This window comes from Haliscomenobacter sp., from assembly GCF_040403615.1.
Taxonomy (GTDB): Bacteria; Bacteroidota; Bacteroidia; order Chitinophagales; family Saprospiraceae; genus Haliscomenobacter.
In genome coordinates this window covers 1-57,671 of the sequence record NZ_JBBAKG010000015.1, presented here as the reverse complement: position 1 = coordinate 57,671, position 57,671 = coordinate 1, and the positions used below count along the sequence as shown (strand labels likewise).

Here is a 57,671-nt window from a genome sequence, read left to right as displayed (position 1 = left end):
TTGAATCAATTCAAGATTGTCAAACAATTGACCGGGCGCATGGAGGAGGAGGGGTTTTAGTTTCAGGTTGAGACAGATTTTCTCTCGATGCGTAGAATTGGTCGTCAATTTAAGACTAAAGATCCAAAACTAAAAAACGCACAACAAATATGCTTTTTTCACTCAGCAACAAAAAGGCTGCCATCACGGGTAGCGGTAGTGGTATCGGTTTGGCAATTGCGCAGGTATTTGCCCGGCAGGGAGCCGAAGTCTACATTCTGGATTGGAACGAAGCCGCTGCTCAGGAGGCTGCAAATTCAATTGTTGCAGAAGGTGGTAAAGCGAGTGCCTACGCCTGCGATGTGAGCAATCAAGCCCAAATTGCGGAAATATTTCAAAAAATTGGGCCAATGGATATCCTGGTCAACAATGCAGGTATTGCGCATATTGGTACTGCTGAAACTACCACCGAAGCCGATTTCGATCGCGTGATGAACGTCAATGTCAAAGGGGTGTACAATTGCCTATTCGCAGCCATTCCGCTGATGAAAGAAAAGGGTGGCGGCGTCATCCTGAATATGGCATCAATTGCTGCAACCATCGGAATACCGGATCGATTTGCTTATTCTACTGCGAAGGGCGCGGTATTGACCATGACTTTGGCTACCGCCAAGGATTACCTCAAACAAAATATTCGTTGCAATTGCATCTCGCCTGCGCGGGTACACACACCTTTTGTGGATGGTTTTTTGACCAAAAATTACCCAGGTCAAGAAGCTGAAATGTACGAAAAACTGGCCAAAACCCAGCCCATAGGCCGCATGGCCAAACCCATTGAAGTGGCTTACCTGGCGCTGTTCCTCTGTTCAGACGAAGCAGGCTTCATCACCGGCTGCGACTACCCTCTGGACGGGGGCTTCACCCGCCTCAACAACTAACCAACCCACGAATTCATTCGTGGGCAGGGAATTATATCCAAACCCACGAATTCATTCGTGGGTGCGTGTCCCCAGTACGAAGTTCGTGAAAAAAACACCTCGAACGAAGTTCGCAACACATCATCCAAAACCATAAACGCAAAAAACCACACCATGAAATTAATCCGCTACGGCGCACCTGAAGCCGAAAAACCGGGAGTCCAGCTTCCCGATGGTCGCCGCATCGATGTTTCTGCTTTCACAACCGATTTTGATGAACAATTTTTTGCCAGTGGCAAAATCAAGGAATTGTCAGCTTGGGTGACTGCAAATGCCGCTACTTGCGCAGCAATCGATCCTTTAGAGCGACTCGGAGCCTGCATTGGCCGACCCTCCAAACTCATTTGCATTGGACTAAATTATGCCAAGCACGCCGCAGAATCCGGCATGGCTCTTCCCGAGGAGCCAGTGGTTTTCTTTAAAGCCACTACCGCCATTTGCGGCCCATATGACAACCTGATCATTCCCAAAAATTCGATCAAAACCGACTGGGAAGTCGAATTGGCTGTAGTCATTGGTAAAAAAGCCAGCTATATAGAGGAAGCCGAAGCAATGGAATATGTTGCAGGGTATGTATTGCACAATGACTATTCGGAGCGGGAATTCCAATTGGAGCGCTCAGGCCAATGGGTCAAAGGAAAAAGCGCGGATACTTTTGCACCATTAGGTCCGTTTTTGGCAACTCCCGATGAGATAACTGATCCCCACAATTTGCGACTCTGGTTATCTGTAAACAGCGAAATGGTGCAAGATTCTAATACCGATGATTTGGTATTCAAAATCCCTCATTTGATTCACTACCTGAGTCAGTTTATGACCCTGTTGCCTGGTGATGTGATTTCAACAGGAACCCCGTTTGGGGTTGGATTGGGTTTCAAACCACCCCGCTACCTGAAACCAGGTGATGTAATCGAATTGGGTATTGATGGATTGGGGGTACAAAAACAGGTCGCCCAAGCATGGAAACCCTCGTAGGGATGCCCCTGTGTGGGCATCCAGTCCTCCATGTGGTGCAACCACATGGAGGACCAACACGGTGCAACCAGATTGGGTTGCATGTGCAACCACACAGGGTTGCCCCTACAGGAAATCTTCGTCGGTACCCAATTCGTCCAACAAATCCTCCAGGGAAATATCTCCCAGTGTGAAACGATCCAGTTGGTATTGTAATTTGCCAGCGGCTTTGTCCACTGCGTGTTCATTGATGTCCCACTCTTCGAGGGTAGTCAGGAAGAAGTCTACCACAACATCAAGTGCGGGCAATTGAGTAATAATGCGATGGGTATTTTTATCCTGACGGAAAAGCAATTCCAAGAGTTTTTCAACCAAATAAGTGAGAACAATGGGTTGATCAACCCGATCAGGCAGGTTGGCCTTTTTGAGCAACTCCCGGTGTTCCTTGGCGATAAGCAGCAGATTTTCCATCAAAATTTGCAGGAGTGCAAAAGGTGGACGCCATTGTGGCGACTTTTGATCCATTGCCATCAGAATACAATCAAGAACCCGAAACACATAATCATCTTTGAGCAATTCAGGCATCGGAATGGACTGCTCCTGCACAAATTCAATCAATTCCAGCATTTGCTCTTCGGTGATCACTCTAGACCACCGGCCATTGCTGCGCTCTGCGGAAATGGCCAACACAATTTGCTGAAGCGCCTCTACCAATAAGTGTTTGGGGTTTTCAGCGCGGGTATCCAAAACGGCTTCCAGGTTATCGGCGCTGTGTTCCAAGATTAAGCTCAAAATCTTGGCGCCAATATTGGGATGATCCATGCTCAGGAGGTGAATGGCTGCCGAGCAATCGGCCAGGATGTCGGCCAAATTGGGCTTTCCAGATACCAATTCTGGATGTTGCCCGATGGCATATTGCGCCGCCTCTAAAAGATCTTCCACCAAATCCCGGTCGAATCCTTTGGAAAAATCAATCCCTGCGGCATCCGATAAAATCAATTCCAGTAAGGCCAATCCTTTGGCATCGGGGTTTTCGGCCAAAATCACATCAAAGACAAATTCAAGCAAGTCGATGAGTAATTTGGGTTTGTCTACCGCTGCACCCTCAGAAGGCGGGAATACACAATTGAGTACCAAATCCAGGACTTTTTCCAGAATTGCACTCTCGGTTTGGTTGTCAGCCCAACGAACCTTTTCCAGGAGTTTTCGGCTACGCGATACACCCCTTAAAACCACATCAATCAGGTATTCAAAGGTTTGCGCATTGAGTCGCTGTCCAGGTGGTACTTTTTGCATGGCCCTTAAAGACAGATCCAGTACTTCGCGCAGCAAACTGTTCTGATTCACTTTGTCGGTAATCCAGGCAGGGTTTTGTACCACCTCATCCAGCAGGAATTCGGTCAATTGAATCAGTTGCTCAGGGGTGAAGCGGGGTTTCCATCGACCAATTGGCGGTTCTGCACCAAAGGATTGCAAAATTTCCCGCAGGGCAACCACCAAGAGGTATTCCAACCCATCATTGTGGTCTGCTTCAATGAGCAACTCAATGTTATCAGCGGTTTTGATCAATACCAGGCGAACAATTTCCGAAAGCAAGCCAGGTTGATGAATGCCCGCTTTGCTGACTGCTTCCGCTACACCACCAATGATGCGTTGCAGGGCTAAATCATCAACAATCAAATCGGGGTGCTGGGTAAACAGAATGAGTGCCGCCTCCACGATGTCATCGGCCAAGGGGCGGTTGAAGCCTTCTGAAAAGTCTATTCCGGTTTCTGGCGAAACCAATATTTTGACAACCACCAAGCCGAGGCGATTCGGGTATTCCGCAACCACCACATCCATTACGTATTCAAAAATTTCTTGCAAAAGTTTGACCCGCTCAACGCCCAAATTGGTTTTGCCATCGAAAACAGAAACGAAGATCAGGTCTAGAATTTTGTTTAAAATCGTGGTGCTCTCTTCGTCCGTTCCCCAATTGATGGTTTCCAGTACAGACTTACTTTTGACTACTGCCCGTAGGTTGAGCTGAATCAGCATTTCAACTACTTCCCAACGCAGCCGCTGTTCTTTGGGTACTTTGTCCAATGCCTGGAACGTGATGCTGAGTACTTCGGCAAGCAAGGAGTCTTGACGTACTTTTTCAGTGACCAAGCCAGGGTGTTGCACCACATCATCGAGCAAATCCCCAACCAGGTTGATCATCTGGGTTTTGGACAAACGGGGTCGCCATGCTCCATTGCTGGAAGGTTTGGCCAATACGCTTAAAATATGTTGTACTGCGTTGACCAAGAGGTGCTTGGCATCTTCTTCTTCAATTTCCCAAACCAGGTAGAGGTTGCCAGCGGTATGCTCGAGTACGAGGCGTAAAATTTCGGGCAACAAATCTGGGCGTTGAATTCCCGAACGGGCTACTGCTGAACTTACCCCACTCACGATTTCCTGTACTCCACGTTGATGGGTGAGCAATTCAGGATATTCGGCCAATACGCTCAAGGAAGCGCGTACAATTTGATCTAGCGCTTCGACGGTCAATACCCGCCGCAAACTGATGTTGTCGGTATCCTTGTCCAGAATGATGTTCAACAGGGTCAATCCGGTTTGTTGGATTAGCGCAGAACTGGCTTCGGGAGTACCCAATACAGTTGAAGGTGCTGAAAAAACATAATGTCCGGCGTTTTTGATCAAACTACTGAGCAACAATTGCCCCCAACGCACGGTATCGTGGTAATCTGCGGAATCACTTTTGGCGGTGCGGGCGATGAGGTCTTTGGCCATGCCATTGGCCGTGGCCTTGATAAATAGCTGAAATTGCTCATCGTTGGCCACCGTACTGCTCAATTCACTCAAGCTTTCGGCAGCACCAATGAACAATTTCGGCAAAATATCTTTGGCCAGGGTTCTTTTCAGGTTGTCGCTTTCAGCAATTTCAATGTCGTCAAAGCCATCAAGAAACTGCTTCAATGCCCGACCGTAAGAAGACTCGAGATTGAGGGCGCCCGGAACATTGTTGAAATAATCGATGCCAATTTCCACCAAACTTCCCGCCACAAGTTGCAGGGCGGAGGGTTGTGGTGCCTTGCCTTTTTCCCATTGGCGAATTTTGAGCAACGCGACTACATCTTCGGTATTGATGCCGCCATCCTGAATTTTGGATTCATCATTGCCGTTGCGCACCATGCGGAAAAAAGTCTTGTAATATTCCAGGTATTCGTCTTTCTCCCCATCTATCAAGCCCTGGCTCATGCTTTTTTGGTGCAAGGCGTTGAGGTGTTCCAATTGAACTAGAAATTGGCGGCCATTGTCTTCCCCTTCTCGTTGAAAGAAACGATCTGCCGAAAGAATGTCTAGTGTGCTGTCAAACTTCGGTAAAGGCAGTACTAAACTCTTGGCCCGAATGCTATTCGCATAGGCTTTTTGGATATTTCGGCCTAGCCGGATCGCAGAATTTATGGTGAAAACGATGGCTTCGGATGGTAAATTTGGCAACATATTCTTTTAAGATAACGAGTTCTAGACTATTAGGGTTTTAAAACGCTAAAAGCCCAAAGTTATTTAATCAGGCCGAAAATCATCAGATCAACCCATTCTCCGCTTGCACGGCGGTATTCAGATCGCAGATCTCCTTCTCGCAAAAAACCAACTTTGCGCGCCAAACGCTGGGCAGCAAAATTGTCACTTTCGGTACGGAGCGTCAGCTTGTTCAATTGCAGTTGGTAGAAAGCAAAGTGAACCACTTTTTGCAGCACTTCGGTCATGATGCCTTTTTTGTAGCGCGATTTGTCCAAAAAAAAGAACAGTTCTCCTTTGGAAAGCGCCCAATTGATATTGGAAATGCGCACCAAACCAATGGGTACCGCCGAGTCTTTGTCCCAAACGCCCAGGCAATATTCACTTTGAGTAAGCCAGGAAGCAAGTTTTTGGCGAACAAAAAATTCTACATCATCCTGATTGGGGATGTTATCGACGATGGGCGGGAAACGACTTTCGAGTTGATCCAGATTATCTTGAAAAAGCTTAAAGTAGTTTTGTCCATCGTTTTCACGAAAACGACGCACGACAGTACGCGACGTAATCAGTGCCGTTTCAACAGTTAACAAATGCTGAAGCATAGGTTTTTACGTATTTGAAACCACCTTTCTGGTAGCATTTTGTTGTATTGTTTGGTTACGTATAGCCCTGGTTGTAATCAAGGGCTGCATGGACCAACCGTAAAAATAAAGATTTCTTGCGTCGCAAATTATGTATTTTTGCACGCACTACGCAAAACTTGTATGAAAGAACAGTATACCAGAAGGTTTCGGCTCAAACTTAACCAGTTGTTCTGGATCATTGTCTGGTGGACGCTGCTTGGAGCTTTGGACGCTTTAGGTGCGTATTCTCTTTCATCAGGCTGGTCTGTGCACGACGCAGGAGTGGTGCGTTTTGTGTTGTTTAACACCCTTTCTGCTTTCTTCTCCAGTATTATTTCCGGCGGTTTTCTGGTGTTTTTCTTGCGCGATCGCTTTACGATGAAATCGTTTGGCTTTGCCTTGTTGATTTCCAGTTTCGTAATTTCATTACTTAATTTTGGCATTTTTCTACTCACTCACGGGGTTTTGCTGAGCATCCGTTACGGAGAAAATGGACTTGACCCCGAAGTGCTTGCCCGCAGTACTTTTTTGTTTGACCGGCCTTTTTACATCAAAATCCTTATTTTTTGGTCAATCATTGCTTTCATTACGACGATTGCGCTGCACGTCAATGAAAAATATGGTCAAGGCGTACTCATCAAAATGCTTTTGGGGCATTACCATCGCCCGCGCGAAGAGGAACGCGTTTTTATGTTTGTCGACATCAAGGGGTCTACCGCCATTGCCGAGCAATTGGGACACGTGCAATTTTTTAATTTCCTCAATGATTTCTTCCGAGACGTCACGATCCCGATAGTGGATACTTCTGGAGAAATTTACCAGTACGTGGGGGATGAAATTGTGATTACCTGGGACATGAAGCGGGGGTTAAAAAACGCCAACTGCATCCGCTGTTTTTTTCGCATGCAGGAGTTGATGCTGCGGCGTTCGGGCTTTTACCGGGACAAATATGGCGTTGCACCAGAGTTCAAAGCGGGAATTCATTGTGGTGCGGTAACCACCGGAGAAATCGGGGTCATCAAAAAAGACATCGTCTATTCTGGCGATACCATGAATACATCTGCCCGCATCCAGGCAGTATGCAATAAATTCCGGGTGCGGATGCTGATCAGCAAAAATCTGCTGGATTTATTGGATCTACCACCCCTGCAATACCATCCCAAGCGGGTGGGAATTTTTGAACTCAAAGGAAAAAAGCAATTGGTGGAGTTATATACATTTGAAGAGGCTATGGAGCCACGGTATGTGGGAGATGGGGGAATTTCGGCGACTTAGGATTATTCCTCCCAAGCCTTATTCTCGTGCACAAATTTCCGATTCTTCAGACACTTCATTGCCTTGGTCAAACCATCTACCGTCATTGGGAACATGCGTTGTCCAGTCCAATCGCGGAGTACATTGACCGATTCATAAAAATCCCATTCGTAATCCGGGATGGGATTGATCCAAACCAGGTGTTTGAAATGATCGCTCAGGCGTTTGAGCCAGGTCATGCCCGGTTCGTCGTTGGCGTGTTCGACGCTGCCGCCCTTGTAAAAAATTTCGTAAGGCGACATCGCTGCGTCGCCCACCAAAACCAGTTTGTAATCGCTGTTGAATTTGTGGATCAGTTCCAGCGTGGGGATTTTTTCCCGGAAGCGGCGTTTATTGTCTTTCCAAACCGATTCGTAGACGCAATTGTGGAAGTAAAAAAACTCCAGGTGCTTGAATTCCCATTTGGCTGCCGAAAATAGTTGCTCGCACATTTCGATGTGATCATCCATGGAGCCACCCACGTCCATGAGCAGCAGCACTTTTACCCGATTTTGTTTGGAAGGGTGCAGCGCAATGTCCAGCATCCCCGCATTTTCGGAGGTTTTGCGAATGGTGCCATCAAGGTCTAGCTCGGTTGGAATTCCCTCGCGGGTCAAGATGCGCAAACGTTTGAGGATGAGTTTGATGTTGCGGGTATTGAGTTCTACCCGATCATCCAGGCCTTTAAAGGCACGTTCGTCCCAAACCTTGATGGCGGTGCGATTGCCTGCGGCTTCTTGCCCCATCCGAATGCCTTCGGGGTTGTAGCCTCTATTGCCAAATGGAGAACTTCCGCCAGTGCCAATCCAGCGATTGCCTGTTTGGTGTTGTTCCTTTTGTTGTTCGAGGAGTTCTTTCAGGCGCTCCAGCAGGGCATCCAGCCCCCCCATCTTTTCGATGGCTGCTTTTTCTTCGTCACTTAGATTGCGCATCCACTGATTTTCCAGCCAATCCGCAGGAATCTCGGTAGCCAGTAGGGCTTGAGCCAGGTTGTCGATGTTGCGAAAAAACTGGCTGAAAAGTTGGTCAAAACGATCCAGATGGGCTTCACGTTTGACCAAAATGGCCTTGCTCAAAGCATAAAAATCGTCGATGGAGTATGTTCCAATTTCTTTTTGCAACGCCTCCAGCAAGGCCAGGTACTCGTGCAAGCTGACTGGAATGCCGTTTTTGCGCAATGCATAGAAGAAGCTTAAAAACATAGTGTGATGGTTATACCGGATCAAGCTACACATTATTCAGAAAAAGGCACTATTTTCAGGCCGTATTTTTAATTCTATCTGGATATGAACAACAAACAAAAAACATTTGCACTCATCGCGGCCTTAGGTCTGGCAATGAGTGGCTACAGTCAATCTGGCAATGGCAAACAACCCGTTTCTCAGCCCCTGGTTTCGCACATCTTCACTGCAGACCCATCGGCGCATGTATTCAAAGGACGCATCTACATTTATCCTTCGCACGACATTGATGCTGCAATCAAAGAAGACGACGACGGTGGCCACTTTGCCATGCGTGACTACCACATTTTGTCGCTCAAAAAAATGGGCGGCAAAGTAACCGATCACGGCGTAGCACTCGACATTAAGGACATTCCCTGGGCAGGCCGGCAGCTTTGGGCACCAGATGCAACCTTCAAAGATGGGATGTATTACCTGTATTTTCCAGTGAAAGACAAACAGGATGTATTTCGCATCGGGGTAGCCACGAGCAAAAAACCCGAAGGGCCTTTCAAGGCCGAACCCGAACCCATCAAAGGTGCATACAGCATTGATCCCACAGTGTTCAAAGACGATGACGGCAGCTTTTACCTCTACTTTGGGGGCATCTGGGGTGGCCAGTTGCAACGTTGGAATAAAAACCAGTACGATGCCAAAGGCGCATTGCGCAAGGGCAACGAAACCGCCATTCTACCCCGCGTAGCCAAACTCAGCTCCGACCTGAAAAGTTTTACCGAGGAAGTCAAAGAGGTCAAGATTCTGGACAAAGATGGCAACCTGTTTCTCGAAAGCAATAACGACAAACGTTTCTTTGAAGCCGCATGGATGCACAAGTACAATGGCAAATACTACTTCTCGTACTCCACAGGCGATACCCACAACTTGTGCTACGCCATCGGCGACAACCCTTATGGCCCATTTATTTACCAGGGCATTGTGCTAAAACCTGTACAAGGTTGGACCAATCACCACTCCATTGCTGAATTCCAGGGCAAATGGTACCTGTTTTACCACGATGTGCAACTCTCAGGCAAAACCCACTTGCGGAATGTAAAGATGATGGAGTTGAAATACAATGCAGATGGGACAATCCAGACGCTCGATGCCTACAAGTAAGCTAGCGCTGACCTTGTTTTTCCTGGGTTGGAGCCTTTTCGGTTTGGCTCAAATTCGCTTGCCTCGCCTCATCAGCGATGGCATGGTGTTGCAGCGAGACCAGACCCTGAAATTTTGGGGCTGGGCTTCAGCACAGGAAAACATCAGTATCCGCATCAAGGATAAAACTTACCGTGGCAAAGCTGATCAGGCCGGAAACTGGAGCGTTACCGTACCACCGCAAGCAGCGGGAGGTCCATTTGAGATCAACCTCAAAGGGAAAAATGAGCTGCAAATTCGGGATGTGTACTTTGGCGACGTATGGATTTGCGCCGGGCAATCGAATATGGTTTTGCCCATGGAACGGGTCAAAGAGCGTTATCCGTTGGAGATTGAACAAGCCAATTACCCGGCCATCCGCAATTTTTTTATCCCGACCCTGACCAATCTACAAGAACCACAAGCGGACTTGCCGAGTGGGAAATGGGAAGTGACTACCCCTCAAAACGTATTGCGTTTTGGAGCGACGGCCTATTTTTTTGCCAAAAGCATTTACGACAAATACCAGATACCGATTGGCTTGATCAATGCGAGTGTGGGTGGGACGCCCATCGAAGCCTGGATCAGCGAAGCGGGCTTGATGGCTTTTCCCGATTTGTTGGCAACCATCCAACAAAACAAGGATACCAGCTACGTCAATTCCCTCAACCGCAAGGCGCGGTTAGCCACTGTAACTCGGCCCAGTGCAGACAAAGGGCTGCTGGAATCTGTAAAATGGTTTGATCCTGCCTATGTACCCAAAAACTGGCGCAACATCAGTGTACCAGGATATTGGGAGGATCAGGGTATTAAGGAATTGAATGGAGTAGTCTGGTACCGCAAGGAAATTGAAGTACCCGCTGCCATGTGTGGCGTACCGGCCAAGCTGTTTCTGGGACGCATTGTTGATGCTGATTTTGCCTATGTCAATGGCCAAGCCGTGGGCAACATCACTTACCAGTATCCGCCGCGCAGGTACAATTTACCCGCAGATTTGCTCAAACCAGGCAAAAACACCTTGGTTGTAAGGGTCATCAACAATGAAGGCAAAGGCGGATTTGTACCCGATAAGCCTTACTTCCTCAGCGCAAACGGCCAGCAAATCGACCTCAAAGGGGATTGGCAATACAAAGTGGGCGATGTTTTCCCCCCAGTCACCACTCCTCCAATCAGTGGTATCAACCTGCAAAACCAACCCACGGCTTTGTTCAACGCCATGGCTGCTCCTTTGATCAATTGTGCAGCAAAAGGTTTTTTGTGGTACCAGGGAGAATCTAATGCCGGGAACCCGTGGCCGTATTACCAGCTTTTACCTGCCTTGATCCAGGATTGGCGCAAGCAGTGGAAGCAGGGGGATTTGCCCTTCATAACGGTGCAACTGGCCAATTTTATGGAGGTCAATTACCTGCCTTCTGAAAGCAATTGGGCGGTTTTGCGCGACGCACAGTTCAAGTCACTGGCGGTGCCCAATACGGGCTTGGCAGTGGCGATCGACCTGGGCGAATGGAACGACATCCACCCCCTGAACAAAAAGGATGTGGGCATACGCCTGGCTTTGGCCGCACAACGCCTTGCCTATGGGGATCAAAATGTCGTCCACTCTGGCCCACAATACGATCATTACCAGATCGAAGGAGATAAAATCCGTTTGCATTTCAAACATACCGGGACGGGCATGATCAGCAAAGATGGCGAGCCATTGGCTTGCTTTGCGATTGCGGGAGCAGACAAACGTTTCGTATGGGCGAAGGCGGAAATACAGGCCGATCAGACGATTCTGGTTTCCAATTCCCAGGTATTACAGCCCATGTATGTCAGATACGCCTGGGCGGATAACCCCGCTGATGCGAACTTGTACAATCGAGAGGGTTTGCCTGCCTCTCCTTTTCGCACCGATGAGTAAATTCAGTTTTCAAAAACTAAAATCAACATGAAAATCAAATCTTTCCTTATACTCTTGTTGGCCTTGATGAGCCAATTCACTTTTGCCCAAACCACCAAAGGGCTCAAGGATTATTACAAAAAGTACTTCCCCATCGGGGTAGCCGTTGCCCCCCGTATGATGGATGATGCCGCTGAATCTGCCCTGATCCTGGCGCAGTTCAATAGCATGACACCGGAAAATGCCATGAAAATGGGGCCAATCCACCCCGAAGAAAAGCGCTACAACTGGGCTCCAGCCGATAAAATTGCAGACTTCGCAGTGCAACATGGTCTCAAACTGCGCGGCCATACCCTTTGCTGGCACACTCAAACACCCAATTGGTTTTTCAAAGATTCTACGGGTGCAACGGTGACCAAGGAAGTACTTTTGGCGCGCCTGAAGCAACACATTTTCGATGTCGTGGGTCGGTACAAAGGCAAAATTTACGCCTGGGATGTGGTCAATGAAGCAGTACCCGATGGTGATGGAACCGACCTTTACCGCAAATCCCCATTTTACGAGATCATTGGCCCGGAATACATTGAAAAAGCTTTCCAGTACGCCCACGAAGCCGATCCCAAAGCAATCCTTTTTTACAATGATTACAATACCGAAAATGCCGCCAAACGAGCGCGCATCTATCAAGTGGTGAAAGGATTGAAGGAAAAAGGAGTACCGATTAATGGAGTAGGTTTGCAGGGACATTGGGCGCTCACAGAACCCACCGCGGAGGAGTTGGAGACTTCGATTACCAAATTTTCAGGTTTGGGTTTGCAAGTCCAGATTACGGAATTGGATGTATCGATTCATCCCAAAGAGCATGAGCGAAGGGCGGAAGCCTTCACTGGCAAAGTAGAGTATACCCCTGAAATTGAAGCCAAACAGGTTGCTCAATACAAAATGCTCTTTGAAGTACTCCGCAAACACCGCAAAGTCATCACTGGCGTTACTTTCTGGAATTTGTCCGACAAGTCCACCTGGTTGGATAACTTCCCCGTCCGTGGCCGTAAGGATTATCCGCTTCTTTTCGATGAAAAATATCAGCCGAAGAAGGCTTTTTTTGCAGTAACCAAGTGGTAAGACCCGCTTACCTTTTGCCCCAAATTGCGCAGTCATGAAAAAGCTCATCAATTTGGGGCTCTTTTTAAGTTTTTTCCTTTGTTATCTGGAATGGGGTGATGGCCATTCTATCTTCATCGCCCAAACCGTCTACGAATTAATTTTTGTACAAGGTCTTTCCTTGAATACGGTATTCCATCCGGTCATCTTGTCTGCCATAGTCGGTTTACTGATCCTGTTGTATGCGGCAATCGTGCGTAAGCCCAATCGTTGGGTAAATATTTTGGGCGTAGTACTGCTGTCCGCCGTGGTGTTTATCTTTTTTCTGGCGGGAGCACTGTCTGGGAATCTGCGGATGATCGGGTCGAATTTGCCGTTTTTGGTATTGGCGGGGGTGTTTTTTAGCCTTATATTGAGGGAGAAATTAAGCAAAGCCAAACCATGAATCCATTAGAAAAAATAAAACTTGGGAAACCTTACAAATCTGGCCCACGCGCGAGCACTGATTTACACGCCGGTGGGATTTTTTTTTGCACTCCTTATGAAGAAATAATAACCTTTTTTGAAGATGGGGTTGTCGAAATCAGCTCATCGGTAATTGAATTTTTTAGGCCGATGGATGGTCAAGCTGAAATTGATAAAATCAATGAGTTTAAATTAGTTGGAAATTATTTATTACCAGCCCGAGAATATATAGAATGCCAATTTGAAAATTTAGTCATGGTCGGGTTACCGCTTAATGAAAATCCTGAAATATTGACCTTTCATTGCTCTTCCAAAACAGCGAGTCATCAGTATAGCGCGGCATATAAACTTGATTTTGTATAAAAAAACATTCCATAGGGAGCGGCGAATTACTGCTGATAAAGCCTGGACAAAGAAAAATTTTGAACTCCCGAACCAATTACTTACTTTTAACGTTACTAACTTAGCGCGTTACTATGATTAAAAGCTTTGCTGACAAGGAAACCGAGAAAATTTGGAATGGATCATACTCTAAGAAATTTCCTCATGACATTCAACCTGTGGCAAGAAGAAAGCTCAGAATGATCAATAGCGCCCAAGACATTGAAGATTTGCGTATACCTCCAGGAAATAGATTGGAAAAACTGAAAGGAGACATGAAAGATTTCTGGAGCATTCGAATCAACAACCAATGGCGAATCATCTTCAAATGGGAAGAGAACAACGCGCTCGAAGTCCAAATCATTGACTATCATTAACCCGTCACCATGCAAAAATTACCCAACATCCATCCCGGCGAAGTCCTCCTCGAAGAGTTTCTGATCCCTATGGCCATCAGCCAATACAAGCTTGCCAAAGACCTGATGATTCCCCAAACCAGGATCAGTGAAATCGTGAAAAGAAAGCGGCGGATTACTGCGGATACTGCGTTGCGTTTGAGTAAGTATTTTGGTACTTCGGCCAAGTTCTGGTTGGGGCTACAAGATGATTACGACCTGGAAGAATCGGGAAATTTATTGGCAGCAGAGTTATTGACTATTCCTACGGCCGTTGCTTAGCCTCCAAACAAATCATCCATCTTCAATTCATTCTGCACCACCGAGCGGGCGTACTCATTTTTTACCAACCCAAACGTAGTCAGCATCACTAGAAATACGGATTTTTTCGTCTTGGTGCTTTGAATAAATGCAGCGATTTTATTGCGCAAGACGAGGTCCATCAGCCTTTATTTTCTGCCAAAACTGCTTTTAAAAGTCGATTTTGGCAGAAAATGAGCATTATTCTTTTCCAAAATCGACTTTTTAAAGCAGTTTTGGAAAAGAATAATGACAAGTTTGAAGCGAAGCAGATTGGCCAGTACAAATTTTCAGGATTCTGCGCATCAGCACATCGGCACATTAACCGATCAATCCGTCAACTTCAATACGTCCAAAAATGCCTTTTGGGGCACTTCTACGTTTCCGATCTGGCGCATCTTTTTCTTTCCTTCTTTCTGCTTTTCAAGCAATTTGCGCTTACGAGAGATGTCCCCACCATAACACTTGGCGGTTACGTCCTTGCGGAGGGCGGAAATGGTTTCGCGGGCGATGATTTTGGCACCCACCGCAGCCTGGATGGCAATCAGGAATTGCTGACGAGGCAGCAGTTCTTTGAGGCGGGTGCAGATTTTGCGGCCAAAAGCCTCTGCTTTGGTGCGGTGTACGAGAGCGGAAAGCGCATCCACATTTTCCCCATTCAGTTTGATGTCCAATTTCACCAAATCGGAAGCCCGGTATTCGATCATGGAATAATCGAAGGAAGCGTATCCCCGAGAAATGGATTTGAGGCGATCGTAAAAGTCGAAAACAATTTCCCCCAAAGGCATCTCAAAGGTCAATTCTACGCGATAAGTGGTGAGGTAAGTTTGACGGATCAGAATCCCCCGCTTTTCCATACAAAGGGTCATGATGGTCCCGATGTATTCCGGCTTGGTGATGATTTGTGCCCGGATGTAGGGTTCTTGTACCTCTTGCAAGTAGTTGGGATCGGGCAAATCCGTAGGCGTACGTACCGCAAATTGCTCGCCTTTAGTATTGGTCGCAAAGTAAGATACGTTGGGAACGGTGGTGATCACATCCATGTTGAACTCCCGGGAGAGGCGTTCTTGAATGATTTCAAGGTGCAACATGCCCAGGAATCCACAACGGAATCCAAAACCCAGGGCAACCGATGTTTCTGGTTCAAAAACTAGGGAAGCGTCGTTGAGTTGCAGTTTTTCCAAACTATCGCGGAGGTCTTCAAAATCATCGTTGTCGATAGGGAAGAGGCCTGCAAAAACCATCGGTTTTACGTCCTCAAAACCATGGATGCCTACTGAACAAGGCGTGAGCGCATTGGTGATGGTATCCCCGACTTTGATCTCACGCGATTCTTTGATGCCCGTGATGATGTAGCCTACATTGCCCGCTTCCAATACGGGTTGCGGAATCAGATTCATTTGCAAAATCCCCACTTCATCTGCATGGTATTCGTTTCCAGTATGGAAAAAGCGAATTTTTTCCCCTTTGGTCAAGCGGCCATTGAGGATGCGGAAATAGGCGATTACCCCACGGAAGGAGTTGAATACGGAGTCAAAAATCAAGGCTTGCAGCGGAGCTTCCGGATCACCTTTGGGGGCTGGAACACGGTCAACAACAGCATTCATGATTTCTTGAATACCCAAACCTGTCTTGCCAGAGGCCAGTAAAATGTCTTCTTTTTTGCAACCGATCAAATCGATAATCTGGTCAGATACCTCATCGATCATGGCACTTTCCATGTCAATTTTATTCAACACCGGGATGATCTCCAGGTCGTGCTCGATGGCCAGATACAGATTGGAAATAGTCTGAGCCTGAATGCCTTGGGAGGCGTCAACGAGCAAGAGTGCGCCTTCACAGGCGGCAATAGAACGAGATACTTCATAGGAAAAGTCAACGTGTCCCGGAGTATCGATCATATTGAAAGTGTACACCTCACCATCGGTATGTGGATAACTCATCTGAATGGCGTGGCTCTTGATGGTGATTCCACGTTCGCGTTCCAGATCCATGTTGTCCAAAGTCTGGGCAACCATGTTGCGCTTATCAATGGTTTTGGTGAATTCCAGCAAACGGTCAGACAAGGTACTTTTACCGTGATCGATATGGGCAATTACACAAAAATTTCGAATGTTCTTCATATTCCCTCAATATAGTACCTTCTCGAAACAAGTTTCGGGGTATTTGGATCACAAAGTTCTAAAAAAAAAAAATGGAAACCTATGCTTCCGAATTTCGGGGCAAAGGTAGGAATATTATTAAAAAAAAAGGTATAGCACTTTTATTGTCCTGTACCTCTAACAGCTATTGAATGGTTAAAGTAAGTCTCTTTGATGGAAATGAGCTTAATACGCACTTCGTTTTTTGGGTGCTGCCTGATTGACGATCTGCTCAAATATGGCAGCAGTGCTTAGTGCTTCACCGGTTGGAGCTTCATCCTCCTCTTCTTCGAGGGTAGCAGGGTGAACCAGCACACGGGGATTGCTGATGGCAAAATCAGCTTCGTTGTATTCATAAATTGACCATTCGCCCCATTTGAACTCCAGAGCGGTAAGGCTTTCAACCCAGTCACCAGAATTTAAGTAGGTTACTTGTTTGCCGTGGCGCTCCATGGTTTTGATTTGGGCGCGGTGAATGTGGCCGCATACAACAAAATCAAAGCCCTTCTCCGCAGCAAGATCAATGGCCTTTTCTTCAAAATCGTCGACAAACTTGATGGCCTCTTTGACGCTGTATTTGATCTTTTGGGAAAAAGACAAGCGAGGCAATCCGAAAAAAGCCCGCACTTTGTTGACCCAGCGGTTCAATAAGATCAAATAATCGTAGCCTTTGCCTCCTAATTTGGAAATGAATGGAGAATACTTGATAAAGAGATCGAAGATGTCTCCATGAAACATCCAGTAGGATTTTCCTTTGATTTGTAGCTCCAGGGTGTCGCGCAAGTGGATATTTCCAGACGAGAAGTTGGAATAGCGCCGCAACGCATCATCATGATTGCCCGTGATGTAGTATACTTGCGTTCCCTTGGCCGCCATGCGCAAAATGCGTTGGATGATTTGCAAGTGTTCTTGTGGAAAGTAGCTTTTGCGGAATTGCCACATGTCGATGAAATCACCGTTGAGTACCAATGCACCTACTTTGATGTTTTTCAAATAGGTCAGCAGTTCTTTGGCGTGGCAACCGTAGGTGCCCAGATGAATATCTGACAGTATTACAAGATCGAGTTCCCGTTTCATTGTATTATTAAGTGGCCGTCTATTGTATTTTTTGAATGGAGCAAAATTGTATGTTTAATATTAACTGAATGTGAATATTTGATTATGAAATGATTAATAATGATTAAAAAAAGAATAAGAAATCAACAGAGTTACTTATATGCACTTTTTGACGGATCTTTTCTTTCTGCCACCACAGCAATATTTCTTAACGAATGTTAACTTTGAGCTGTTTGGAAAAATAACCTAATTTTAACGGGACATAGTTCAGTGAATTTTCCTCGCTTTAGCCTTCATTTTCATGGCCATTAAACCTACCAAGCAACGGATCATCAACGCAGCGATCACATTGTACAATGTACAAGGGGTGAACAATACGACACTCAAGCATATCGCCGACAGCGTTGGCATGAGTGTTGGTAATCTTGCTTATCATTTTTCCAACCACGAACACATCATCGAGGAAGTGTACCGACAATTGGACCTGGAAAGGCAACAGATGTTCCAAAACATGCAAAACTCCCCTTCTTTTGAAAACATCAATTCGTTGATTGTACCCTTATTGAAACTGGCACAGAAGTACATTTTTATTCAATTAGATGGACCTCATATTTTGCGCAACTACCCGGATATTGCCGAATTTCAACGCCAGTTTTACGAAAATTCAATTATGTTCGTGAACGTAGTCATGCAACTCTCGGTAGAACTGGGCAACATTAAACCCGAACAGGTACCCAACCAATACCGCAGAATTGGGCATACCCTCTGGATGATCATGACTTTTTGGTGTGTGCAGCACGTTTTGCGCAAGCAAGATATGGCCGATATTGACTTTGAAGAAGCGCGGCAAACGGTTTGGAGTCTGTTAATGCCCCACCTGACACCCAAAGGGCTTTGTTTATTGCAGGAAATAACCGCCACGGCAGACAAGCTTTAACGCAAAAAAAATGAAAAGAATTTGTGTAATCGGAGCGGGTTGTTCGGGAATAACAACCCTTAAAAACCTGCTACAAGCAGGAGCGAATGAGGTAATTTGCTACGAGCAAAACAACCAAATCGGGGGCAATTGGGTGTATTCGCCAGCGGAATCTCACTCCAGTGTTTGTGAAACGACCCACATCATCAGTTCCAAAAAAATGTCGGAGTTTCAGGACTTTCCCATGCCTGAGGCATATCCAGATTATCCATCGCATGCCCAATTGTTGAGGTATTTTCAGGATTATGCAATGCATTTTGGTTTGTATCCCTACATTCGATTCAATACGCGCGTACTCAAAGCAGAAAAAACCAACGCTGAACGTTGGGTCATTAGCCTGGACAATGGCCAGCAAGAAATTTTTGATTATCTTCTGGTTGCCAATGGCCACCACAATGTACCCCGCCACCCTGAAGCTTTACCAGGTGAATTTACCGGAAAATACCTGCACGCACACAGTTACAAAACTGCTTCGCCGTTTCAACATGAAAAAGTGCTGGTGATCGGAGCGGGCAATTCGGGTTGCGATTGCGCAGTAGAAATAAGCAGAGTAGCTGACTTTGTAGCCATCAGCACCCGTGGGCCGCAATACATTGTTCCCAAGTTTTTTATGGGCAAACCCACCGATACCTTCAACGATCAAATGCAATGGATTCCCAAGCCGATTGCGAGTTTTTTGCGGCAATTGAGTTTGCGCATTCAGGTGGGGAAATACTCGGATTATGGACTCCCCGATCCAGCCTTTCCAGTGCTCAAGGCGCACCCTACCGTGAATTCAGAATTGCTGTACAAAATCCGCCATGGCAAGGTGCATCCCCGTCCCGCAATTACCAGCATGAAAGGCCGCAAAGTCACTTTTGCCAACGGCCTGGAAGAAGAATATGACACCATCCTGGCGGCTACGGGTTATAAAATCAGTACACCATTTTTTGCCTCGGATTTCATCAATTACGAAGAAGCCGATCGCGTTCCGCTTTACTTGCGCATGTTTCATGCCGAGCACCCTACGCTGGTTTTTATTGGTTTGTTTCAGCCGCAGGGGGCCATTTGGCCCTACAGTGACTTGCAGGCCAAACTGGCGGCCAATTACATCATGGGACGCTGGAGCTTGCCTCCTAACCTGGCCGAATTGGCCGAAAAAGATGCCAACCACATCGACCGAGAATTCACCAAGGCCAAACGACACACCATCGAGGTTCACGCCCATGAGTTTGAGCGGGCTTTAAAAAAACAAATCCCGGCTAAGGGGCGATAAAAAAATAAATGTTCATTTTGCCAAAGGATTAGATGAGTAAGCGATTCATTTTAAGTGCCTCAAATAATCCTTTGGCTCAAAAAAATGAACATTTATTTTTGCCCCACTACTAATGCACCGCAGTGGGCAACTACCTCGATTTACGCCTAGCACATTACCACCTCAATCCATCAACTCATGCTTCAACCCAATGTTTTTGATCAACAAGTAGCGCTGATAACTGGCGGCGGCAGCGGCATTGGTTATGCCATTGCAGTACAACTGCTCCAAGCTGGCGCCAGGGTATTCATTGCTGGCCGCAAGGAAGAAAAGCTGCAAAAAGCCCAGGAATCATTGAGCCTCCTGGGGCAATGCGATTACAAAGTCTGCGACATTCGGGATACCGAGCAAATCCGCAGTCTTGCCGCCTTTATCCAGGAAAAAGCAGGCCGTTTGGACATTCTGGTCAACAATGCTGGTGGCCAATTTCCTTCGCTCGCCGAAGACATGGCCGAAAAAGGCTGGAATGCCGTCATCAACAACAACCTGAACGGCACCTGGTACATGACACAGATCATGGCCAATGCTTTTTTTATTCCCCAAAAGCAGGGCACCATACTGAACATCATCGTCAACATTTACCGGGGCGTGCCGGGCATGGCGCATACGGGGGCAGCCCGGGCGGGAGTAGACAACCTCACCAAAACCCTGGCGGTAGAGTGGAGCAAATACAACATCCGCATCAATGCAGTAGCGCCGGGCATCATCCAATCTTCGGGTTTGGAAAACTACCCACCAGAAATGCTGAATGGCCTGGCGGAAACCATCCCCATGCGGCGCCTGGGCAGCACGGATGAAGTGGCCTGGTTGTGTGCATTTTTGGTGTCGCCCTATGCGGCGTACATCACCGGAGAGACCGTTTACGTGGACGGTGGACAAAGGCTGCATGGGCAGCAGTTTCAATTGTAAGGGGGAATTTTTTATAGAAAGATATACCTCAAAAAAATTGTTGTAAACCTTTGAGAAGTTTTTCAAAAAAACTAATATTGACAAGTCATGTAAAAAATCAGATCGTGTGAAAGATTTCAATAAAAAAATAGCCGTCATTACGGGTGCTGGTTCAGGGATGGGGCGCGAATTGGCCATCCAGTTGGCCGGCGCAGGCGCTACCGTGGTACTCAATGACTGGAATGAAGATACCTTAAATGATACCATCCAAATCATTGAGCAAAGCGGTGGTAAAGCTGGTGGGCGCGCCTTTAGCGTAGCCGACCGCACCGAAGTGTACAACTTTGCCCAGGAAACCGTGAATCGCTTTGGCGGAGTTGACATTGTGATCAACAACGCGGGCATCACTTTTTTGCAACAAAAAATCGAAAGTACGCCGTATGAGCTGTTTGAAAAAGTGATCAACATCAACATGTGGGGGGTGATTTACGGCTCGAAGGCATTCATCCCTTTTTTGAAAGAAAGACCTGAAGCAGCATTGGTCAATGTGTCCAGTATTTTTGGCATTGCGGCGTACCCCGATCAAGGGGCGTACGTGACAGCCAAGTTTGCAGTGCGCGGATTTACGGAGACTCTGCGGCAAGAATTGGCCAAAACCAGCGTCGCAGTGACTTGTGTACACCCCGGGGGCATCAAAACCAACATCGTGCGCAACATCGATACTTCCCAGCAAGATCGATTGGCCAAATTTTCGGATGTATTCGACCGCATGGCCAAAACCAGTTCTGCCGATGCCGCAACCCGCATCATCCAGGGCATTCAGCGCAAAGAAAAACGGGTATTGGTGGGCAAGGATGCCAAATTTATGGACAGGATTGCGCGGTTATTCCCAAGCAATTACGAGGATACGATCATGAAAGGATACAACATCGAAAAATTCAAGTAGAGGCAACCCTACGTGGTTGCCCCAAAAAACGCCATCCATGAAATGGAGGGCGGGGTTGACCGCGGAAAATTGGGCGACCCTTTGTGGTCGCCCCAACAGGGCGACCACAAAGGGTCGCCCCGACAAAAAAATGAAAACCACCACCCAAATAGACCTCGCTACCTTGTTCCAAAAGCAACAAGCGCATGCCCCTGAAATGGCCAATACCACCGCCAGCCAACGCATTGAGCGCCTCAACCAGCTCATTCGCTTCGTGGACGATGCCCAGGAAATGCAGGGCTTGAAAGACGCCATGTACCAGGATTTTAAGAAGGCCGAAGTTGAAGTCATGATTTCGGAAATCGCGGTAGTCAAGAGCCACGCCTTGCATGCCCGCCGCGAACTGCGCCGTTGGATGCGGCCTCAAAAAGTGGCAACGCCCATTTCATTGGTGGGGACGGTATCCTCCATTCACTACGAAGCCAAGGGCGTTTGCCTGATCATTTCGCCCTGGAACTACCCATTCAACCTGACTTTTTCACCATTGATCTATGCCATCGCGGCAGGAAATACGGTGATCATCAAACCTTCTGAGCTCACGCCGCATACCTCAGCTTACATGGCCAAGGCCATTGAGACGCTTTTTCCAAAAGAAGAAGTTGCCCTGGTAGAAGGCGATGCCTCGGTATCAACTGCCTTGTTGGAACTGCCTTTTGACCACATTTTTTTCACGGGAAGTCCGCAGATTGGCAAGGTAGTAATGGCTGCTGCTGCGAAAAATTTGGCTTCGGTTACCCTGGAACTGGGGGGCAAATCGCCGGCAATTGTGGATGCCTCCGCTTCAATTGGTACCTTGGCGTACAACATGGTCTGGGGAAAATGCCTCAACAATGGCCAAACCTGTATTGCACCCGATTACGCACTGGTAGAAGCCTCCAAATTTGACGATTTTGTCAAGGCCTTTGGTGCGGGGGTAGAACGGATGTATCCCAACTCCGCAAACCTCATTGAAAACCCCGACTATTGCCGCATTGTGAGTCCTCGGCATTACCAGCGCTTGCGGCGCTTGTATGAAGATGCCCTCGACAAAGGGGCAACAGAATTGCTTGGTGGAACTTGGAACGAGGCCGAGCGCTTTGTGCCGCCTACCTTGCTTGGCAACATCAGTGAAGACATGCTGATTATGGAGGAAGAGATTTTTGGGCCTTTGCTTCCGGTTATTCCGTATTCCAGCAAAGAAGAGGTGGTCAAGATCATTCGTCAGCGCCCTAAGCCACTTACCCTATACATCGGAGCTAAGGATCGACAATTTATTCGCTATATTTTAGACAATACTTCAGCCGGAGGTACGGTGCTCAATGATTACATGTTGGGGTATGGCAATCCAAACTTGCCTTTTGGCGGTGTCAACAACAGTGGAATTGGAAAATACATGGGTTTTCATGGATTTGTAGCTTTTTCCAATGAAAAATCCATCATTGAGCGCAAATTTGGCACCATCAGCATGTTGTTTCCGCCATACAATAAGCGGGTAAAAAGCATTGTGGAGTTGCTGCACAAAAGGTTGTTGTAGATTATTTCGCGCAGATTTTGCACAAACTAAAGCGCAGATTTGACGCAGAAAAAATCTGTGTAAATCTGCGCATCAATCTGTGTGAAATCTGCGTGAACCCTATTTTTTGCAAAATTTTAAATATCCGAAGCCTTACCGCTTGATGATGATCGCTCCAGGTTCAAACTTTTTGCGTACCTGGCTGAGCATTGAATTGAGTTCGGCGGTGGTGCTGTAATTAAATTGAACACCTACTTTGGTCAAATCACCAGCGCTGGTTTTATAAGGAGTGTAGCCAGCGGCAGAGATTTTCTGCACCAATTTGGCCACGTTTCCCTGGTCTTTGAATGAGCCAATGGCGATGATGCCGGTTTTGTCGCCCACTGGAGCTGGCTCAGGGGCTTTGGGGGTAATTGTTGGCTTCTCAATTACTTTAGGTACGGTCTTCGCAGGCGTAGTTTTTGTTTTGCTGGAAGGTTTGTTTTCCGCAACACTAGCATCTTCCTGGTATTTTCCATCGTCTACAATAGCGCCTTGCTTGTTGCTGGTGAGTGGCTGGCGTTGTTCTTTGGGCAGTTCCTCAGGAGGGAAATCGTTTTTGTATTGCTCATCTGAAAGAGAAGGAGGAGACACATTGACCAGGTTATCCTGGTTGCTGGTTGATTCATCTAATGGCTTTCTGATGAATAGGAACAGCACAATGACAATGGCGATCGTTGCCACAATACCCACGATGAGGACATTGTCTCTTAGCCAGTTGTTGATCAGGATGCCCAGCGGAACCGCCGAGGATTGAGTGGTGTTTGTAGTTTGATTTTCAACTACTACAGGCTCAATTTCTGGTTCTGGTTTGGCGATAGGATAGGCTTTTACTTCTGGCAAACCATGTGATTCTGCATTGAAATTGGTAGCATCGGGAAGAAACTGCAAATTTTGTTCAAAATCGCGGTACAATCTTCCCAGGCTGAGGAACGACACAATCTCTCTGCGCTCCAGTGCTTCCCGAATCTGGTGTATGTAGTCTTCCACCAGTTTAGTGGCAGTATCAAAGGTGACGCCATAGGTTTTACCAATGGTATCGATCAGAAGCCCATCGTCCATTCTCAGGTTGTCATCGAAGGTAATGGTTTTTGCTGGCGGCGAAACTGTACCAGTTACCTGATCAACCTGGGCTGATTTGTAAGCGCCCACAAACGAACCCAATCCGGGCAAAGATACTACATCATGCTCGTGCAATAAATCCACGATATGCTTGCTAATGTCAATTTCCATAATCGCATTTGGCTTAATAATGGCTAAATGTACAAAAAAAGACTGACATAAGATTATTTGTGTTGTTTTAGTCACCGATTTTTTTAAACAAACCGCTGTGGAGCTTTAGGTTTAAAATATTTCTGATAAGATTTGGCATTTTAGCATTCAAGTTTTACATTTGAATTGCCTTTCAAAATAGATCTTTTACACCACCTTTCCTTTTTATCATTTTTCCTCTTTTACATCTTGCTGAGCACCCGCTAAAGCACATTCATGATCAATTGGCGTATGGTTCCTATGCCAAGACTGCTATTGCCATTGGCAATGGGCATTGGCTTGGGCGATTGGTGTTCACGATCCATTTGCCTCAGCGGCAAAATGTTGTGGATTTTTCTGGGGATTCTTTTGTTGCTTTTTTTGACGATGTCGATGCGTCAAAGTTTTCGGGGCAGGGCCTGGTTTGGTACTGGTATTTTTTTGGTATTGTTTGGGATGGGGATTTTGCGGATTCAGCAGAATCAGTTTTGGCAAACCCCGAAACATTTTTCCCAACAAGGCTTGAGTGATACCCTTGGCATTTGGGGCAAAATTTTGGATACCCGCCCTGGCCCAAACAGCTTTCGAGTTGTGTTGAAAGTAAAAGCAATTCAAAAGCCGAAAAAGCAATGGCAAGAATCAGATGGAAAACTCATGGTTTACCTCAAAGTGGAGAAGCATCAGCGCTTGCCCCAGCTCGGTCAACACCTTTATGTAAGTGGTATCGTCGACGAGACCAAGCCTTTGCTCAATCCGGATGCATTTGATTACAAAGCGTATTTGACCCGGCAAGGCATTTATCATCAAGCATTTGCCCCACCTGATGGCTGGCGCATCGATTCCATGCATACCGCTTTGCCGCTCACCCTTAGATTGCAAAAATTCTGCTTGTATGCTTTGCAAAAATACCTTCCAGCAGGAGATACCTATGCGGTAGGCGCAGCTTTGATCATGGGCGAACGCAGCCGATTGTCGCAGGAAGTCAAGCAGGCTTACAGCAACAGCGGTGCGGTGCATGTGCTGTCGGTATCGGGGCTGCACGTAGGCGTACTGGCGATTGTATTGCGCTGGATTTTCAGTTGGGTGTCGTTGGGGAAGGCTGCGAAAAAAATTAGCCTGGGGCTTGAATTGATCAGCATCTGGCTGTTTACCTTGCTGACTGGGGCTGCACCGGCTACCCTGCGAGCCGCAGTCATGTTTTCTTTGATCATTGGTTCAAGGGCATTGGTGCGGCAGTACAACATTTGGAACATTCTGGCTGCTTCAGCCTTCGCGTTGTTGTGTTGGCAACCGAATTTATTGTGGGACATCGGCTTTCAGCTTTCTTTTTTGGCACTTGGAGGCATCGTTGGTTTCCAGCCCTGGATTTATGAGCGTTGGACTGCTCCCAATGCGGTGCTGGATTACATTTGGAAATTGACTAGCGTTGGCATTGCGGCTCAACTCAGTACCGGGCCATTGAGCATCTATTATTTTCATCAATTTCCGGTATTTTTCTGGTTGTCGGGCTTGGTGGCGGTACCGCTTTCGGGGCTAGTTTTGGTGTTGGGGTTGATCTTGTTTGTACTGGAATCCATGCATTTACCAGCAAGCTGGGTTGGCAAAATCCTGGCTTTTTTCATTGAATGGCTCAATCGTTTGATAACGGCAATTCAGGAACTTCCTTATGCAGTTGCCAGTGGTTTTTGGTGGGAAACCGTGGCTACCCTTGGAATGTATGCCATCTTGGTGCTGTTGTGTATTGCGCTGTATCGCCGAAAGTTGAGCTGGATGAATGCGGCATTGAGCTTGCTTCTGATTTGGGGCCTGGCGCATTGGCCCAACATTTTCAAATCCCAAAAACAACGACAGCTCATCTGTTACCACGTCCCCAAAGCATCGGTGATGGATATCGTGCAAGGCCGATCGGCGCTCGTATTCTCCAATGCCGATACCATTCCCGAAACCATGGCTGCTCAAAACCACCGCTATCGTTTGTTGCTCAAAACCTGGCACAAAGTAGAGTGGGGGACTAGCCTGCAATGGGGAACAAGCCTGCAAGCCAATCAAAACTTATTGATCTGGGGAAGGCTCAAAATTGGCCTTTGCGATGGCGCTACAGCTACTCAAGCGCCGTCGGATTGTGATTTTCTTTTGCTGCGCAACAATCCGCGAATCTATCCCGAAGACTTGCCAAAGGGTTTGAAAAAAATCATTGTGGATGGCTCCAACCGATTTGGTACAAGGCGTTGGGTGCGCAATATGGCCAAGGAAAAAGGAATTCCCCTACACGATACCGCTGAAGAAGGAGCCTGGATCTTAAACTAATCATGTATCAAAAACCACTTACGATGAAAAATATTCTCGACTTTTTTTATTACACCAAATCTGAGCGGAAGGCATGCACGATGCTGATTTTGCTGTGTACGCTCACCTTTTTACTTCCAAAATGGCTCGATGTTTCTCCAGAAATGAAATTGAGTATCCTGGGAAATGCGCCAAAGCCAGTGCAGGCTACCTTCTTCAAAAGCTCAAACAAGCCGAGGTTTTTTAAAAAATACAAGCGCTTCCAACCTTATTCACGGAAACGGGAAAAGCCCATTCGTCTTTTCCCATTTGACCCTAATAAAGTCACGGAAACTGAACTCATGGAATTGGGACTCTCCGCGCGCACAGCTGCAATTTGGATGAAATTCACCAGCAAAGGCGGGCATTTTCGGAAGCCGGAAGATGTCCAAAAAGTATTTGGATTGCCACACGATTGGTATCCGAAAGTGGAGGGTTACATCCAAATTGAATCCTCTAATGCTAATGGGGATGGAACTTTTGAAAAAGAAAAAAGTACCTATCCATATTTCTCAACGGAGAGACCTGCTCGCAAAGCCTTCAAACCCTGTACGCCGATTGATGTCAATGCTGCGGATACTTCTGAATGGCAATCGTTGCGTGGAATTGGTAAGGTATTGGCTTCGCGGATTGTCAAGTTTCGGGATAAACTGGGGGGATTTTATGCGCTTGAACAAATTCGGGAGACTTATGGATTGGCGGATTCTACTTTTCAAAAAATTATGCCTTGTCTTGAATTGGGAAACCCAGTGCTTAAGCCATTGCTGATTAATCAGGCTTCATTGAATGAGTTGGCTAGTCATCCTTACATTGGTTTTAAAGCAGCACGTGGTATTTTGAATTGGAAAGACCAGCATGGCGCCTTTACCAAACCCGAGGATCTGGCAGAAGTAGTGGCTCTGGAATCGGCTAAGTTGGAGCGCTTGCGGCCTTATCTGCGGTTTTAATTTTTTTCACCACCTGAGGCACCTAAGACTTAGGTGAGTCTTAAGTGGCTGAGGTGCCTTAGGTGGTGGAAAAAAGCAGCAGCGAAGCTGCCTCCATACTGAGATTTTGACCCGCCTTTACCAAACCTTAATCTCTTTTTCGCTTACAGTTTACAGATAGTATCCACCTTTGACGAATTGATTTCAAAATGCGCGGCTATGAGATACCCTTTGATTTTTTTATGTTGGTTGTTTTTGCTTTGTAGCCAAGGATTTGGCCAAAATGGTTTTGATTCGAATTATCGGTTATTGCACAGCTCCAGCTATATTCAGGACAAAAACTTTTACCTGTTTACCCTTTTGGAAAAGGTACCTTCGGCAAGATTGACCATAGAAAAAGATGAGGTTTTGCAGGGAGTGCTCAATGCCCAAAAGAAACGCATTCAAGAGGGGTTGTCGCAGTGCGATACATCGGTTTCATGTTGGATCAATGCCTTCAATACCAACCCGGAGGAGCAAAAATTGATTGGGCAACGATTGGGCGAATTGTGTAAAAAGGAAAAGTCGATTCAGGCGCTGGTTCAACAACACCTTCGGCCTTCCGGCGCTTTTATGAAATACGCGGAAAAGTCTGATGTGGAAATGCTCCAGTCTGCCTGGACTGAGGCTTGTGGCGGAATTCAGTACATCCTCAACAGTTACGCCTTGGGCAAACGTGGGCGTTACGCTTCTATAGATTCGGCAAGTTATGCAGCGAAAAGCCTGATGTACAAACGGTATTTGATGGTTGCCGGGCATTTCCTGGCAGAAAAAACTACAAGCTGGACGCTTTTTCACCAACCCGCTACCTTGTACGCTTTAACGCTGATGGATATGAACAATCGGGACGAAGCGGCCCGTCATGAACCCATGGAAGCTTTGGAAAACCATAAAGCACTGGAGTATATCCCCAACATTGAATGGTCAAAATATCCTTATTCCGTAATTTTGCAACCGGGACATGGTCCCGACATTGCAGATGTACCCTTGAGCCCAATGGGAAAATTTCGGGTACAACTGGTGGCAGATCGTTTTCACAAAGGAATGGCGCCCTTGATTATTCTCTCAGGAGGATATGTACATCCTTTTCAAACGCCATATGCAGAGGCTACGGAAATGAAAAAAGCGCTCATGGAACAATACGGTGTACCCGAAAGAGCCATCATTATTGACCCTCATGCCAGGCATACCACCACCAACTTTCGCAATGGTGCCCGACTCATTTTTCGCTATGGTATCCCTGCCGATAAGATGGCTTTGTGTACCTCTACCATGGATCAAATCGTGTACATCACCGATCCGAAATACCGTTTTAAAGAGCGCAATATGCTAGAATTGGGGTATTTGCCCTATGAGCTTTTTGCGAAAATTTCCAGCCACGACGTTGAATTTAAACCCAAAATTATTTCTTTGCATCTCGATCCATTGGATCCATTGGATCCCTGATGCTGAGATGGATAAAAATTCAGAGGTATGATTCCTTACAATCGCCGTTTTTTTTTAGAAAAACTGTTGCGGTTTGGCGCAGGATTTACTGGATTGGTAATGCTCAATGGCTGCACGGCTGAGTATGTATCCAGACAGCCCATTTGTGAAGAAGGGCCCTTTCTTAAGTTGTTGCCTCCTGATGCAGGGTTAACCCTGTACGGTGGAGACGAGCATTCCATTCGTTGGGTGGCAGGCTGTGTTGATTTTGTGCGGATCGAATTTTCGCGCAACAATGGAATAAATTGGGTTGCCATTGCCGAAAAAGCAAGGGCGGCAGCAGGCCAATTCAGCTGGGAAGTACCTCAAATCTCTAGCGATTTAACTTTGTTTAGATTGGTGGAAATCAGCAGCAACAAGGTGCTGGCCATTTCGGATGCACCCATGGTTTTGATTCCCAAACTGCTGTTGGTACTTAAAAATCATCCCGAACTGGGGAAAGTAGGAGGGACACTCACTTTGGATCGACCTGCTTTTGGCCAATTTTCGATTGTACGCACTGGAGAAGCCACTTTTAAAGTGCTGAATCTAAACTGTACGCACAGTGGTTGTCCGGTAGACCCTGAAAACAATGGCGAATCCTGGCTTTGCCCATGTCATGGGAGTCAATTTTCAAAATTGGGTTGTGTATTGCGCGGGCCAGCCCGTAGGCCATTGTCGGTTTATGACCATAAATTTGACGCAAACTCCGGACAGTTGATTGTTTACAACATTCTCAGCGAACCAAGTTCTTGTTGAAAATGAATAAAAATACATGTACGAATTTACCAAGATATGCATCTATGAGCTTGCAATTATTGAATCGATAACAAAACCCTAACCTTCTTTTTACTTTCACTTAATACTACAATCGGATCTTCGCACAGTTAGATCATTCTATATTATCCAATCATTTCAATTTCTCTCAACATGAAGAAATTAGTACTTTCCTTGCTGCTTTGCAGCATGGTGGCAGTAGTAGCTTCTGCTCAAAAGCTGTTTCCTGAAGAACTACAAATGCCAGCAAACTACGTTCCTACAGAGGCGTTGCTACCACCTTCACCTCTGAAGTTACAAGTGTTGTTTATTGGCGGACACGACATCGTACAAACGCCAGCTACCAATGGCTTCCCGGCAGGTCGAGCCATCGCTAAAGAATGGCATGACTTTATTGGGATAACACCGGACAAATCAGGCGAATCGCTAGGCTGGATCTCCATCAACCACGAAACCGTTTACCGCGATGATTACCAAGGTGACGGTGGGGGTATGACGACCTTCCGCTTAAAGCGCAATACGACAACCGACTTATTGGAAATCGTTCCACAAACCTTGGCTGATGGTCGTAAAGGTGACTTCTTTTCCGTCGATTTTGCCAACACGGTTGGCGAGACAGGCATGAACTGCGGGGGCATCTCTGCGCTTGATGGCCGCATCTGGACTGCCGAAGAATGGTTCAGAAATAGAAACGCGGACATTTACAACGCACAAAACGTAAATTCAAAAACAGCTCCGGCAGAACGCCGCATCCTTCCCGCATTGGTAGGAACCAGTACATTGAATCAGGGAGTACGTGATACTGCTGACTTTACCATCAAAACCGACCTGCCCGGTATCTTCAATGGCAAAAAGATTAAAAAATACCAAAACTTCAACTGGATGGTAGAAATCGATCCCATCCAAGCTAAAGCCATCCGCAAGCAGTACAACTGGGGCCGTCAGCCATTTGAAGGCGGTGCCATTGCCAAAGACAACAAAACTGTTTACTTTGGACCGGACGAAACGCCAGGTTACTGGGGTAAGTTTGAAGCTGAGGTAGCAGGCGATTTTTCTAAAGGAAAATTGTACGTCTACAAGCACGACCTGAAAGGGTACAAGTGGGTTGAAGTAAACCAGGCGGATTCTGCAACTATGTTCAACCACCACAACCAGGTTGCAAAATTGGCTCCAACTATGTATGCCCGTATCGAGTGGGTAGCCATCGATTACAAAACTGGAATCGTTTACTGGACTGAAACAGGTAACGACCAAGTTGGTACCGGTTTTGCTGCGGGCGCTGCCAGAGGTGCTGTTGCTGATCCTTACCACGTAGCACGTGCTACAGCGCAAGGCCGCACTACGCCTAACGCGACTGGGTATACTGATTATTATGGCCGCGTATGGGCTTACGATCCAGTAAGAGACACCAACTATGTATACATTGAAGGTGGCCCGGAATTTGCAACTTCTGCTGGTCAAGCTATTGCTGATTATCCCAAAAAGCATTTGACCAACCCAGACGGGTTGTCCGTAATGACTATTGATGGCAAGTCTTTTTTGGTTATCCAAGAAGACCTAAATGGGGTCACGTACAATCGTGTTCCTGCCGGAGTAGCCAACCCAACCTGTGAAGTGTATTTGTTGGATCTGTCTATCAAAAAGCCAACTATAGACAATTTGATTCGCCTTACTGCGGTTCCTCGTGGTGCTGAGGTTACTGGTGCGATTCAAACGCCTGATGGGAAATCTTTGTTGATCAACTCTCAGCACCCCAATGTAGCAAACCCATTTCCTTGGAACCACTCGTTGACTTTTGCCATCCATGGGTTTGACAAATTGAAAGTAACGGCCCTACAAGAGCCAACCATCGAGAAAGTAGGTTTTAAGGTTTATCCTAATCCAACCACTCGCATGGTATACTTCAACAAAACGACTGATATTGCCATCTACAACGTAGAAGGCAAGCGTATGCGTGTAGAACGCAACACCAATCAGGTGGACGTTAGCGATTTGGTAACTGGCATCTATTTCGTACAAACTGCCGAAGGTGATGTAGCCAAATTGATGGTTCAACAATAATTGTTTTCGTTTTTCGAGACCTGGAGGTGGCCCCTAATTTATACGAGGTGGCCACCTCTCTCATTTTTTTCCTTTTTATTTCTTGCCAATAATTAGATAACTCCATGAAAAAACTCTTTGTCGTCCTGCCATTGTTTGTATTGCTGGCATCGGTATCGCACTGGACTCCTTTTGAAGATCAAGATCCTCAACTTGCGCTGTCTACTGTATACAACCAATTCAAGGTTGGGCTGGAGACTTTTTATTTGCGGTCACAGCAATTGAATGAAGCCTGCGATCAGTTTCAACTTAAAAAAATCACCCTTCAAGAATTGCAGCGAACCCACTTGGATACTCGCCTTGCCTTCAAATCTGTAGAATTTTTATTGGAATACAATGACCGAGAGTTGGTCAAGAAAACCCTCAATGGGCCACCCTTACCCAGCCTGTTGCCCAACATGCCAAAAATTGTGGTGCTTGAGCCCATAGGATTGCAAGTATTGGATGATTTGCTTTTTGTAGAAGAAGCCGATCTTGAAATAGCTAAAGTTGACAGTTTAGCTGAGCTACTGCATGAAGAATTGAAAAAGATTAAGTCCTATCAATTGGGCATTCCGCTCCAGCATCGCTTTGTTTTTGAAGCTTCCCGGCTAGAAATCAACCGGGTTTTTACCTTGGGTTTAACGGGTTTTGATACCCCTGGATCAGCAAACGCCATCCCTGAAGCAAGGGCAGCTTTAAATGCGGTGAGTCGCGCTATAGCTGCATATTACCCCTTATTGGAGGAGAAAAAACCGGAATTGGTGATTTCGCTGAAAGACCTCTTCTCGGCTTCAATTCAATACTTGGCACAAAACGACAATTTTGAAACCTTTGATCGCCTGCATTTTCTCAAAACCTACTTGAATCCCCTGTACCAAAAACTTTACCTGGCCCACCGGGCTTTGGGAATTGAGTTGAATACCGAGACAACCTACATGACTCAGGCAGTTAATTATACAGCACAAAATATTTTTGATCCAAACCTGTTGAATCCCATTCATTTCGGCAATGCTGGAGGGCTTCAACTGGATTCCAAAAAAATAGAATTGGGTCGCCTACTGTTTTTTGATCCTATCCTTTCTTCCAGCAATAAAATGGCCTGCGCCTCCTGCCATCAGCCCGAGCGGGCATTTACAGATGGTTTGGCGCGCAGCAAGGCGGCTGATGGGGCACATTTTATTTTGCGCAATGCACCAACACTGATCAATGCCGTTTTTGCCAAAGGTTATTTCTACGACTTGCGCGAACAACGCCTGGACCGACAAATCAAACATGTGACCTTGAGCAAAGACGAATTCAATACCGATTTTTTGGAGATGGAAGCCAAATTGAATCAAAGCGCGGAGTACCGACGCTTGTTTGCGGAGGCATTTCCGGAATTGGGGCAGCGTTCCATTGCGCAATGGAGCATATCCAGTGCCTTGGGCCAATACATTTCCAACTTGGTGGGATTCAACAGTCCTTTTGATCAATACGTGCGTTCCGAAAAAACAACTTACCCGGTTGCTGCCGCGCGCGGCTTCAATCTATTTATGGGAAAAGCAGTTTGTGGAACTTGCCATTTTGCGCCTACATTTAGCGGATTGACTCCCCCCAATTACCAGGATTCTGAATCAGAAGTGATTGGAGTACCCGCTACCAACGACAAGCAAAACCCACAAGTTGACCCCGATCTGGGCCGCTATGCGAATCATCGGCCTGAGGATGAAGCCTACTTTTACCAATATTCCTTCAAAACCGTGACGGTGCGCAATGTGGCCCTTACCGCTCCTTACATGCACAATGGGGTGTACAAAACCCTGGAGGAAGTGATGGATTTTTACAATTTGGGCGGCGGACAAGGCCTGGGCATCAAAATCCCCCATCAAACCTTGCCCTTTGACAATTTGCAACTCAAAAAGCGGGAAATCAAAGACATCATTGCCTTTATGCAAACGCTAACGGATACAACCGGCCTGACCCGAAAACCAGCGTTTTTGCCTAAATTTGAAGCAAAACCGGAATGGAATCAACGAAAATTGGGTGGGGAGTAATAAACCAGAAGGCATGAAATATTGGTATTTTGTAGTATTGATGGGCAGTTTTTTTGCTTTTGTTGCAGCCTGTAAAAATGACAAACGCGAGGATTCTAAGTCGATAAAAGCACTGGCCTCGGAAGGGGAGCGGCTCGCCAAAATCCGCTGCGGGGTATGTCATGCTTTTCCTGAACCTGCCCTCCTTCCTCAAGAAACCTGGAAACAATACATTTTGCCCCGCATGGGTTACATGCTGGGGATTTTCCCTGACGATACCACGCGCAATAGCCTGATTGAAAAAGGAATCGGGGCAGAAAAAGTATTGGCAGCGGGCATTTTTCCAGAGAAACCGCAAATTTCAGCCCAGGATTGGGCCGCAATCCAAGCTTTTTACCTCGATCAGGCACCCCACGATTTTCCTCCTTATGAAATAGCTCCGGTGCAAGCCGGATTGGCTCAATTCAGCGTACGCGTACCAGAGTACCGCCTTTCGCCACCCAGTTCTACGATGGTACACATCCCCAAAACGGGAGGCTTGTATTTGGGTGATGCCAATAGCAAGGCCATGTACCTCTTTGACAAAAACTTGCAATTGCAAAAAGCGGCCAATGTGAAAGAAGGCGCGGTAGACATTGCCGAAATGGACGATCGATTGCTGATCACCGTCATGGGGTCGTTTTCGCCGACGGATGCAAACAGCGGTTTTGTGTTTCAATTGCCAACCAGCCCAAAATTACAACCGCTGGTACTGATGGACGGACTGCAACGACCCGTACACACCGCCTGGGGAGATCTGAATGGTGATCAAAGACTGGATGCGGTAATCTGTGAGTTTTCAAAGTATACGGGTACCCTGGGGTGGTGGGAACAACAAGTAGACGGGAAATTTCAAAAGCATCTTTTGGGCAATAGACCCGGCGCCACCTGTAGTTACCTGCGGGATGTGAACAAGGATGGCCAAATGGACATAGTCGCGTTGTTTGGACAAGGGGACGAGGGCATCTATACCTACTACAACGAAGGACAAGGCAAATTTAAAGAAGTGCGTACCCTGCGTTTTCCTGCCTCCTACGGCTCCAGTTTTTTTGCACTATATGACTTTAATGGGGATGGGCACGAAGACATCCTCTACACCTGCGGAGACAATGCCGATTACTCGCCCATTTTAAAGCCCTACCACGGCATCCGCATATTTACCAACGATGGCAAAAACAACTTCAAGCAGACCTGGTTTTACCCCTTGCACGGCGCATACAAAGCCCTTCCAGTGGATTTTGATCGGGATGGAGACATTGACCTTGCAGCCATTTCTTTTTTCCCAGACTTTGGCAAAGCACTTCCCAGCGGGTTTGTTTACCTTGAAAATACCGGGAAGATGCAATTCAAAAGCATGACTTTCCCCGAAGTCGGGCTGGGGCGCTGGATCACGATGGATAGCGGTGATTTTGACCTGGATGGAGATGTTGACCTCGCTCTAGGATCCCTGGCTTTTGAAGTGATTCCCGATCGGGGTGAGATCGGGCGCTGGGTTCAAAAAGGGATTCCTTTTGTTATGCTTGAAAACAAGGCCATCCAAAAGTAAACTAGTGTTTGTAAAATCTAGTGCTTCACCTTGACCAGCTTTACCGCTTCATAAGCATTGCGGCCATCCAAAAATTGGGCGAAATAAACCCCTGGCGTCAGGTGGGCAATATTGATTTCGTGCAAATTGGTACCCACCCGAATGTCGAGCATCTGTTCAAATACCATGCGGCCACTGGCATCGTTGAGGCGCAAGGTCAGTTTTTCAGAAAAATCAGATCGAACAAATAAGCTCAGTTTTTCCTCCATGGGTTGAGGAAAGAAGCGATAGGAAAATTTGCTTTTATTCAACAGATCGAGGGGAGTTGGATCAGAAAAAAGCTGAGACTTGGGTACGGGTGCTTTATCCGATACTGGGGTACTCCACCACAAACGCACTTCCGCTTCGCCACCGGCTTCAAAATATTCCATTTTTATCCGGTATCGTTTTCCTACTTCGAGCCGCACAGGCTGGGAAATTACTTCGGTAACCGGTTGGTAGTTCCAGTTGTCTACGATAAGCTTATTGTCGATCCAGAGTCGGATTCCGTCATCGGTAGGCAAGTGAAAATAATAATCTTCGGTAAAGATGGGTTCCAGCTCTCCCAGCCAACGTACCGCGAAGTTGTTGTTATTAATTCGACCTAAAGCCGGAGACCCTATGCCCCAATTGAAATTTACGGTTGTATCAATGCGGATGACGACAGGTTGGGTATCGAAAATTTTGCCATTCAACAAGGCATCAGCTTCTCCTTGGAAGTAAAGTGCCCGCAAGCCATTGCCTTTGCCAATGTTTAAGGATTCTTCGGTATATTCGGCGGTCAAGCTCGGGATTTCACCAGCGAAAAATGTCACCAGGGGTTGGTCTGAATTGATTTCTTTCCAGCGTTTGAAATGCAAGATTTTGGTGCCCTGAAAAACTGCTTTTGGCGCGGTGATGACCCTCAATATTCCCTGCACACTGTTTACCTCAATAGGAGCAGGCGAATTGCTGCCATCGATGTTTACTTCTATTCCCGCTGGTAAAGTTTTCACCGCAAAGGAAGTTCTGCGCGGAAGCACGTTGACAAACTCGGTTTTGGCCAATCCCTCTTTGTCTTTCGCCGTGCAATAGATTCGATAGTAAACCGTAACGGCGGTTTCTCCAGAGCGGGGAACGACAAAATAATTCTTGAGCGCGGCTTCTTCGGGACTAATGGCTGGATGTATATGATCATCATGGTGGAAATCAATTTTCCATTGCAAAGTGGAAGGATCGATGAGGCCATCTTCCAAATCAGTGGCACTTGCTTTGTAATAAATGGTGTCTCCTGCCGAAAATCGTTGAACAGATGAAGGTGCTGAAAAAAGGATGCTTGGTCGGGTATTGGGCGTTACCGTGAGGGTGGCAGAGCGGGTTACAACCTTTCCTTTGCCATTGCTGATTTCGCAGTAATATTTGCTGCCATTATCGGCCAATTGGGCATTGAGAATGCGTAAAATGGCATCGGTAGCACCCGGAAGCAATTGGTTTCCTTTGTACCATTGGTACTTCAAGGTTGCATCGCCAGAAGCTCCGGTGGTGAAAAAGGCATCTTCACGGATGGCAACCAGGGTAGACTTTGGCTGAATCGAAACGATCGGGCTGCCATCTCCCCGGTATTCGATTTTCCACAGTTGTCCGTCGCCCGCGCTGGTATTGTCGTATACCGAGCCACCACGGTTGGTTCCTCTGGTAAGGTAGTACAAATTGCCATCAGTCCCCAGGCGGATGGATACAGGACGCTGAGTACCCGTTAAAAAAGTTTCTTCTACTTTTCCGGTTGTGGGGTTCAAAAGCCTGATTTGTGCCTGGCAATATTCTCCAAAAAAGTATTTGCCTTTGTATTTATCGGGAAAAGTGGTGGTAGTTGGATTAAAAAATGCACCGCCAACGATGGCACAACCCTCCTGGTGAGAGTATGCATGCAGTGGATCGCGGTAGTTGTTGGGTTGCACTTCGTTGTGGCGCAAACCTTCAATCAGCGGCCAACCGTGATTGCTGCCACGCCCCACTTCGTTGATTTCTTCCCACAAAGAATTGCCTACATCGTTGACAAACAATTTTCCGCTCACTGTATCTATTGCAAAAGTAAACGGATTGCGAAAACCCAGTGCCCAAACGGGTGACTTCACCGTGGTTCCAGGCACCATGAAAGGATTATCGGCTGGAATGCTTCCATCTGCATTGATGCGCAAGACTTTTCCTGAGGTCGAACTCAGATTCTGAGCCAGATTTCCGTTGCTGCCGTCTCCAACCGCGATGTACAATTTGCCATCTTTGCCAAAAGCCATTCCGCCGCCATTGTGGATTGCCCCCGCCAAGGGTTCGAATTCGATTAAAATTTTCTCACTATTGGGAATGGCGGTATTGCCGTTGGCAGTAAATCGACTGAGGCGATTGCGGTTGTTTCCCGGTACGGTATAATAAACGTAGAAGTAACTGTTGGTTTCGAAATTTGGATCAAAGGTCAATCCGCTGAGTCCTCTTTCATTGAAATTGTCCACTTTGATGCTCAAGAAGGGAGCGGCTTGCAAATTGCCGTCTACAAAAAGGCGGATCTTTCCATTTTTTTCGGTGATGAATATGCGACCGTCGGGCGCGATGGACATGGAAGTGGGGTCCAATTCGTCGGCCAATTGGGTTTGGATGAAACCCTTTGGGAGTTCTTGTCCGGATAAGTAATGACTCAAAACGATCAGCAAGGTGACCAGCAAGCAATGTAGATGGAATCCAAGTTTCATAGGATTGGTAGTTAGTCGGCTTTAAAAATGCAAAAGAATTCATTGGTAAAATAAAAATGCAATTTCTTGAAAAACGCATAGAAAAGAAGCGCAAATTCGATAATTGTCGAGTGCGAGCAGAATTTACGCAATAACTGTCGATTTTGAGTCTGGAAATGGAAGGGAAGCCTTGAAAAATTAACTAGCTTTGCTTAGGAACGCTTAAATGTATACCGCTAATGACACCTTCCGCTACCAGACAACGCTTGTATTCATTGGATGCCCTACGGGGTTTTGACATGTTTTGGATCATGGGTGCCGAAGAGATCGTGCACAACCTGGCCAAAGCTTCGGGGTCTCCTTTTTGGGAAGCCGCCGCCAATCAGCTAACCCACCCCGAGTGGAATGGATTTCATTTGTATGATTTGATTTTTCCGCTCTTTTTGTTCCTCGCTGGTGTGGCCACGCCTTACTCAGTAGGTAGGGAATTGGAGCAAGGAAAACCCACACAACAGTTGCTGCTGCGCGTGATTCGGCGGGGTTTGGTACTGGTATTGTTGGGTATCATTTACAACAATGGCCTGGAATTTCGTCCATTGGCAGATATCCGCTTCCCCAGCGTATTGGGCCGCATCGGGTTGGCTTATATGTTTGCCAACATCATTTATTTGTACACCAAACAAACAGGGCAAATCATCTGGTTTTGTGCATTGCTCATTGGATACTGGCTTTTGCTGACCTTCACTGCTGCTCCAGGATTTGCCATGGGAGACCTCACGATGGAAGGCAACTTTGCATCGTACATCGATCGCATGATCATTCCTGGCAAATTGCATTTGGGCATCCATGACCCAGAAGGACTGATGAGTACCATTCCGGCCATTGGTACCGCATTACTGGGCATTTATGCAGGTAATCTTTTGAAAAACAGCCCCCTCAGCCAACAAAGAAAAACCCTCCAATTGGCCATCATGGGGATTGCATTTTTAGTGTTGGCTCAACTCTGGAATTTGATTTTTCCCATCAACAAAAACCTGTGGACGAGTTCTTTTGTGTTGCAAGTTGGCGGCCTTAGCCTCTTGTTGTTGTCCATTTTTTATTATGTGATTGATGTGCTGGGCTACCGCAGTTGGGCATTTTTCTTTGCGGTAATCGGCATGAACTCTATTTTGATTTACCTTTCTGAAGCGTTTATTGATTTTCATTTTACCACTGAAGCACTATTCAAATGGTTGATTCAATTGTTTAGTGAGCCTTACAAACTGGTCATTGCCTCCTTGATGTTTGTGTTGGTCAAATGGGGCTTTTTGTATTTCTTGTACTTGAAAAAGACATTTTTGAGGGTATAGAGCATGTCTAAAACATAAAAAAAGGGCGACAATCCCGGATTGTCGCCCCCAATAATCGAGTATATATTGCGCAAATGCTTAAAGTGCAAATGCTGCTTTTACTTTGTCTACGTGATCCAATTTCTCCCAGGTAAAGGTTTCCACTTCGAGCTCTACGAATTGGCCAGTTGCATCGCGCAATTGCACCTTTTTGATTTCAGGAGTACGTCCCATGTGGCCGTACGCTGCCGTATCAGAGTAAATCGGGGTGCGCAGCTTCAAGCGAGTTTCGATGGCGTATGGACGCAGGTCAAAAATCTCGTTTACTTTCAACGCAATCTCTCCGTCGCTCAGGTTTACTTTGGCAGTACCGTAAGTATTGACATAGATGTTGGTTGGTTTGGCTACACCAATGGCATAAGAAACCTGTACCAAAATTTCATCACAAACACCAGCAGCAACCAGGTTCTTGGCGATATGGCGCGTAGCATAAGCTGCGGAACGGTCTACTTTGGATGGATCTTTTCCTGAAAATGCACCACCACCGTGCGCTCCACGACCACCGTAAGTATCTACGATGATTTTACGGCCAGTCAAACCAGTGTCGCCGTGAGGGCCACCGATTACGAACTTGCCCGTTGGGTTGATGTGGTAAGTGATTTCATCATTGAACAAACCTTGCAAACGCTCAGGCAGTTGATCCTTAACACGTGGAACCAAAATGCGAATGATGTCTTCGCGGATGCGGTTCAACATGGTTGCATCTTCTGCAAAATCATCGTGCTGGGTAGATACCACAATCGTATCAATACGAATAGGCTGATGGTCGTCAGAGTATTCGATGGTTACCTGGCTTTTTGCATCAGGACGCAGGTAAGGCATCAAATCAGGACGGGTTTTGCGGATAAAAGCCAATTCCAACAAAATGCGGTGTGCCAAATCCAAAGGCAATGGCATGTAATTGTCGGTTTCGTTGGTGGCATAACCGAACATCATGCCTTGGTCTCCCGCACCTTGATCTTCTGGATTAGCGCGTTCAACTCCCTGGTTGATGTCAGGAGATTGCTCATGAATAGCCGATAGGATACCACAAGAGTTGGCTTCAAACATGTATTCCGACTTGGTGTAGCCAATGCGACGAATGACATCGCGCGCAATCGACTGCACATCGAGGTATACTTTTGACTTAACTTCACCTGCAAGCACTACCTGACCTGTGGTTACCAGCGTTTCGCAAGCAACTTTAGAACTGGAGTCAAATGCCAGGAAATGGTCAATCAACGCATCGGAGATTTGATCGGCGATCTTGTCCGGATGCCCTTCAGATACTGATTCAGAAGTGAATAAATAAGGCATGGTCTTGATAATTATTGTAGATAATGCTTACGGAAATAAACCTCTTCGTGTGTCCCTTTCCGCTAAAACGGTGCAAAAATAGGAATTGTCTGGATAAAAAGAAAATAACGTACATTCGCCGAAGAATTCAATAGCTATTTTCGACGATACGATCGGCAAATATAAGCAATTATGTTACATTTTCGCGGAGATGAATACTTTATGCAAGAGGCCCTAAAAGAAGCTCAAGCTGCTTTTGATGAAGGGGAAATTCCAGTAGGCGCAGTGATTGTCTGCGAAAATCGCATCATCGCTCGCGGCCACAATACCACGGAAAAGTTATTGGATGTAACCGCGCACGCCGAAATCCTATCCATTACAGCAGCTTCCAATTACCTCAACAGCAAGTACTTGCCTGATTGTACGCTGTATGTTACTTTGGAGCCTTGTAACATGTGTGCCGGAGCAATTTTTTGGGCGCAAATGGGTCGATTGGTTTATGGCGCCGGAGACGACAAGCGCGGCTTCATGCGCATTGGCAAAGAATTGCTGCACCCCAAAACTACTTTGGAGTATGGGGTGCTGAACGAAGAGTGCAGTCAATTGTTGAAAGCATTCTTCCAGAAAATCCGCTAACGAAAAATTCTTGCTGCTGCTATTTGATATCGCAAGTCAAAAACTGCTTGCTTACACTCTTCAGTTCAAAAATGTTTAACATTGTGGGGAACCATGATCAAGTCATGATAAATGGCTGTTTAGGCTAACAGCACATCAAAGTTGTCGTGCAAAGGGATTCACACTTTTCCAAAAACGACGAACCTCAAAAACTTGGTGTGTAGACTGTTGAATCAAGATAAATAAAAAGAAATGACAATTGAAATTGGCAGTTTTTGTATTTTACCTTCATTCCGTAAACAGATAACGCTCAATTATGCGCAAAAACAATGTGTCTCAACTATTGCTGCTTGGAGTATTGGCCTTCAACCTGGGCTGTTCCCAAAACAATCAAATCATTCCCACCGAAGAAGTAGTGGGTGAATTAGCTGCAAAAACGCCAAGGGTAGTGACTTACCTGACCGGAAATGCCGCCGATGTGACTCCCACCCCTACCCCTGGCCTGGTACTGATGGGTGGTAGCACCGATGTAGACGCAGCCATTGCCTGGTTGCTGACCCGCAGTGGTGGGGGAGACATCGTGGTCATTCGTTCCTCCGGCGCGGATGGCTACAACCAGTACATGTTTAACATGGTGCCCGTCAACTCTGTCGAAACCATCATCATCGATAGCCGGGCGAAGGCGGACTTGGCTAGTGTGACCGATAAAATTCGGGCTGCCGAGGCACTTTTCATCGCAGGTGGCGACCAGTGGAATTATGTGAATTATTGGAAAAACTCAGCCACCGAAACGGCGATCAATTACCTGCTGAATACCAAAGGGGCACCCGTTGGAGGGACGAGTGCGGGATTGGCCGTTTTAGGCTCCGCTTACTACAGCGCCCAAACGGGTAGTGCAACCACTGCTCAAGCCCTCGCTAATCCATACAACAGTCTTGTGACGCTGGGGCAAAACGACTTTCTTGCTGCCACCCACTTACAAAATACCATCACCGATTCACACTATACCCAGCGCGACCGTCAGGGGAGGCACATCACCTTTATGGCGCGTTTGATGAAAGATTTTGGCTACACCACGGTAAAAGGAATTGGTGTAGATGAACAAACGGCGGTGTGCATCGACCAAAATGGCATTGGCAAAGTATATGGACTCAACCATGCTTATTTTTTGAAAAATGTCAACCTCGGGCCGGAAACCTGTGTAAGTGGCAGCCCCTTGATCTGGAACCGCAGTGGGCAGGCGGTACAAGCTTACAAAATTCAGGGCAATGCTACCGGGAATGGTTCTTTTGATGCCACCAATTGGACTTTTAGTGGTGGAAACTCCTATTTTTACTACGTGAATAATGGGGTCTTGTTTTAATTCAACGCCAAGGCTATCCAAGGTGGACCAATATCATAACACCCATTATTCAGGATTCTGAATTGCTTATGTGCTGGTTTGGCGCAATGGCCGCCCTGATCATTATTTTGCCCACTACTTAGACATTTAATTACTTTATCTCGCAAGTCAAAAACTGCTTGCTTCCACTCTTCAGTTCAATAAATCCTTCCAGGGTATCTCCTACCTGCACAGGACCAACCCCTGCGGGCGTACCCGTGTAGATGATATCTCCCATCTGCAATTTGAAAAACTTGGAGACGTACACGATGATGTCTTCAAAAGAAAAAATCACATCGGCAGTGTCACCTTGCTGTACCGTTTGCCCATTCTTTTTGAGTTCAAAGCGGATGGATTTTGGATCTTCCACCTCGCTCAACGCAACAAAATCACTCAATACCCCTGAGCCATCAAAGCCTTTGGCAATTTCCCAGGGCAAGCCTTTGGCTTTGCATTTGGCCTGGATATCGCGGGCAGTGAAGTCAATGCCAAAGGCGATTTCATTGTAGTATTCGTGGGCAAATTCTGGCTGTACATGGCGGCCATTTTTGCACACTTTCAATACAATTTCTCCTTCGTAATGCAGATCCTTGGTGAATTCTGGATAATAAAATGGTTTATCACCAACCAGCAGTGCAGAAGGTGGTTTCATGAAAACCACCGGATCTTCGGGTACGGCGTTGTTGAGTTCTTTGGCGTGTTCGGCGTAGTTGCGCCCGATGCAGATGATCTTCATTGGTAGAATTTTTTGGGGTTTCAGGATTTCTGAGTTGCATTGTTCCACCGCCACCACCGCCACCGGCACTTCGGCTTCGCTCAGTGACCGGTGGCGGTGGCGGCGGTGGAACAATGCAACTCAGAGACCTTGAAACCTTAATATTTGACGTTCAACAGCCCTGCCAAATCCTTTACCTCTCTCAGGGTTTGTTGGGCTCGGCGGCGAATTTGTTCTGAAGAAGCTTTGATTTCTTCTTTGACTTCTTTTTTGCGGGTATTGAGTTCAGCGCGTTGGTTGCGGGCAGTTTCTGATACTTCTACCAGTGCTTCTGCTACTGCTTCTTTGAGCGGGGCATATTTTAGGTTGCCTCCGTCATAGTCTGCTTTTAGGGCAGCATAGGCATCCAACTTTCCGCAAGCTTTCAGCAATTCAAACAGGTTTTTGACCCCAGGACTCATCTCTGACCCCGTATTCTCTCCTGTATCGGTTACGGCTGAACGTACCTGTTTACGGATTTTGTCGCTATCTGCAAAAAGACTGATGTAGTGCTTTTCGCCAGCACTTTTGCTCATTTTGCGGGTTGGATCGGCAGTAGACGTGATTTTGGTAAATTCGGTGTACAAAGGCTCTGGCATCACCAGGTACTCTTTGCCCACCTGGTTGTTGTAGCGCTGAACGATGTTGCGGGCCAATTCCAGGTGTTGTTCCTGGTCTTTGCCAACCGGTACATAATCGGCGCGGTAAATGCAAATATCTGCCGCCTGCAAAACGGGGTAGTCCAGCAACCCAGCAGAAATGAAGCCATCTTCGCCTTCCGAAGAAGTGGCACTTTTATCTTTGAACTGGGTCATGCGCGACAACTGGCCATAAGAAGCAAAGCAGTTGAAAATCCAGCACAATTCAGTGTGTTCAGGAACTAGCGACTGAATGAACAAATTATTGGGCGCAATCCCTACTGCCATGAGGTTGAAGATCAATTCCCAGGTGTTTTCGCGCAATTTGATGGGGTTGTAAGGCATGGTCATGGCGTGGTAATCCACTACGCCATATACACATTCATACTCGGCCTGCAAGTCTACCCAATTCTTTACGGCACCGAAATAGTTGCCAAAATGCATGTCCCCAGTGGGCTGAATGCAAGAGAGTACGCGTTTTTTATCGCTCATTGTTGCTGGATCGTGATTAGTCAAAAGCGGCTATTACGGAAATTTCTATATTGCCACCTTTGGGCAAGGCAGTTACCTGAACCAATTCGCGGGCAGGTGCGGTAGCTTCGTCAAAATAAGTGGCATATACGGCGTTGATGCGCGCAAAATTGTTGATGTCGGTAACAAAAACGGATACTTTGACCACGTCTTTAAAAGAAAGTCCCGCTTCTTCCAAAATGGCCTGGACGTTGCTCATCACCTGAGTCGTTTCCGCCTCGATGGTTTCGGTGATCAATGCACCAGAGACCGGATCAAGTGCAATTTGGCCTGAAGCGTAAAGCGTATCATTGTGGATGATGGCCTGGTTGTAAGGGCCTACAGGCGCAGGTGCTTTATCGGTTTTGATGATTTTTTTCATGAATATAAGTTGAAGGGTTGAAAAGGTTGAAAAGTTGTGGGCAACGCAAATTTTGGTATTCCTGTTACTAGGTGCAAAATATTGCATTGCCTCCAACTTTTCAACACTTCATCTTTAAACTTTTTAACAAGAAAAGCTCCGCATCAAATCAATTGATGGGAGCTGTTTTATTGTTGTCTCTATAACCTTTCAGGGCGAAGATGCTTATTGTTGCTCTTCTTCCTGCTCTTGTTCTTTCGACTGAATAAACATCTTGCCGCGGTAGAACATGTTACCTTCCGCGTCGAAATATGCGCGGTGCATCAGGTGTTTTTCACCTGTAGTTTTACAAGTAGCCACGTTCGGCGTAACCGCTTTGAAGTGCGTTCTACGCTTATGCTTCCTCTGCTTCGAACCTCTACTCTTGGGATGTGCCATCGTTCCAAAATTTATCGGGAATCAATCCCGTTCGTTAGTGTTGTTAATATCCAAGTCTTTGAGGGCGCTCCAGATCGGATTTTCATCTATTTCTGGTTCATCCTGTACATCGGCAATTTCTACCAGGTTTTTGCTCAAAATATCGAGCATTTCCATGTTGCATTGCCGGTTATTGTCTGCTACACAATCGTAAGTTCGGGTCATCGGAATCGCCAGAACTATGAATTCATAGGCTAAAGTACCTACATTCAACTCTGAAGATTCGGGATGAATGTAAATAACCTCGGGATCTTCCACTTCATTTTCTTCACTCAATTTGACAATCAACATTTGTTGATCCCCAATGGGAAGGTCGATTTCAGCGAGACACCTGTCGCAATCCGTGCGAACTGTACCCGAAAAATCAAAATGGAGTACAAAGAGCGTTGGTTGTTTATCCAAGATTACTTTTAGAGAAAGTTTTCCCTCTTGCACCGGAGATTCCGGAAACTCGGCAAAAAACTCTGCTCCAATTTCATACTGGAACTCATGTATCCCGTCGCGCAAACCCTTGATTGGTAAGGAAAAAGGTGTGAGCCCGTTCATTGTTAAAGAACTTTTGTCAAAAGTGTCCGCAAAGATAAGTCTTTTTATAAAAAAAACAACTGGAAATAAACTTAATCTTGGATTAACACTTTGGCGATGGAGTTGGGCGTTTGTCATTTGAGTTTTAGGGTTGGATGCTGTGATCAGGTATAGTTGCCCCCTAAAAGCTCATTGCCCTAAAAACCAATAAGTAAACAATTTATCCATGAAACCTATTGCCATTCGGCCGCTCCTGTTCTTATCGCTTTTTTTTATGAAATTAGTTTGGATCAATGCCCAAACCCGCTTAGAACCTGGCGATTTGGCCATTATTCAGGTAAACGCCAACAATAACTTGTGTAGCGGAACGGCGGCGGATCGCATCAGTTTCATTTGCTTCAAAGACATCACGGCTGGTACCACCATTGATATTACCGACAATGGTTGGGAAAGGGCTATGCCTGGAAAATGGGGCAATTCTGAAGGTTTTTTACGAGCAACCCGCAGTGGTTCACCCATTCCTGCTGGTACCGTAATCACGTTTGAATTTCCACCGATAGGCTCTAATCCATACCGCGCTTTGTTACCAGATGCGAATTGGAGTTTTGCAACCCAAGGAAGCATCAACTCAGTTAACCTCAATTCGGGTGGCGATCAATTTTATTTTATGCAAGGCGGAAGATGGAATCAGGGAACTAGTTCAGTTGGAAACTTTAGCCACGATGCGACCTACAACGGAGGTCGGATTCTGTTTGGATTCAATACCAAAACCCAATGGCTCAACAATAACGATCCGCAAGATTCCAAACTCCATCCTGATGTAGCCAATTGTTTCAATATGGCACCTACTGGCAATGCGACCGATTTTATAGCTTACGTTGGTGCAATGAGCAGTACGACCCAATTGGAATGGATTTCCCGCATTGCAAATCCGAACAATTGGAGAACTTTTGCCGGATGTGCTGCATTACCCATTATTCCAACCAGTATCCCCATTGCCAGTAGCGGGATTGGGATGCGTTGTACAACTTGCCAGGGGTGCGATACTATAAATGAGGTTTTAAAATTAAGCCTTCCACCAACGGGAGGGCCATTTATTCTGGAATACAGCGATGGATTAGACACCTTTAAGGTCAACAATGTTCAAAACAATGATTCAATTGCCATTAAAGTAGGAGAGACCAGTACCTTCTTTATCGTATCCGTTACTGATGCGAAAGGATGTCCAATTTATTCCAATTTTGATCGTCCGGTTACTGTAACAGTTACCACGGGAGTAAGTATTCAACCCATTGTAGATCCAGTAGTAGCCTGTATGGGTGCGGGCCAGCAAGCAACTTTTTCATTGACCGCTCTGGAAGGTCAAATTCGCGGCAACACGGGATTGGTTGTGCAATGGTACCGGGATAGAACCCTGCGGGACACCATTAAAAACCCGGATCAATTTGTTTCAGGGAATGCGACCATCTTTGCCATTACCACCGACGGCATATGCCGCAGTCAAGCCACCTCAATTGTATTGCAAATGGCTACTGCGCCCAAACTCACTACTACTGCTGGCGATACTGTTTGTGGCGGAATTTGCGCCCGCTTGCCTTTGTCTTTAGAAGGGAAAGCACCGTTCATTCTGGGGTACATTGTTAATGAAGGAGGCAGTATTGTCCCATCCGGCTTGGTAACCAACAACAACCAGGATACCCTGGTTTTTTGTCCTACGCGCTCGGGCAAAGCCAATATTTTATTTACCTCTATCATCGATGGCAATGGCTGTCCTGCTTTGATTGACATACAGGCCAATGTATTTAGTCAGGATTCGGATACATTCAACATTGTTCGCAACCTGTGTCAGGGTGAACAATTGATTGTAAATGGAACGGTGTACGACGAAAATCGACCACAGGGTCTGGAATTTCTCACCACTTCATTTGGGTGTGACAGTATTGTTTCGGTCAATCTAAGCTTTACCCCTAAGCCAAATGGCAGCATCAGCGGCGATACCACCATTTGTGGCGGAGGTGCAGGGCGACTTAAGTTTCAATTGAGTGGTGCAGCTGTTTTCAATTTGACCATCACCAATGGCAGAGATACCATTCCGTTCAACAATGTAAGCAATGGTACCGTACTCCCGGTAATTTTATCTACTACATCCACTTTCAAACTCCTTTCTATTCAATCTACAACCGGAGGCTGTATTACCAACCCCACCAATAGTACCGCAACCATTACCATCAGCGAACCGGTTGCTACTGCAAGGGCCAGCAGTAACTTTGGGCGATTCAACATCAGCTGCTTTGGAGCAAAAGACGGCAGCGCAAGGGTAGACATAAAAGGTGGAAAAGGGCCTTACCGGTATGCCTGGAACAACAATGCCAATACCCAAAGCATCAACAACCTAGGGCCAGGAGCATATCAGGTGGTGGTAACCGATAGCGCTGGTTGTCAAGCTATTCCTGTAAGTGTTGCCTTGACAGAACCCGATTCATTGCGGTTTCAGGTTGCGGTCGATTCGGCGGTTTGCCCCGGACAGGTCAATCAATTGCAAATTTTGAATGTCACCGGAGCAGGTGGGCCGTATGCCTATTCGCTGGATGGAGCAGCTTTTTCTACTATTTCTGGTACTTTAACATTGAAAGATCTTGCTTCTGGAACTAGAAATTTGCGCCTGCGAGATGGCAACAATTGCATTGCCGAACGCAACATCCGAATTTCTAATACTGCAGAACTGAGTTTGGAACTGGGCCCCAATCAAAGCATTTTCGCTGGGGATAGCGTGATCATCAAACCTCAACTCAACTTCACTCCTGTTTCGGTAAACTGGCAACCAGGCACGGATTTTAAACCCTTGGATGTTGCTTCGATCATTGCGCGCCCTTCGGTTACGACAACCTATCAACTCATTGCCAAGAGCGCAAATGGCTGTGTACTCAAAGACATTCTTACCGTAGTAGTAGAAAAACGCTTGCGTATTTTTGCTCCGAATGTATTTAGTCCAAATGGAGACAACCTGAATGATCGGTTTACCATTTATTATGGATCTGAGGTGGCGCAAATCAGTAGCTTACGCATTTTTGACCGCTGGGGAGCAATGGTTTTTTCGGGTGAAAACCTTGGCGCAGACGAAAACAGTGGCTGGGATGGTTTTATCAAGGACAAACAAGCTCCGATTGGGTTATATGTTTTCATGGCAGAAGCGAAACTGAAAACTGGAAAAATAGAAATAGTCAAAGGTTCATTGACTTTAGTGCGCTAAGGATTAACTTTGGCAAAACAAGCAGATTCATGGCCAATTCATTTTTCCCCAGTGTTCAATCTTATTATGAAGGTACCCGCTGGGACTACCGTTGGGTCTGGGGTGTACGCAATACCTATGCGCTTCACTTTGGGTATTATGACGAGCAGGCAACCCACCATGTTGCCGCAGTGGCCAATATGAACAAAGTAATGGCGGAGTTGGTACACATTCAACCCGGAGAAAAAGTGCTGGATGCGGGTTGCGGTGTAGGTGGTTCAAGCATCTGGCTGGCCAAGCAACTCAACTGTCAGGTTGTGGGCATTACTCCTGTTGAAAGTCAAGTCAGGGATGCTCAAAGCAATGCAGACAAACAGGGCGTTGCAGCGCAAACCGCTTTCCATTTGGCGGATTACCGCAAAACCTCCTTTGAAAATGCGAGCTTTAATGTGGTTTGGGCCTTGGAGAGTGTATGCCATGCCGAGCAAAAAATAGACTTTTACCGCGAGGCTTTTCGATTGCTAAAGCCAGGTGGTCGCCTCGTGATGGCCGATACCTTTAGAAACAAGCGACCTTATACGGAAGCAGACGAACAGCAATTGCGCAGTTGGCTCAACTGTTGGGCGATTCCAGATCTGGATACTGCGGTTGAACATGAAGCCCATGCCGCAGCAGTAGGGATGGTCGATTTCACCTTTAGAGACATTACCCAGCATACCATGCGCTCCATCCTCAACATCAAAGAACATGGTGACAAATGGCGTTGGGCCGCTACTTTTTTGAACAAAGTGGGTATCGTCTCCGATGTGCAGGTCAGCAATCTTTGGGGAACGATTCACCAATACGATGCACTGCAAAAAAATCTGTGGTGCTATGGTTTATTGAGTGCCAGAAAACCTGAGTAACGCGCTATTGCAAGACTGGCTCATCCAAGTATTCTGACATTGCTGGTTCATTTTTAGCCAATTCCTCCTGCAATTGCCGAGAGGTTTTTCGGCTTCCATCGTGGCTCCATCCCGGAGGACCAAAAACGTAACCAATCTTTTGGTTCCAGGGCAAATCTTTGTGCATTACAAAAACATCCTGCCAAATGGCAATGTACTCGTGGAAGATCACCTTCAACCAGCCCTGATTGTCGGCAGGCTTGGTAAGCCCGTAATGAATGGGCTCATCGTCCGTTTCTTCTTCGTAAGTCCCAAACATTTTGTCCCAGATGATCAGGAGCATGCCGATGTTTTTATCGAGGTAACGCACATTGGAAGCATGGTGTACCCGGTGATGTGAGGGAGTAACAAACAACCACTCGTAAACCGGGATATTGCGTACGGCGTGCGTATGCACCAAAATGCCGTAAATCTGGGTGATTGAAAAAGCCAGAAACAGGTCTTTGGCTTCAAATCCGAGGAGGGGAAGGGGTAGGTAAAACACGAAACGATAAATCGGCTCCAGCACCGAGGAGCGAAAGCCTACCGAAAAATTGAACTGATCCGAAGAGTGGTGGGTAACGTGTACTGCCCAAAAGAACCGGCAAGTATGCTCTAATCGGTGGATCCAGTAAAAACAAAAATCCTGGCCAATCATCAACAAAATCCAGTACCAAACTGGATTCTCAATTTGCAAGAGTTTGTAGCGGTAAACGTAATCCAAAGCAAAATAAGTAGGGATGCGCCGGGTAAGGGCATCAATTCCCATCTGGCAAACAGTAAGGTAGACATTGGTAAACGTGTCGCGCCAGGTGTACACTGGTTTTTCCAGTCGATTGCTGAGGTACATTTCAACCAAGATCAGCATGGCGCATATGGGCGTAGTAAGGGCTACCAGTCCCAATTCTTTAAAATTAGTGGTTAGAATCTCCATAAAGGTCGCTGGGTGGTGACGGAGTGATTATAGCCAGCAAAGTTAAGGGATGGACTTGGGGTTTGCAAGTCAAAACCTATTTGTGTCCTCCAGATAGCCTAACTACAGGAATGTCTATTGCAAGGGTAGCGCCAATGCGGTAACCGCGCTGATCGTCCAAGGAAATGCCTTGGGTATTGACTTTGCGCAGATTCGGCCCCAGTTGCCCACCAATGCTTAAGCTCAGCGGTGCTGCTTTTGAAAACCCGAAAACCACATACGCACCTGGAGCAAGGATGTTGCTCCAGGTCAATTGAGGTACATCCGCCGATTGTGAATCGCCCAGGCGAAAAGCTGCCAATGCCCCCACATCGACGATCGGAAGGAAAAGCCCCACGCTGCCATTGCCTTTTTTGTTGCCAAAACTGAGGTCGAAACCCAATGGTGCCCAAGGGGCCAGCAAGCCTTTTGCCTCTCGCTTTTTGCCAATGCCTTGTCCCAAATATTCCACACCTCCGTATAGCCCACCGTAGGCATTGATCATCAAGGAGAAAGTGCTGTTTTTTTTCATCGCAGCACTTCCTGGAGGGAGTGCGATGCGCTCAATGGCATAGGCAACTTCATCGGAGTTTTGGGCTTCAGCTACGGCTGCCATGAAGCTGCCATAGCGCCAGAAATAGGAGGAAAAAGAAGGCTGTACAGCAACTGTATCTCCAGGCTTTGGGTTTTTTCTTTTGTTCTTCAGCAAGTGCCAGGAGAGAGTATCTACCACGTTTCCTACATTGATTACCGCTGAACTATACGCTTTGCTGCGCAAGTGCATGTTCAATTCAAAGAGCTGACGAACCACGAAAAAAAGCTTGTTCTCTTCGGTAGTTTGAGATCCTGCAATCAGATTTTTGATTTTCAGTCCAGCTTTAAAAGCGCCAAAAGTACCATCAAACAATTGGTAATACGCAGCTACTTTACTGCTTTTGTCGCTGGATTTCAATGCGCTAATTTCCTTGATTTCTTTGATGGCAGCAGTGGTTTGTTGCAAATCCGACACCAGGCTGTTGAGGGCATTTTTAAATTGCTCCAGTTTTGGCACTTCTGCTTTGACGGAACCCAACACGGCTTTGAAGCCGACACTCTGTTGTTGAGGATCGGAAAAATTGATTTTCCCTCCTTTTTGGTACAGCAACCCCAGGATTAGATCGCGGGTAATCGGGTCATTCATTGCCCGGTACATTTTATCAGGTGCTACCCAGGTCACTTCCGCTGGCCCTTCTTCCCGTAAAGAGCGGGTTGCGGGATAAACTTGTACGGCTTCTACCAACAGTTGCGTGGTGCGGAAAACCGCCGAAAGGTTGGCAACCTTGCGGTATTCGTTGCCATCTCCCCTGGTTTCTTCCAGTCGGGTATACATTTGAGTTTGGTCAGAGGCCAGGTAAGCCAGGGATTCCTGAATGTTGAATCCATCCAAAAACAACTGTGAAACCTGGAGCAAATCGGCCATCCAAAGCCTTTCTCCTGAACGCAAGCGCGAACGATCAGCCAGAACGAGTTCCCGCAATCCCGTGGGCAGCCGTTCTAAATCCTTGATGAAATGGTTGCGGAGTTGATCGATGTAACGGTCAAAAAAATAAACTTCCGTATCGATCCGACGCAGCAAAAAACCTGTAGATGGAAAAAGCGTATCCAATACAGGCAACTTGTCGAGATCTGCTTTGAATTTGCGAAAAAAAGCATTGGTCAACTCCTGTTTCGTACGCGCAGCAATGAATTTGGCCAATCCATCGGCAAAATAAGTGACCACCGAAGAGGGTGCTTTCGCGGCTCCGGCTGCATCGCCCAAAAGGCGAAAATTGGCATTGGGCACTCTTTCGGTAGAAAAGAAAATATTGTCCTCAAAAGCAAGTTCAAGGTTGGGTTGATCCGTATATTTTGCCAGGATATCCGCTACTTTTTGGGCATCATCGGGCGGGACATTGAGTAAAGCCAGGCGATTTCCACTGGGGCCAAAATAGGGTTTGAGTGCCATCGCATCGTCAATCAAGGATTGAGCATTCCCAAAAAAAGCAAACAGACATCCAATTGCGATAAAACTTAGTTGTTTCATGGGGATAAGTTTTAGGTGAGGTCGTTTTGTTTGTTTAGAAGCAGCGTCAATTTGGGGTGGCTGCCAGCAGTATCAACTGGTTTGCAAACCTTACTGAGTAGCGCAACCATGTCTTCCCGACTGCGCGGTACATAGTTGTCTTTCTCGGTTGCTTTAAGGTGCGCCAAGGCCAGTGCGGCTAATCCGGCAGTAGCATAAGTCGCAAAACTTGTCGATGAATCTTTGGTTTCAACTGCGCCAGACTCGCCACTTACCTGGGCTTTGAAATTGTCCCAGAAAAAATGCATGCCCATATCCTGATTCAATTTTTCAAACAGCTCCAGTTCAGGAACATAGCCACAATTGATGCCGTGGGGGGACCAGGTGGGGAAATATTTAGCGGATAAGGATTCCCCTTCTACAAACATATGGTAGTTTTTGACCGAACAGAACAAGAGCGCTTTGCTAGTTGCGAAATTCTCAACTACTTGATCTGCCACTATTTTGGTTAAGTTGAAATCCAGCAATTTCATCCGGCTATAGGTCAGTGCTGCAACCACAATGTCAACATTCAACTGTTTGGCAATCTTCAGGCCATTTAAAAAATCAGGAGCTTGAAACAATTCAAAAGGAGACCCAGGTACTTTCCGAGAAACCTTGATGACAAATATTTCAGCAGCAGGAGCAATGCCTTTGAATGCACCATCGATTAATCCGCTGATGATGCTCAAGCAGGGGGTGCCGTGATCGGTGTTGTCGGTTTTTTGCTCAGAAACATCGTCATTGCCCCCAAAAAGGATGCGGTCTCCTGGGAGGGTAGCATTGTAGCGGTGTCCAAGGGCTTTGCCAAAATGTTTAAACGCTGGATTATCGAGATTAAGGCCGCTGTCTAATACCGCAATTTTGACGCCTTTACCTTGGGTATCTAGCCATTCTGGTGGTATTGCGGATTTTAGCGCTTCCTGCCAATCGAATTGAGCCATAATGTATTTTGATTTTAGGTTTTAGGTTTTTTTAGTTTAAGCTTACGAAGTTCATCGATTTTAGTTGCAGATATAATGCGATTTTGTGACAAAAACAAGGTTATGGCCATGCTTTTGCAGGTATTCTTAACTTTGCTGGCTCAAATTTGCTAAAAAAAATGATTTACGCCTGTTTAGCTGCCTTGATGGCGGGTTTTGTGGATGCGATAGTAGGGGGTGGCGGCTTGATTCAGGCACCAGCTATGTTTATTCTTTTCCCCAGTTTTCCAGTGCCCCGCATCATCGGCACCAATCGGTTTGCTTCCTTTATGGGTACCGCGGTGGCTGCCTGGCAATACTCGCGTAAAGTAGACGTGCCTTGGCGCACAGTGTTGTTCGGTGGGGTAGGAGCGGGGGCGATGTCGTTTTTGGGTGCGCGTTTTTCCAGTATGATCAGTTCCGATCTGCTGAAGCCCATTATATTGGTATTAATGGTGGCAATTGCGATATACACTTACCTCAAAAAAGATTTGGGTCACCAGGAACAGTTTAGGGTTGCAGCCTATCTGATTCCCGCTTATGGTTTATTGATTGGCATCACTTGTGGTTTTTACAATGGACTGGTGGGCCCGGGTACAGGAAGCTTATTGGTGTTTGGTTTTGTCAGCTTGATTGGGTACAATTTTTTGACGGGATCGGCCATTTCCAAATTCATCAATGTTGTAGCTGATGTCTTTTCACTGATTTTTTTCTTGTGGCACGGCTACGTAACCTTTGAAATCGCCATTCCCATGATGTTGTGCAACATGGTTGGTTCTTTCCTGGGCAGCCGCACGGCTATCTTGCGCGGCAATGGCTTCGTCCGAATGTTTTTTCTGTGCGTGATTGGAGCACTGTTGTTGCGGTTTGGATGGGATGTGTTTTGGGGATTGCAGCGATAGATTATTCAATTAACAGACATTCTAAATTTCGCAAACTCTTTTTCTAAATTGATTTCTTCATTTGACATCACTTGATCATAAAATCCATTGAAATCACTTGGGCTTAAGCGATAAGCAAAAACGGCCTCTTGAGCCTCTTTGATCCGGGAAGCAAATTCATCGGCAGGAATTGCATGAACATTCTTGACCTGGACGGATATTTCCAGATCTAAGCCTTTAAATGCCATTTTGATTGCTTCCAAAACCTTATTGTTTAACTCGGTTTCATTTAATTCTAGGATGGCTTTCATGTCTGATAGATTCAATTTGAACACAACTTGATTTGAACACAACTTGCTAATATTAAGCAATTTTTTAATTGTTTAGCACCCCGCCTTCGGCGAGGCAACAAAACAAATTCTTAGCCACAAATTACACAAATTTCCACAAATTGAGACACGAACTCCGTTCGTGAAGGGAGCACAAACGCAAGTTTGTGTCTCAATTTGTGAAAATTTGTGAAATTTGGTGCGCCACGAGGCGTGCGGTAAACATAAACAAAAACCTATGTGGATGCAAGAGCCACACAAGCCAAGATGCCGATCAGCTTGAAGGAGGTGCGATTGTTTTGGAGGAAACGAAAGAACAAAAGCTCGCACTAACGGGAGAGATAAGCTGCATTAGTTAGGCCTCGTTACACTTATGGTAGTGGTCAGTCTGCCAGATTGGATGAAACCTGCTACTCCAATGGAAGCATCGGCAAAGTGCACAAAGGGGACTACCCGGGGTAAAATAGTGTTGCGTGTTTCTCAAAGGTGCCGCATGAACGTGGGATACCCTAACGAAGAGGCAGTCTAGCCAAGTCGAGGGAGTCGGAGATGCCCATATTAGTATTGATCCCCGAAAAGGTAAAAGCGGGAGGAGCGAAGGGGCATTACTATGAATAAAACTTACAAAAATGGAAGACCAGTCAAAATTGAGAAATAAGTATCAGGAGAAAGACGGAGCGGAAGGACAATTGCCACTATTCGGGAAGAAGAAATGGGAGATGAGCGACGCGGAAAGGGTACTTTCGTTACAAAGCAAGTTATACCAAAAAGCCAAGCAGGACAAGGGGTATAAGTTTTACGTGCTGTACGACAAGGTATATCAAAAACATATGATGATGGTAGCCTGGAAGGCAGTCAAGGCGAACCAAGGCTCACCCGGCATAGACGGCATCAGCATAAGTGATATAGAAGCTCAAGGCGTATCGGAATATCTGGAAAAACTAGGGGAAGAACTACGGACGAAAAGCTATCGAGCGCAAGCAGTAAAACGGGTAATGATCCCGAAAGCGAATGGAGGAGAGCGTCCGCTGGGGATACCGACAGTTAAAGACCGGATAGTACAGACGGCATGTAAACAACTAATAGAACCCATATTTGAAGCGGACTTTGAGGAAAGTTCGTATGGCTTCCGCCCAGAACGGAGTTCAGCGGATGCACTAAAGGCGATCAAGGGACATCTACAGGAAGGAAAAAGTGAAGTACTGGATGCGGATTTAAGTAAATACTTTGACACGATACCACACGATAAACTATTGATTGCGCTAAAAGAGCGGATCAGTGATCCTAGACTATTGGACTTAATCCATCAATGGCTGAAAGCGCCGATATACGAGGATGGAGGGTTTAAAGGTGGAAAGAAGAACAAAGTAGGCACACCGCAAGGAGGGGTGATCTCACCCTTACTGGCCAATATCTACCTAAACCTACTAGATCGGATCGTGAACAATCCAAAGAGTCTGTTCCACGAAAATGGAGTGAAGATAGTACGGTATGCAGATGACTTTGTGCTGATGGGCAAACAGATGGGAGACCAAATAAAGGAGAAACTGACAAGCTTGTTGAGTCGCATGGGACTAAGCATAAATGCTGAAAAAACCCGAACGGTGGAGGCAAAGCGAGAGAGTTTTGACTTTTTGGGATTTACAATCCGGTACGACAAGGATCTATGGGATAGTAACAAACGATACTGGAACATCATCCCAAGTCGAAAATCGGAACAAAAGATCCGAGACAAGATCAAGGCCTATCTTGAAGCACATGGTCATTACAATGGACAGCAAGTAAGCGAAGACCTGAATAAACTACTGCGAGGATGGCTAAACTACTTTGACATCAAAGGGGTGAGCTATCCAGCGATAAGCAAAAGACGGTTGCGGCATTACCTGCAAGAACGACTGAACCGTTACTATAACCGCAAGAGCCAAAGGAAATGTAGGCTTTATAGACAAAAAGCCTTTGAGGCATTAGTCGAAAAGTATGGACTAATTGACCCGACGAAATACAGTTCTGGAGGAGTTCGCCTGTGAAAGCCAATGAAGAAGTTCATAGGAAAGCCGTATGCGGGAAAACCGCACGTACGGATTGACGAGGGGGAGAAGCGGCAACGCCGCTTCTCTCTACTCTACTG

The 57,671-nt window shown here is 46.4% G+C and carries 48 protein-coding genes (1 of these 48 running past the window's edge); 30 read left to right on the top strand and 18 right to left on the bottom strand.

Features of this window, described 5'->3' with window-relative positions; all coding sequences use genetic code 11:
• The 3 genes from ABW391_RS07165 to ABW391_RS07155 form a co-directional block, all read left to right on the top strand.
• A protein-coding gene (locus ABW391_RS07165) for an AI-2E family transporter (RefSeq protein WP_353481160.1) crosses the window boundary here: on the top strand, positions 1-60 show its 3' end. Its footprint begins 1,059 nt before the window's first position; the window shows 60 of its 1,119 coding nt (coding positions 1,060-1,119); the start codon falls outside the window, past its left edge; it ends in the stop codon at positions 58-60.
• Between the two features lie 89 nt (positions 61-149).
• The gene (locus ABW391_RS07160) at positions 150-917 is read left to right on the top strand and encodes an SDR family NAD(P)-dependent oxidoreductase (RefSeq protein WP_353481159.1); all 768 of its coding nucleotides are present in this window, start codon (positions 150-152) and stop codon (positions 915-917) included.
• A gap of 153 nt (positions 918-1,070) precedes the next feature.
• Positions 1,071-1,931, top strand: a complete 861-nt coding sequence (locus ABW391_RS07155) for a fumarylacetoacetate hydrolase family protein (protein ID WP_353481158.1) — start codon at positions 1,071-1,073, stop codon at positions 1,929-1,931.
• A 105-nt stretch (positions 1,932-2,036) separates the two neighbouring features.
• Here the strand turns inward: ABW391_RS07155 and ABW391_RS07150 are convergent, their stop codons facing one another.
• Together ABW391_RS07150 and ABW391_RS07145 are read right to left on the bottom strand one after the other, a co-directional pair.
• A complete protein-coding gene (locus ABW391_RS07150; protein ID WP_353481157.1) occupies positions 2,037-5,399 on the bottom strand; it encodes a hypothetical protein in 3,363 nt (1,120 codons plus the stop codon).
• 59 nt (positions 5,400-5,458) lie between these two features.
• Positions 5,459-6,019: a GNAT family N-acetyltransferase gene (locus ABW391_RS07145; RefSeq protein ID WP_353481156.1), complete on the bottom strand. Its 561-nt coding sequence runs from the start codon at positions 6,017-6,019 to the stop codon at positions 5,459-5,461.
• A gap of 162 nt (positions 6,020-6,181) precedes the next feature.
• Between ABW391_RS07145 and ABW391_RS07140 the strand changes: the two genes are divergently transcribed.
• On the top strand, positions 6,182-7,315 hold the full coding sequence (locus ABW391_RS07140; protein ID WP_353481155.1) for an adenylate/guanylate cyclase domain-containing protein: 1,134 nt from the start codon (positions 6,182-6,184) through the stop codon (positions 7,313-7,315).
• A gap of 2 nt (positions 7,316-7,317) precedes the next feature.
• On the opposite strand, the gene ABW391_RS07135 is transcribed toward ABW391_RS07140, so the two are convergent.
• Complete coding sequence (locus tag ABW391_RS07135) at positions 7,318-8,535, bottom strand: vWA domain-containing protein (protein WP_353481154.1); 1,218 nt, start codon at positions 8,533-8,535, stop codon at positions 7,318-7,320.
• Between the two features lie 84 nt (positions 8,536-8,619).
• Here ABW391_RS07135 and ABW391_RS07130 point away from each other — a divergent pair, with 84 nt between their 5' ends.
• From ABW391_RS07130 to ABW391_RS07100, 7 genes are all read left to right on the top strand, one after another.
• Positions 8,620-9,669 (top strand): glycoside hydrolase family 43 protein, encoded by a 1,050-nt coding sequence (locus ABW391_RS07130; RefSeq protein ID WP_502916315.1) that lies wholly within the window; start codon positions 8,620-8,622, stop codon positions 9,667-9,669.
• Positions 9,656-11,590: a sialate O-acetylesterase gene (locus tag ABW391_RS07125; protein ID WP_353481153.1), complete on the top strand. Its 1,935-nt coding sequence runs from the start codon at positions 9,656-9,658 to the stop codon at positions 11,588-11,590. Before ABW391_RS07130 ends, ABW391_RS07125 begins: the two co-directional genes overlap by 14 nt.
• Positions 11,591-11,617: 27 nt before the next feature.
• Positions 11,618-12,691, top strand: a complete 1,074-nt coding sequence (locus ABW391_RS07120; protein ID WP_353481152.1) for an endo-1,4-beta-xylanase — start codon at positions 11,618-11,620, stop codon at positions 12,689-12,691.
• Positions 12,692-12,725: 34 nt separating this feature from the next.
• Complete coding sequence (locus ABW391_RS07115; protein ID WP_353481151.1) at positions 12,726-13,115, top strand: hypothetical protein; 390 nt, start codon at positions 12,726-12,728, stop codon at positions 13,113-13,115.
• The gene (locus tag ABW391_RS07110; protein ID WP_353481150.1) at positions 13,112-13,498 is read left to right on the top strand and encodes a hypothetical protein; all 387 of its coding nucleotides are present in this window, start codon (positions 13,112-13,114) and stop codon (positions 13,496-13,498) included. Before ABW391_RS07115 ends, ABW391_RS07110 begins: the two co-directional genes overlap by 4 nt.
• A 113-nt stretch (positions 13,499-13,611) precedes the next feature.
• A complete protein-coding gene (locus tag ABW391_RS07105) occupies positions 13,612-13,893 on the top strand; it encodes a type II toxin-antitoxin system RelE/ParE family toxin (RefSeq protein WP_353481149.1) in 282 nt (93 codons plus the stop codon).
• Between the two features lie 9 nt (positions 13,894-13,902).
• Positions 13,903-14,193 (top strand): HigA family addiction module antitoxin, encoded by a 291-nt coding sequence (locus tag ABW391_RS07100; protein ID WP_353481148.1) that lies wholly within the window; start codon positions 13,903-13,905, stop codon positions 14,191-14,193.
• Here ABW391_RS07100 and ABW391_RS07095 read toward each other — a convergent pair.
• The 3 genes from ABW391_RS07095 to ABW391_RS07085 all read right to left on the bottom strand — a co-directional run bounded on the left by ABW391_RS07095 (position 14,190) and on the right by ABW391_RS07085 (position 17,429).
• The gene (locus ABW391_RS07095; protein ID WP_353481147.1) at positions 14,190-14,354 is read right to left on the bottom strand and encodes a hypothetical protein; all 165 of its coding nucleotides are present in this window, start codon (positions 14,352-14,354) and stop codon (positions 14,190-14,192) included. The two genes, ABW391_RS07100 and ABW391_RS07095, sit on opposite strands and share 4 nt — an antisense overlap.
• Positions 14,355-14,540: 186 nt before the next feature.
• Entirely contained in the window at positions 14,541-16,334 is a 1,794-nt protein-coding gene (gene lepA, locus ABW391_RS07090; protein WP_353481146.1) for a translation elongation factor 4, read from the bottom strand.
• Positions 16,335-16,538: 204 nt separating this feature from the next.
• Positions 16,539-17,429, bottom strand: coding sequence for a UDP-2,3-diacylglucosamine diphosphatase (locus ABW391_RS07085; protein WP_353481145.1), 891 nt, complete (start codon positions 17,427-17,429; stop codon positions 16,539-16,541).
• 280 nt (positions 17,430-17,709) lie between these two features.
• Here ABW391_RS07085 and ABW391_RS07080 point away from each other — a divergent pair, with 280 nt between their 5' ends.
• The 5 genes from ABW391_RS07080 (at position 17,710) to ABW391_RS07060 (ending at position 23,064) form a co-directional block, all read left to right on the top strand.
• A complete protein-coding gene (locus ABW391_RS07080; RefSeq protein ID WP_353481144.1) occupies positions 17,710-18,345 on the top strand; it encodes a TetR/AcrR family transcriptional regulator in 636 nt (211 codons plus the stop codon).
• A gap of 10 nt (positions 18,346-18,355) precedes the next feature.
• Complete coding sequence (locus ABW391_RS07075; RefSeq protein WP_353481143.1) at positions 18,356-19,639, top strand: flavin-containing monooxygenase; 1,284 nt, start codon at positions 18,356-18,358, stop codon at positions 19,637-19,639.
• A gap of 177 nt (positions 19,640-19,816) precedes the next feature.
• Positions 19,817-20,587 carry an SDR family oxidoreductase gene (locus ABW391_RS07070; protein ID WP_353481142.1) on the top strand — a complete coding sequence of 257 codons (771 nt, stop codon included), beginning with the start codon at positions 19,817-19,819 and terminating at the stop codon, positions 20,585-20,587.
• Positions 20,588-20,693: 106 nt separating this feature from the next.
• Positions 20,694-21,512 (top strand): SDR family NAD(P)-dependent oxidoreductase, encoded by an 819-nt coding sequence (locus ABW391_RS07065; protein ID WP_353481141.1) that lies wholly within the window; start codon positions 20,694-20,696, stop codon positions 21,510-21,512.
• Positions 21,513-21,642: 130 nt separating this feature from the next.
• A complete protein-coding gene (locus ABW391_RS07060) occupies positions 21,643-23,064 on the top strand; it encodes an aldehyde dehydrogenase family protein (protein ID WP_353481140.1) in 1,422 nt (473 codons plus the stop codon).
• 132 nt (positions 23,065-23,196) lie between these two features.
• Here the strand turns inward: ABW391_RS07060 and ABW391_RS07055 are convergent, their stop codons facing one another.
• On the bottom strand, positions 23,197-24,315 hold the full coding sequence (locus ABW391_RS07055; RefSeq protein ID WP_353481139.1) for an HU domain-containing protein: 1,119 nt from the start codon (positions 24,313-24,315) through the stop codon (positions 23,197-23,199).
• A 279-nt stretch (positions 24,316-24,594) separates the two neighbouring features.
• Between ABW391_RS07055 and ABW391_RS07050 the strand changes: the two genes are divergently transcribed.
• From ABW391_RS07050 to ABW391_RS07020, 7 genes are all read left to right on the top strand, one after another.
• A complete protein-coding gene (locus ABW391_RS07050; protein WP_353481138.1) occupies positions 24,595-26,640 on the top strand; it encodes a ComEC/Rec2 family competence protein in 2,046 nt (681 codons plus the stop codon).
• Positions 26,641-26,663: 23 nt separating this feature from the next.
• Complete coding sequence (locus ABW391_RS07045; protein WP_353481137.1) at positions 26,664-27,605, top strand: ComEA family DNA-binding protein; 942 nt, start codon at positions 26,664-26,666, stop codon at positions 27,603-27,605.
• Between the two features lie 198 nt (positions 27,606-27,803).
• Entirely contained in the window at positions 27,804-29,069 is a 1,266-nt protein-coding gene (locus ABW391_RS07040; RefSeq protein ID WP_353481136.1) for a YdcF family protein, read from the top strand.
• 27 nt (positions 29,070-29,096) lie between these two features.
• Positions 29,097-29,846 (top strand): QcrA and Rieske domain-containing protein, encoded by a 750-nt coding sequence (locus ABW391_RS07035; RefSeq protein ID WP_353481135.1) that lies wholly within the window; start codon positions 29,097-29,099, stop codon positions 29,844-29,846.
• A gap of 171 nt (positions 29,847-30,017) precedes the next feature.
• On the top strand, positions 30,018-31,925 hold the full coding sequence (locus ABW391_RS07030) for an alkaline phosphatase PhoX (RefSeq protein ID WP_353481134.1): 1,908 nt from the start codon (positions 30,018-30,020) through the stop codon (positions 31,923-31,925).
• 104 nt (positions 31,926-32,029) lie between these two features.
• Positions 32,030-33,979, top strand: coding sequence for a cytochrome-c peroxidase (locus ABW391_RS07025; protein ID WP_353481133.1), 1,950 nt, complete (start codon positions 32,030-32,032; stop codon positions 33,977-33,979).
• 13 nt (positions 33,980-33,992) lie between these two features.
• Positions 33,993-35,543 carry an FG-GAP repeat domain-containing protein gene (locus ABW391_RS07020; protein WP_353481132.1) on the top strand — a complete coding sequence of 517 codons (1,551 nt, stop codon included), beginning with the start codon at positions 33,993-33,995 and terminating at the stop codon, positions 35,541-35,543.
• A 17-nt stretch (positions 35,544-35,560) separates the two neighbouring features.
• Here the strand turns inward: ABW391_RS07020 and ABW391_RS07015 are convergent, their stop codons facing one another.
• The gene (locus ABW391_RS07015) at positions 35,561-38,284 is read right to left on the bottom strand and encodes a PQQ-dependent sugar dehydrogenase (RefSeq protein ID WP_353481131.1); all 2,724 of its coding nucleotides are present in this window, start codon (positions 38,282-38,284) and stop codon (positions 35,561-35,563) included.
• Between the two features lie 218 nt (positions 38,285-38,502).
• On the opposite strand from ABW391_RS07015, the gene ABW391_RS07010 reads away from it, so the two are divergent.
• A complete protein-coding gene (locus ABW391_RS07010) occupies positions 38,503-39,612 on the top strand; it encodes an acyltransferase family protein (protein ID WP_353481130.1) in 1,110 nt (369 codons plus the stop codon).
• Positions 39,613-39,690: 78 nt separating this feature from the next.
• Here the strand turns inward: ABW391_RS07010 and metK are convergent, their stop codons facing one another.
• Entirely contained in the window at positions 39,691-40,947 is a 1,257-nt protein-coding gene (gene metK, locus ABW391_RS07005) for a methionine adenosyltransferase (protein WP_353481129.1), read from the bottom strand.
• Between the two features lie 171 nt (positions 40,948-41,118).
• Between metK and ABW391_RS07000 the strand changes: the two genes are divergently transcribed.
• Together ABW391_RS07000 and ABW391_RS06995 are read left to right on the top strand one after the other, a co-directional pair.
• Positions 41,119-41,562, top strand: a complete 444-nt coding sequence (locus ABW391_RS07000) for a nucleoside deaminase (RefSeq protein ID WP_353481128.1) — start codon at positions 41,119-41,121, stop codon at positions 41,560-41,562.
• Between the two features lie 295 nt (positions 41,563-41,857).
• Positions 41,858-42,904 (top strand): cyanophycinase, encoded by a 1,047-nt coding sequence (locus tag ABW391_RS06995; RefSeq protein WP_353481127.1) that lies wholly within the window; start codon positions 41,858-41,860, stop codon positions 42,902-42,904.
• A gap of 130 nt (positions 42,905-43,034) precedes the next feature.
• Here ABW391_RS06995 and ABW391_RS06990 read toward each other — a convergent pair whose 3' ends face one another.
• The 5 genes from ABW391_RS06990 to ABW391_RS06970 all read right to left on the bottom strand — a co-directional run bounded on the left by ABW391_RS06990 (position 43,035) and on the right by ABW391_RS06970 (position 46,208).
• Positions 43,035-43,658: a fumarylacetoacetate hydrolase family protein gene (locus tag ABW391_RS06990; protein ID WP_353481126.1), complete on the bottom strand. Its 624-nt coding sequence runs from the start codon at positions 43,656-43,658 to the stop codon at positions 43,035-43,037.
• A gap of 137 nt (positions 43,659-43,795) precedes the next feature.
• Positions 43,796-44,806 (bottom strand): tryptophan--tRNA ligase, encoded by a 1,011-nt coding sequence (gene trpS, locus ABW391_RS06985; protein WP_353481125.1) that lies wholly within the window; start codon positions 44,804-44,806, stop codon positions 43,796-43,798.
• Positions 44,807-44,822: 16 nt separating this feature from the next.
• The gene (locus ABW391_RS06980) at positions 44,823-45,206 is read right to left on the bottom strand and encodes a Rid family detoxifying hydrolase (protein WP_353481124.1); all 384 of its coding nucleotides are present in this window, start codon (positions 45,204-45,206) and stop codon (positions 44,823-44,825) included.
• 204 nt (positions 45,207-45,410) lie between these two features.
• Positions 45,411-45,623 (bottom strand): 50S ribosomal protein L32, encoded by a 213-nt coding sequence (rpmF, locus tag ABW391_RS06975; RefSeq protein ID WP_353481123.1) that lies wholly within the window; start codon positions 45,621-45,623, stop codon positions 45,411-45,413.
• A gap of 21 nt (positions 45,624-45,644) precedes the next feature.
• Positions 45,645-46,208: a YceD family protein gene (locus tag ABW391_RS06970; RefSeq protein ID WP_353481122.1), complete on the bottom strand. Its 564-nt coding sequence runs from the start codon at positions 46,206-46,208 to the stop codon at positions 45,645-45,647.
• A gap of 253 nt (positions 46,209-46,461) precedes the next feature.
• Here ABW391_RS06970 and ABW391_RS06965 point away from each other — a divergent pair, with 253 nt between their 5' ends.
• Together ABW391_RS06965 and ABW391_RS06960 are read left to right on the top strand one after the other, a co-directional pair.
• Positions 46,462-49,437, top strand: coding sequence for a T9SS type B sorting domain-containing protein (locus ABW391_RS06965; protein ID WP_353481121.1), 2,976 nt, complete (start codon positions 46,462-46,464; stop codon positions 49,435-49,437).
• 29 nt (positions 49,438-49,466) lie between these two features.
• The gene (locus ABW391_RS06960; RefSeq protein WP_353481120.1) at positions 49,467-50,321 is read left to right on the top strand and encodes an SAM-dependent methyltransferase; all 855 of its coding nucleotides are present in this window, start codon (positions 49,467-49,469) and stop codon (positions 50,319-50,321) included.
• Positions 50,322-50,325: 4 nt separating this feature from the next.
• Here the strand turns inward: ABW391_RS06960 and ABW391_RS06955 are convergent, their stop codons facing one another.
• The 3 genes from ABW391_RS06955 to ABW391_RS06945 all read right to left on the bottom strand — a co-directional run bounded on the left by ABW391_RS06955 (position 50,326) and on the right by ABW391_RS06945 (position 54,315).
• Positions 50,326-51,273: a sterol desaturase family protein gene (locus ABW391_RS06955; protein WP_353481119.1), complete on the bottom strand. Its 948-nt coding sequence runs from the start codon at positions 51,271-51,273 to the stop codon at positions 50,326-50,328.
• A gap of 76 nt (positions 51,274-51,349) precedes the next feature.
• Positions 51,350-53,353, bottom strand: a complete 2,004-nt coding sequence (locus tag ABW391_RS06950; protein WP_353481118.1) for a hypothetical protein — start codon at positions 53,351-53,353, stop codon at positions 51,350-51,352.
• Positions 53,354-53,364: 11 nt separating this feature from the next.
• On the bottom strand, positions 53,365-54,315 hold the full coding sequence (locus tag ABW391_RS06945; protein WP_353481117.1) for a S8 family serine peptidase: 951 nt from the start codon (positions 54,313-54,315) through the stop codon (positions 53,365-53,367).
• Positions 54,316-54,473: 158 nt separating this feature from the next.
• Between ABW391_RS06945 and ABW391_RS06940 the strand changes: the two genes are divergently transcribed.
• Complete coding sequence (locus ABW391_RS06940) at positions 54,474-55,235, top strand: sulfite exporter TauE/SafE family protein (protein WP_353481116.1); 762 nt, start codon at positions 54,474-54,476, stop codon at positions 55,233-55,235.
• A 5-nt stretch (positions 55,236-55,240) separates the two neighbouring features.
• Here the strand turns inward: ABW391_RS06940 and ABW391_RS06935 are convergent, their stop codons facing one another.
• Positions 55,241-55,525: a hypothetical protein gene (locus ABW391_RS06935; protein ID WP_353481115.1), complete on the bottom strand. Its 285-nt coding sequence runs from the start codon at positions 55,523-55,525 to the stop codon at positions 55,241-55,243.
• Between the two features lie 647 nt (positions 55,526-56,172).
• Here ABW391_RS06935 and ltrA point away from each other — a divergent pair.
• Positions 56,173-57,570 (top strand): group II intron reverse transcriptase/maturase, encoded by a 1,398-nt coding sequence (gene ltrA, locus ABW391_RS06930; RefSeq protein WP_353481114.1) that lies wholly within the window; start codon positions 56,173-56,175, stop codon positions 57,568-57,570.
• Positions 57,571-57,671 lie beyond the last annotated feature (101 nt).

Excerpts from the sequence above, each read along its gene's own strand:
- ABW391_RS07160 (WP_353481159.1), top strand. The coding sequence starts at position 150 with ATGCTTTTTTCACTCAGCAACAAAAAGGCTGCCATCACGGGTAGCGGT.
- ABW391_RS07155 (WP_353481158.1), top strand. The coding sequence starts at position 1,071 with ATGAAATTAATCCGCTACGGCGCACCTGAAGCCGAAAAACCGGGAGTC.
- ABW391_RS07150 (WP_353481157.1), bottom strand. The coding sequence starts at position 5,399 with ATGTTGCCAAATTTACCATCCGAAGCCATCGTTTTCACCATAAATTCT.
- ABW391_RS07145 (WP_353481156.1), bottom strand. The coding sequence starts at position 6,019 with ATGCTTCAGCATTTGTTAACTGTTGAAACGGCACTGATTACGTCGCGT.
- ABW391_RS07140 (WP_353481155.1), top strand. The coding sequence starts at position 6,182 with ATGAAAGAACAGTATACCAGAAGGTTTCGGCTCAAACTTAACCAGTTG.
- ABW391_RS07135 (WP_353481154.1), bottom strand. The coding sequence starts at position 8,535 with ATGTTTTTAAGCTTCTTCTATGCATTGCGCAAAAACGGCATTCCAGTC.
- ABW391_RS07130 (WP_502916315.1), top strand. The coding sequence starts at position 8,620 with ATGAACAACAAACAAAAAACATTTGCACTCATCGCGGCCTTAGGTCTG.
- ABW391_RS07125 (WP_353481153.1), top strand. The coding sequence starts at position 9,656 with ATGCCTACAAGTAAGCTAGCGCTGACCTTGTTTTTCCTGGGTTGGAGC.
- ABW391_RS07120 (WP_353481152.1), top strand. The coding sequence starts at position 11,618 with ATGAAAATCAAATCTTTCCTTATACTCTTGTTGGCCTTGATGAGCCAA.
- ABW391_RS07115 (WP_353481151.1), top strand. The coding sequence starts at position 12,726 with ATGAAAAAGCTCATCAATTTGGGGCTCTTTTTAAGTTTTTTCCTTTGT.
- ABW391_RS07110 (WP_353481150.1), top strand. The coding sequence starts at position 13,112 with ATGAATCCATTAGAAAAAATAAAACTTGGGAAACCTTACAAATCTGGC.
- ABW391_RS07105 (WP_353481149.1), top strand. The coding sequence starts at position 13,612 with ATGATTAAAAGCTTTGCTGACAAGGAAACCGAGAAAATTTGGAATGGA.
- ABW391_RS07100 (WP_353481148.1), top strand. The coding sequence starts at position 13,903 with ATGCAAAAATTACCCAACATCCATCCCGGCGAAGTCCTCCTCGAAGAG.
- ABW391_RS07095 (WP_353481147.1), bottom strand. The coding sequence starts at position 14,354 with ATGGACCTCGTCTTGCGCAATAAAATCGCTGCATTTATTCAAAGCACC.
- lepA (WP_353481146.1), bottom strand. The coding sequence starts at position 16,334 with ATGAAGAACATTCGAAATTTTTGTGTAATTGCCCATATCGATCACGGT.
- ABW391_RS07085 (WP_353481145.1), bottom strand. The coding sequence starts at position 17,429 with ATGAAACGGGAACTCGATCTTGTAATACTGTCAGATATTCATCTGGGC.
- ABW391_RS07080 (WP_353481144.1), top strand. The coding sequence starts at position 17,710 with ATGGCCATTAAACCTACCAAGCAACGGATCATCAACGCAGCGATCACA.
- ABW391_RS07075 (WP_353481143.1), top strand. The coding sequence starts at position 18,356 with ATGAAAAGAATTTGTGTAATCGGAGCGGGTTGTTCGGGAATAACAACC.
- ABW391_RS07070 (WP_353481142.1), top strand. The coding sequence starts at position 19,817 with ATGCTTCAACCCAATGTTTTTGATCAACAAGTAGCGCTGATAACTGGC.
- ABW391_RS07060 (WP_353481140.1), top strand. The coding sequence starts at position 21,643 with ATGAAAACCACCACCCAAATAGACCTCGCTACCTTGTTCCAAAAGCAA.
- ABW391_RS07055 (WP_353481139.1), bottom strand. The coding sequence starts at position 24,315 with ATGGAAATTGACATTAGCAAGCATATCGTGGATTTATTGCACGAGCAT.
- ABW391_RS07050 (WP_353481138.1), top strand. The coding sequence starts at position 24,595 with ATGCCAAGACTGCTATTGCCATTGGCAATGGGCATTGGCTTGGGCGAT.
- ABW391_RS07045 (WP_353481137.1), top strand. The coding sequence starts at position 26,664 with ATGAAAAATATTCTCGACTTTTTTTATTACACCAAATCTGAGCGGAAG.
- ABW391_RS07040 (WP_353481136.1), top strand. The coding sequence starts at position 27,804 with ATGAGATACCCTTTGATTTTTTTATGTTGGTTGTTTTTGCTTTGTAGC.
- ABW391_RS07035 (WP_353481135.1), top strand. The coding sequence starts at position 29,097 with ATGATTCCTTACAATCGCCGTTTTTTTTTAGAAAAACTGTTGCGGTTT.
- ABW391_RS07030 (WP_353481134.1), top strand. The coding sequence starts at position 30,018 with ATGAAGAAATTAGTACTTTCCTTGCTGCTTTGCAGCATGGTGGCAGTA.
- ABW391_RS07025 (WP_353481133.1), top strand. The coding sequence starts at position 32,030 with ATGAAAAAACTCTTTGTCGTCCTGCCATTGTTTGTATTGCTGGCATCG.
- ABW391_RS07020 (WP_353481132.1), top strand. The coding sequence starts at position 33,993 with ATGAAATATTGGTATTTTGTAGTATTGATGGGCAGTTTTTTTGCTTTT.
- ABW391_RS07015 (WP_353481131.1), bottom strand. The coding sequence starts at position 38,284 with ATGAAACTTGGATTCCATCTACATTGCTTGCTGGTCACCTTGCTGATC.
- ABW391_RS07010 (WP_353481130.1), top strand. The coding sequence starts at position 38,503 with ATGACACCTTCCGCTACCAGACAACGCTTGTATTCATTGGATGCCCTA.
- metK (WP_353481129.1), bottom strand. The coding sequence starts at position 40,947 with ATGCCTTATTTATTCACTTCTGAATCAGTATCTGAAGGGCATCCGGAC.
- ABW391_RS07000 (WP_353481128.1), top strand. The coding sequence starts at position 41,119 with ATGTTACATTTTCGCGGAGATGAATACTTTATGCAAGAGGCCCTAAAA.
- ABW391_RS06995 (WP_353481127.1), top strand. The coding sequence starts at position 41,858 with ATGCGCAAAAACAATGTGTCTCAACTATTGCTGCTTGGAGTATTGGCC.
- ABW391_RS06990 (WP_353481126.1), bottom strand. The coding sequence starts at position 43,658 with ATGAAGATCATCTGCATCGGGCGCAACTACGCCGAACACGCCAAAGAA.
- trpS (WP_353481125.1), bottom strand. The coding sequence starts at position 44,806 with ATGAGCGATAAAAAACGCGTACTCTCTTGCATTCAGCCCACTGGGGAC.
- ABW391_RS06980 (WP_353481124.1), bottom strand. The coding sequence starts at position 45,206 with ATGAAAAAAATCATCAAAACCGATAAAGCACCTGCGCCTGTAGGCCCT.
- rpmF (WP_353481123.1), bottom strand. The coding sequence starts at position 45,623 with ATGGCACATCCCAAGAGTAGAGGTTCGAAGCAGAGGAAGCATAAGCGT.
- ABW391_RS06970 (WP_353481122.1), bottom strand. The coding sequence starts at position 46,208 with ATGAACGGGCTCACACCTTTTTCCTTACCAATCAAGGGTTTGCGCGAC.
- ABW391_RS06965 (WP_353481121.1), top strand. The coding sequence starts at position 46,462 with ATGAAATTAGTTTGGATCAATGCCCAAACCCGCTTAGAACCTGGCGAT.
- ABW391_RS06960 (WP_353481120.1), top strand. The coding sequence starts at position 49,467 with ATGGCCAATTCATTTTTCCCCAGTGTTCAATCTTATTATGAAGGTACC.
- ABW391_RS06955 (WP_353481119.1), bottom strand. The coding sequence starts at position 51,273 with ATGGAGATTCTAACCACTAATTTTAAAGAATTGGGACTGGTAGCCCTT.
- ABW391_RS06950 (WP_353481118.1), bottom strand. The coding sequence starts at position 53,353 with ATGAAACAACTAAGTTTTATCGCAATTGGATGTCTGTTTGCTTTTTTT.
- ABW391_RS06945 (WP_353481117.1), bottom strand. The coding sequence starts at position 54,315 with ATGGCTCAATTCGATTGGCAGGAAGCGCTAAAATCCGCAATACCACCA.
- ABW391_RS06940 (WP_353481116.1), top strand. The coding sequence starts at position 54,474 with ATGATTTACGCCTGTTTAGCTGCCTTGATGGCGGGTTTTGTGGATGCG.
- ABW391_RS06935 (WP_353481115.1), bottom strand. The coding sequence starts at position 55,525 with ATGAAAGCCATCCTAGAATTAAATGAAACCGAGTTAAACAATAAGGTT.
- ltrA (WP_353481114.1), top strand. The coding sequence starts at position 56,173 with ATGGAAGACCAGTCAAAATTGAGAAATAAGTATCAGGAGAAAGACGGA.